This is a genomic window from Streptomyces sp. NPDC048442, from assembly GCF_040651475.1.
In the GTDB taxonomy this organism is placed as follows: Bacteria; Actinomycetota; Actinomycetes; order Streptomycetales; family Streptomycetaceae; genus Streptomyces.
Map to the genome: position 1 here is coordinate 202,682 of NZ_JBEZKB010000004.1, position 56,929 is coordinate 259,610.

Sequence of the window (56,929 nt, forward strand, 5' to 3'; positions counted from 1 at the left end):
AGCGGCGGCCGAGGAAGGGCAGGCGTCACCGGCAGCCGCAGAGGAGTCGGCGCCGGTAGCCGTAGGAGGACGGTCGGTAGCAGCCGCAGGAGAGCAGGCGTCGGCAGGCGCGGCAGGACGCAGGGTGGCGGCCGTGGAAGGGCGGGCATCAGCGGGTACAGGAGGGTCGGCGTCGACGACAGCTGCAGAAGGGCCGGCGTCGGCCGGCGCGGGCCGCAGGGAAATGGCCGCTGCGGGAAGGCCGGCGTCGAAGTAGGCGTCAGCGGCCGCGGGGGCGGGACAGAGGGTGGTGGTCGCCGGAGGGCGGGTGGTGGTGCGGGTCTGGTGGAGGAAGCGGGGTTCGGCGAAGTGGGAGAGGGCGGTGCGAACTTCGGGGAGGTGGGGGTGTTCGGCGTGCAGGGCGGCTGAGAGCTGGGCCTTCGCGATGGGGATGTGCGCGGTGGTGAGGGCGTTGAGTGCGGTGGCCGGGTCTTCGAAGGACGTGGCGAGGTGGCAGGTGTCCACGCAGACGCCGATGCGGGGGCTGGCGAGCGTGGTCAGCGGGCCGATGGCGTCGGCGGTGGTTTCGATGGTGCAGCCCGGTTCGGGTTCCAGGCCGATGCGGATCGATTTGCCGGTCAGGTCTTCGAGGGCGTCGAGCCGTTCCGCGAGCGTGGCGAGGGCGGTGCGGGCCGTGGTCGCGGCGGTGGGGTGCTGCTCGTACGGGGTGCGCCAGGCCAGCGGAAGGGTGGAGATGCTGCCTTCGGTGACGTCGTCGGGGAGGAGTGCGGCGAGGAGGCGGGCCAGGGTGGTCGTGTAGGAGAGGCGTTCCGGGTCGGTCCAGTCCGGCTTGTAGACGCGGTACTTGACCTCTTGCGCGCCGAACCCTTCGTACGGGAAGCCGTTGAGGGTGACGACTTCGAGGCCGCGCCGGTCGAGTTCTGTGCGCAGGCCGCGGAGGGCCGCCGGGTCGGTGGACAGGGCGTGCGCGGCGGGCCCGGCCAGCCACAGACCGATGCCGAGACGGTCCCGGCCGAGGCGTTTGCGTACGGGCTCGCAGTGGTCGCGGAGCTGAGCCAGTACGCCGTCGAGGGTCTCGGCGGGGTGGACGTTGGTGCAGTACGCAAGGTGGACGGTCGAACCGTCGGGGTGGCGGAAGCGCATGCGGGATGTCCCCTTCCGGTGCCGGGGTGGGGGTGACGGGTGAGAGCGGGGGCGAGGGGCTCTATTCGCCACCGCGGAGGATGGAGTTGCCCTCGTGGAGGAGCGGCGGCGCGGCGGGGGCCGTCAGGTCGAGGCGGCCGCTGAGGCCGTAGAAGGCGGCGGGGTTGCGCCACATGACCAGGTCCACGTCGTCGGCGGAGAAGCCTGCGGCGAGCAGCGCGTCGGCCGCCTTGCGGGTCTTGAGGGGGTCGCTCCTCCCCCAGTCCGCCGCGGAGTTGACCAGGATGCGGTCCGTGCCGTGCTCCTTGACGATCGCGACCATCCGGTCCTCGTCCATCTTGGTGTCCGGGTAGAGGGAGAAGCCGAGCCAGCAGCCGCTGTCAGTGGCGGCCTCTACGGTTGTCTCATTGAGGTGGTCGAGGAGGACCCGGTCCGGGGGGAGGTGCGATTCGCGTACGACGTCGAGGGTGCGGTGCAGGCCGGCGAGTTTGTCGCGGTGCGGGGTGTGGACGAGCGCGGGCAGGCCGTGGTCCGCGGCGAGTTGGAGCTGGGCGGCGAGGGCGTGGTCCTCGGCCGGGGTCATCGAGTCGTAGCCGATCTCGCCGACGGCGACGACGGAGTCCTTGACCAGGTAGCGGGGCAGTTCGTCGAGGACGGGGGTGCAGCGGGGGTCGTTCGCCTCCTTGGGGTTGAGGGCGAGCGTGCAGTGGTGGGCGATGCCGTGCTGGGCCGCGCGGAAGGGTTCCCAGCCGAGGAGGCCGTCGAAGTAGTCGAAGAAGCTGGCAGGCGAAGTGCGGGGCTGGCCGAGCCAGAAGGCCGGCTCGACGACGGCACGGACCCCTGCGGCGTACATCGCCACGTAGTCGTCGGTGGTGCGGGAGGTCATGTGGATGTGCGGGTCGAAGATACGCATCAGGACTCCTCCGAGGGGGCCTCGGGAGCGGGGGCTGGGGTGCGGGTGACCTGTGGGGCGGGGGTCTGCGGGGCGGCGGTCTGCGGGGCAGGGGTCTGGGCCGTGACGGCCAGGACGTGGTGCAGGTCGGCGGGGACGGGGCGGCCGGCGGCGGTGCGTTCGGCGGCGTAGTCGGTGAGCATGCGGGCGAGTTCGGTGTCGCCCCGGGCGCGGTGGGCCAGGGCGTGGACGGTGTCGACGGGGACTTCCGTGAAGAGGCACTTGAGGACGGCGTGCCGCCAGGCGTGCGGATCCAGGTGGGTCGCGGCGTAGGGGCCGAGGGCGGCGGCGACCAGACGGGTGTCGTTGGTACGGAGCGCGTCCTCGACGAGCGGCAGGCCAGAGCCGTCACGGGCGTGCTCGAGGTGCGGCAGCGCCAGCAGAACCGCTCTGCGCTCGGCGGCCGTGCCGCGGGTGTAGAGGCGGTGGGTGGTGGGGCGGTCGGCGTGGGCAGCGCAGAGAAGGAGGATGCGGGCTGCGGTGGCGGGGTCGGGGGTGGGGGTCGGAGTGGGGGTGGGAGCACGGGCCGGAGTGGGCGGCGCGACCGGGCCTGGGGCGGCCGGGGCAGGCGGCACAACCTGGCCCGGAGCCGCTGGGGCAAGCGGCACAACCGGACCCGGAGCGGCCGGGGCAAGCGGCACAGCCGGGCCCGGAGCCGGCACGGGCGGTGCGAACAGGCCCGGAGCCCGGACAGGTTGCGCCACCGGGCCTGGGGCGGACTGCGCAACCCGCTCCGGAACCGGGACCGACTGCGCAACCGCGCCCGGGGCCGGGCCAGGCGGCTCGGCTGAGTCCGGAGCTGGGACAGGCGGCACGACCGCACCTGGAGTGGGAACAGGCGGCGCGACCGCACCTGATGTCGGAACAGACTGCACGCCCGGGGACGGGACAGGCGGCGCGACCAGGCCCAGAGCCCGGACATGCTGCGCCACCGGGCCCGGGGCGGGCTGCGCAAGGTGCAAGGGAGCCGGAGCCTGGGGCACCCCGGGTGCCTCGGGTGCCTCGGGTGCGCGGGGTGCCTCGGGTGCCTCGGGTGCGCGGGGTGCCTCGGGTGCCTCGGGTGCGCGGGGTGCCTGAAGTGCCTGAGGTGCGTCGGATGCCCGAGTCCCCCACGCCGCCGCGGCAAGCGTGCCGTTGGTGCGGCAGTAGCGGCCCGCTTCCGCAAAGCGGGTTTCCCAGGTGGGGAGGTCTGTATTCCGCGCGTCCCGTACCGGTGCCGGTGCGCTCACCGACTCTCGTGCGCTCTCCGTTGCCCGTGAGCTCTCCCTCGCTGCTGCGCTCTCCGTTGCCGAACCGCCCCGCGCAGAGGCCGCCGCTGCCTCGGCCAGGGCTTCGTGGAGCCAGGCTCTGGCCGCACCGCCCAGGTGGGCTTCGAGGGCTTCCCTGAGTGCGGTGGGGCTGCCCGCCGGGACTGTCGTCACAGTGTGCCTTTCGCCGGTGGAGTGGTCCGGGGCTGCTGCGTCGACCGGGAGGCCGCCCGGCCGAGGCCCGCCGTCGCCTCGCACAGGAACTTCCTTGAACTGCGGGCCAGTTCGGGCCCCGCGTGGGAGTGGCGGGGAAGTTCGACCACGGTCAGGCCCTGGTATCCGGTCGCCGCCAGTGCGGCCAGCACCGGCGGGAAGTCGATCTCGCCCTCACCGAAGGGCAGGTGCTCGTGCACACCTCGGCGCATGTCCTCGATCTGTACGTGGCGCAGCCAGGGCGCCGCCTCCCGTATGCAGTCGGCGGGCGAGGCCTCTTCCAGGCACTGGCAGTGGCCGATGTCGAGGGTGAGGCCGAGGTGTTGCGGGTCGCCGAGGGCGCGGCGGAGACGGTGGAAGTCGGCGAGCGTGGCGAGGAGGTGGCCTGGTTCTGGTTCGACGGCCAGGGGGACGCGGGCCGCCGTGGCCGCTTCGACCACCGGAGCCATGGCGGCTGCCAGCCGCTGCCACGCGGCGTCGGGCGGCGTACCGGCCGGGACCGTACCGCTGAAGCAGTGCACCGCGTGGGCTCCCAGTTCCGCGCCGACCCGGACTGCCGTACGGAGGAGATCGGCTCGGGCGGACCTGCCGGCGGGGTCGGGGTCGAGGAGGGACGGGCCGTGCTTGCGGCGCGGGTCCAGGACGTAGCGGGCACCGGTCTCGACAGTGACGGTGAGGTCCAGGCGGTCTAGGCGTTCCGCCAACTTGGCTGTGAGGCTATGCAGTTCGGAGGACAGAGGGTCGAGGTGCATGTGGTCGAGAGTGAGGCCCACGCCGTCGTAACCGAGGTCGGCGAGAAGCGCCAGCGCGTCGTACAGGCGGAGGTCGGTGAGGCCGTTGGTTCCGTAGCCGAAGCGGAGGGGTGGGGTGCGGAGGGGAGGCGTGGCGCGGGTGTACGGGGCAGGGTGCGGCGCACAGTGCTGGACCGACTGCCGGGCGGGCTGCCGGACGGGCTGCGGGACGGGCTGCGGGACCAGCTGCTGGACGGGCCGCTCGGACGGATCTTTCGACGACTTCACGTGGGGCTCACCTTCCGCGCAAGGCGGCGGGCCAGCGGCGCCAGAACCAGCAGCGCCACCCCTGTTCCGGGGGCTCCGGACCTGGCCGCCAGTGCGGCCTGGAGCGGGATCATGGCGCGGATACCGCCACCGACCGCGCGTTGGGTGAGTGGCGGGGACGGGTTGAGCGCGGCATGGAGGAGGGGACGCGCGGCGGTACGGAGGTAGGCCGCAGCGAGCACGCAGACCAGGATCCGGCCGGACCGGGCGCCGTGTCGCGGGGCGGCGGCCCCGGGGGCGGACCGCAGGTGAGCCGCGCTCAGCGGCGCGGCAGCCCGGCGAACGGCATTCGACGGCACAGCCCGCCACGGGACGCTCCCCTGGCCCGCCCAACGGGGCACCCCCGTCCCCCCACCCGCCCATGCCCTACGGGACACCCCCGTCCCGCCACCCGCCCCTCCCTTCCGAGACAGACCCACCGCTATCGCTGCCACCGCCCCAAGCGCCGCCATCGGGCCGGCCGTTGAGCCCCCCTCTACCTCGTGTCGCGACACCTCCGTCACCCCGTACGTGTGGGCACCGAGCAAGGTCGCGGCGGACAAGGCCTCGAACAGGGCCGTGCGGGGAAGTCCGGTGCTGGTTGTCTCCCCGAGTGAGGGCCCGCTTCCTCGCGCGGTCGGGCGGGAGGGTTGTCGACCGGGCGGCTGGGCCGTTCCCGGCGCCGAGCCCTCCGTCGCCACCGCCCCCATCAGCAGGTCCAGTGCCCTTGCCGTCGCCATCGCCGCCGGAGCCAGTGCCGTGTGCTTGAGTTTCAGGTCGTACGCCCAGACGGTCGCGGTCACCGCCGTCGCCACGGCAAGTGCGGGCCTGCCCGCGCGCGACGCCAGGGTCAGGCCCGCCGCCGACAGGGCGCAGGCCGCCGACAGCGCTGCCGTCGGGGCGATCCGGCCCGAGGGGATCGGCCGGTGCGGGCGGTCCTGTGCGTCCTCGGCGCGGTCCGCCCAGTCGTTGAGGGCCATGCCCGCCTCGTACAGGCAGAGGGAGGAGGCGAGTGCCAGTGCCGTGCCTCTGTTGGGGCGTACGGAGAGGGCTGCCGCTCCCCCGAGGGCGTCGCCCGGGACGGTCAACAGGGCTGATACGCGGAGGAGTTCGAGCCAGGCGCGGACATCGGCACCGAGGGCCTTCGTCATGCCGCTCCGCCTCCCAGCTCCGTACCGAAGGCGATCAGGTCCGCGTACTGGTCGGCCAGTGCCGCCGATCCCGCGCCGTGCGGGTCCTTGAAGTAGAAGGCGAGGGCAGGCAGCGGGCCGGAGATTCCGCATTCGTGGGCGCGGGCGAGGAGTCGGGCGAGGTCCAGGACCAAGGGGGCGGCGAGCGCCGAGTCGCAGCCCTGCCAGGTGGTCTGGAGGGTCATCCGGGCGCCGAGGAAGCCTTCGAAGGCGATGTGGTCCCAGGCCGTCTTCCAGTCGCCGAGTGCGGGGACTTCGTCGATGTGGACGTCGCCCTGCGGGAGTTGACCGAGTGCGTCGGTGAGGACGCGGGTCTTGCCCGCGTTCTTCGCCGCCGCCGCTGCCGGGTCGGCGAGGGCTGCTCCGTCGCCGCCGCCGAGCAGGTTCGTACCCGACCAGGCGCGTACGGACAGGGCGCGCTGGACGAACATCGGGGCGAGGACCGCCCGCAGCAGCGTCTGACCGGTCTTGCCGTCCCGGCCCGCGTACGGCAGTCCGCTCGCGGCCAGGTCCGCGGCGAGGGTGGGGGCGCACAGGCCGGTGGAGGGCGTGAAGTTGACGTACGGGCAGCCGGCGCGGATCGCTGCCGCCGCGTAGAGGGAGCTGGGCGGGAGGGTGCTGTCGGACGGGGAAGGAGCCGGCTCGGTGGAGGAGACGTTGACGACGACCACCCGCGCCAGGGCGTGGCGGGTACGGAAGGCGGCCAGGTCCGCCGCGAAGGTGGCGATCAGCTCGTCGTCCGTGCGGGTGTCGCCCGGCAGTGGGCCTCCCGGCCTGATCTCCGCGTCGGCGGCGGTCAGTTCGGCGCGTACGGCGGCAGTCAGGCCGTGCGGGAGTACGCCGCCGGCCTCCAGTTCCTCCGCCCGCTTGGGCAGCGGGCAGCTCGCGGTGTCATGACCGCCGAAGACCAGGGAGGGGAGGGAGGGGAGGCCGGATTCCGTGAAGGGCGCGGTCTCGGTCACCATTCCGGTCGGCGGGTGCAGGCCCGCCGTCGTCGCCGCGCAGCCCGCGACGGAAGTGGTCGCCACCGAGCCGCGGGCGCCGATGAACCAGACGCCGGTGCGAGCCGATTCGGGAAGATTTCGTACGACATCTGTGGGCACTGCTGAGCCTCCCTGCGCTGAAGTACCGAAAGCACTGAGGTGTGGTGGAGAGGTGGTGGGGAGGGGCGGATGACATCTCCCCTCCCCACCAGAGGAGTTGCGCAACTGCCCTTACTCGGAGGGAAGTTCCTTCAGCTGGATGTCGCGGAACGACACCTGGTCGCCCACCCCGTGGTTCTGCAGGCCGATGTGGCCGTCCTTGAGGCTGCGGGCCGGGTCCGTGTTGGTGAAGTCGTTGATCTTCGCTCCGTTGAGGAAGATCTGCAGACGTTCGCCCTGGACCCGGATCTCATAGCTGTTCCACTGGCCCGGCGGGCGCAGCACCCGGTCGCGTTCCTTCACGTTCGCGGACTTGAAGGAGTAGACGGAGCCGGTGGTGCGGTCCGGTGCGTCGGTGGCGTCAATCTGGACCTCGTACCCCTTGTTGACGGCCGACCACGGGTCGTCGGACGCCGGGAAGCCCACGAACACACCGGAGTTGTCGTCGTCGGTCATCTTCCAGTCCAGCTTCAGGGAGTACGACTTGAACTCCTTTGCCTGGTACCAGAGAAGACCCATGCCGCCGTCTGAGCGCAGCTCGCCGTCGACGACGTCGAACTTGCCGGGGCCCGCCTGCTTGAAGCCTTCCAGGGTCTTGCCGTTGAAGAGCTGCCGGTAGCCGGTCTGCGGCTTGCAGTCGGCCTTGACCTGGCCGGCCGCGTAGCGCAGTCCGCCCAACAGGTGCTGGCGGAAGGCCGGTTCGGCGTACGACTCCTTGGTGTGGCCGCCGCCGGTGTAGAAGGAGCGGCCGCCCTCGTACGTCTGGCACCAGGCGGTCGGGTGGTCACCCTTCATGGTGCCGCCGGTGTACGTCGTCTCGTCGAGCGTGGCGAGCACGCGGACCTTGCCCCGGGGGTTGGTGCGGTAGTTGTACCACTCGTCGGTGCGCTCCAGGGACTCGCCGAGGTGCGCGGTGGCGGGGTGCTGGGAGTCCTCGACCCGTACGGTCGCCTTCTGGTTCTGCGGGTGAGAGGCGAAGTACGCACCGACCAGGCCGCCGTAGAAGGGCCATTCGTACTCGGTGTCGGCGGCCGCGTGGACGCCGACGTAGCCGCCGCCGGTGCGGATGTAGTTCTCGAAGGCCTTCTGCTGGTCGGCGCCCAGGACCTCGCCCGTCGTCGACATGAAGACGACCGCGTCGTAGCGGGCCAGGTTGCTGGTGGTGAACTGGGCTGCTTCCTCAGTGGAATCGACGGTGATATTGCTGGTCTTGCCCAGCTCCTTCAGCGCGGCGACGCCTTCGGGGATCGAGTCGTGGCGGAATCCGCCCGTCTTGGAGAAGACCAGGACCCGCTTGGCCGTCTTGTCCGGGGCGCTGTTCGACAGCTCGAAGTCGTCGAGGTCGTAGAGCGCGCCGGGACCGCCCTTGAAGACGAGGAAGAGTTCGGTGGTCTTCTTCGGTACGTTGCGCAGCGGTACGTCGACGTCCTGGAAGGTCTCCCAGCCGCCGGTCACCGGGATCGGCGCCGAGCCGAGGATCGGGCCCTTCGCGGATCCGGTACGGACCTCAAGGAAGCCGCCCGCGCCGCCGGAGGAGATACGCGCAGTGAGCTTGGTGGTGCCGGTGAGGTGGTAGGGCTTGAAGGAGATCCAGTCGTTGTTGTCGATGTCGCCGACCGTCTTGCCGCCGTGCGCCGCCGCCTTCTCGTAGACCTTGATCCCCGACTGGCCGTTGAAGTGCTCGGCCTGCCGGTGCCTGGGCTGGAGCTGGGCCTGGTCGTGGGTGGTCAGCGGGGCCTGACCGCCGCCTCCCGCGTCCGTGTACTGGGCGTCGAAGACTCCGAAGATGTTGGCGTTGGGGTCGTGGCCGCCGTCGGACGAGGTCTTGATGGTGCCGGAGCAGCCATTGGCCGAGGTGATCGGGTGGCCGTGGCTGTCGTGGCCGAGGATGTACGTGACCTTCACCTTGGTGCAGTCGATCGGCTTGCCGCCCGCGCCGTCCTCGGCGTCGGTCACCTTCACCTTGAAGGGAATCTCGTCTCCGAAGCTGAACAGCGTTCCCTGAGCGGGGAGTTCGAGCGTCACCTTGGGCGCGGTGTTGCCGACGACGACGTGCGCGCTCGCCGAACCGGTGCGACCTGTCGGGTCCTTCGCCGTCACGGTCGCCGTGTACGTGCCGTTCTTCTTGTACGTGTGGGTGGGGTTCGGCTCCGTCGAGGCGGGCGTGCCGTCACCGAAGTCCCAGCTGTACGTGAGGGTGTCGCCGTCGGCGTCGACGGTACCCGCCGAGGAGAACGCGACCTTCAGCGGTGCCGTGCCCGAGGTCTTGTTCGCGGTGGCGACGGCGACCGGGGAGCGCCCGCCGGTGGCGTTCTCGATGCGGTACAGGGCCGAGTTCTCGTCGCCGCCGAACCAGGCGGTGCCGTAGTCGAGGACGTACAGCGCACCGTCGGGGCCGAAGGCGCTGTCCATGACCTGGGTGCCGGTCCACGGGAACGGGTTGATCTTCTGGACGGTGCCGTCCTCGCCCTGCTCGATCCGCTTGATCCAGCGGCGGCCGAACTCGGTGGCGAAGAAGTCGCCGTCGTACGCCTCGGGGAACTTCACCGGGGAGGTGTTCGCCGGGTCGTAGCGGTAGACCGGTCCGCCCATCGGGGACTCCGAGCCGGTGCCGAACTCGGGCAGCGAGCCGCCGTCGTACGGGATCCAGGCGGCCTGGGCCGGCGGGAGGTCGACGAGTCCTGTGTTGTGCGGCGAGTCGTTCTTGGGGGCCGCGCAGTCGAAGGGGGCGCCGGAGGTCTTCGTCGCGAAGTCGTAGTCGACGTACGGCTGGTTGCTGCCGGTGCAGAACGGCCAGCCGAAGTTGCCGGGCTTCGTCACGCGGGCGAACTCCACCTGCCCGGCCGGGCCGCGCTTGGGGTCCGCGGCGCCGGCGTCCGGGCCGTAGTCACCGACGTAGAGGATGCCCGTCTTCTTGTCGACGCTGAAGCGGAACGGGTTGCGGAAGCCCATCGCGTAGATCTCCGGGCGGGTCTTGGCCGTGCCCGGGGCGAAGAGGTTGCCGGTGGGGACGGTGTACGAGCCGTCGTCGGCGACCTTGATACGGATGATCTTGCCACGGAGGTCGTTGGTGTTGCCGGCGGACCGGCGGGCGTCGAAGGCCGGGTTGCGGTCGGGGCGCTCGTCGATCGGGGTGAAACCGTCGGAGGCGAACGGGTTCGAGTCGTCGCCGGTGGAGAGGTAGAGGTTCCCTGCGGCGTCGAAGTCGATGTCGCCGCCGACGTGGCAGCAGATGCCGCGGGTCGCGGGGACGTCGATGACCTTCTTCTCGCTGGCGTTGTCGAGGGTGCCGTCCGCCTTGAGGACGAAGCGGGAGAGCCGGTTCACGCCGTCGAACTTGGCGAAGTCGGCGGCGGTGCCGGTTTCGGGGGCGTCGCCGGCGGGGGTGTCGAGGGGTGGGGCGTAGTAGAGGTAAAGCGCTTTGTTCTGGGCGAAGTTGGGGTCGAGGGCGATGCCCTGGAGGCCTTCCTCGTCGTGCGAGTAGACGGGGATCTTGCCCACGACGCGGGTGTTGCCCGCGGCGTCGGTGGCACGGAGCTCGCCGTTGCGGGAGGTGTGCAGGACGGTGCGGTCCGGGAGGACGGCGAGCGACATGGGCTCACCGGTCTCCTCGGCACCCTTGGCGAGGGTGACCTGCTGGAACTCCTCGGCGGCGGGGGCGGGTGGTGCGGCGGCGAGCTGGGGGGCGGTGAAGGCGAGGGAGGTGGCGGCGAGAAGGGTGCCGGTGAGGAGGGCTAGGGAGCGGCGGGCTCTGGAGCGCTTTCTGTGCACGGGGTCCTCCGGAGGGAATGGCCGGGCGGAGCGGGTGGGGGGGCTCCTGCGTGGGGTGCAGGCGACTCATGTCATGTACACGCCGTGGACGGTAGCTTCGTTTGTACGGGGCGGATAGGGCTTGCGCGGCAAGAAGTTGAGCTTTGCCCCGGACGTGGACAAAGTCCGGGGCACGCTCCTGTCTGCGCCGGGCCTGCCCCTTAGCCCGCTAGCCCTCTTGGGCAGCGGGCCCCCGCCGCCTCCTTGGGCAGCGGGGCCGCCCCCGCCAGCCTTCAGCCCCGGCCCTCCAGTCCCCCAGCCCCCAGCCCCCTAGCCCTCTTGGGCAGCGGGGCCGCCCCCCGGGGGCGGAACGGGTGGGCAAGGGGGCGGCCCCCACGAGGAGCGCAACCCCTTCGCGACCGCACCCGCTCCGCCACCGCACCCCGTGCGGGCCGGATGGCCGTTTCGCGGATTCGGCCCCTCCCCGCCCCTCCACCTCAACCGCTCGCCGCGGGGCCGGTGGGGGCGGGTGTTCCGGGCTGCGCCCGGTGCACGGCTGCGCCGCGCCTCCTCAAACGCCGGACGGGCTGAAGGTGCCCCCCTACCCCCCTCCGAACGCCGCGTCGAACGCCGCCCCCGGCGCCTCGAAGTCGAACCGTTTCAAGTGCGCCAGCGCCTCCGGCGCCCCCGCCAGTCGGTCCATCCCCGCGTCCTCCCACTCGACCGACACCGGGCCCTCGTACGAGATCGAGCGCAGCATCCGGAACACGTCCTCCCACGGGACGTCCCCGTGCCCCGCCGACACGAAGTCCCAGCCCCTGCGCGGGTCCCCCCACGGCAGGTGCGAGCCGAGGCGGCCGTTGCGGCCGTCCAGACGCATCCGGGCCTCCTTGCAGTCCACGTGGTAGATCCGGTCGCGGAAGTCGTACAGGAAGCCGACCGGGTCGAGGTCCTGCCAGACGAAGTGCGAGGGGTCGAAGTTCAGGCCGAAGGCGGCGCGGTGGCCGACCGCTTCGAGGGCGCGGTGGGTCGACCAGTAGTCGTAGGCAATCTCGCTCGGGTGGACCTCGTGGGCGAAGCGGACACCTTCCGCGTCGAAGACGTCGAGGACGGGGTTCCAGCGTTCGGCGAAGTCCTCGTAGCCCCGGTCGACCATGTGCGCGGGGACAGGTGGGAACATCGCCACCAGGTGCCAGATGGACGATCCGGTGAAGCCGACGACCGTACGGACCCCGAAGGCGGCGGCCGCCCGCGCCGTGTCGGCCATTTCCGTGGCGGCCCGGCGACGTACGCCCTCCGCCTCGCCGTCGCCCCAGATGCGGGGCGGCAGGATCGCCTTGTGGCGTTCGTCGATGATGCTGTCGCAGACGGCCTGTCCGACCAGGTGGTTGGAGATTGCCCAGCACTTCAGGCCGTATTTGTCGAGGAGGGCGTGGCGCGAGTCGAGGTAGGAGGGGTCGGTGAGCGCCTTTTCGACCTCGAAGTGGTCGCCCCAGCAGGCGAGTTCGAGGCCGTCGTAACCGAAGTCACGTGCGTACGCACAGACTTCTTCGAGCGGGAGGTCCGCCCACTGGCCGGTGAAGAGAGTGAAGGGGCGGGGCATGACAGGGGCCTCCTGGTCAGCGCGGGACGAGCGGGACGGGCGGGATGGCCGCGACGGGTGTGTAGACGGCGTTCTTCTGCGCGCTCTCCTCCACCGCGGCCAGCACCCGCTGCACCTGGAGACCGTCCGCGAACGACGGCTGCGGGTCGGTTCCGGTGGCGATGGCTTCGAGCAGGTCGCGGGCCTGGTGGACGAAGGTGTGCTCGTAGCCGAGTGCGTGGCCCGGCGGCCACCACGCCTTCAGGTAGGGGTGGCCCGGCTCGGTGACGAGGATGCGGCGGAAGCCGGCGGACTGGGCGGGTTCGGTGTGGTCGTGGAAGGAGAGCTCGTTGAGGCGTTCCAGGTCGAAGGCCAACGAGCCGCGTTCACCGTTGAGTTCGAGGCGGAGGGAGTTCTTGCGGCCGGCCGCCATGCGGGTGGCTTCGAAGGAGGCGAGTGCCCCGGAGGCGAGCCGGCCGGTGAAGAGTGCCGCATCATCGACGGTCACCTCGCCGCGGGGGGCGGGCGCGTCCGGGTCCGGCCAGGGCCGCGACCGTACGAACGTCTCGGTCTGCGCGGAGACCCCCACCACCGGCTCCCCCGCCAGGTACTGCGCGAGGTCCACGATGTGCGCGCCGAGGTCGCCCAGCGCTCCCGAACCCGCCCGGTCCCGCTGGAGCCGCCAGGTCAGCGGTGCCTGCGGGTCAACCAGCCAGTCCTGGAGGTAGGCGACCCGGACGTGGCGCAGCGCGCCGATCCTGCCCTCGGCAACGAGGGTGCGCGCGTACGAGAGGGCCGGAACGCGTCGGTAGTTGAAGCCGACCATGGCCAACTGGCCACGTGTGCGCGCTTGTTGGGCGGCAGCCTCCATCGACTCCGCCTCGTCGACCGTGTTGGCGAGGGGTTTTTCGCACAGGACGTGCTTGCCCGCCTCCAGTGCGGCGATCGCGATCTCCGCGTGGCTGTCGCCCGGGGTGCAGATGTCGACGATGTGCACGTCGTCCCGGGCGATCAGGGCCCGCCAGTCGGTCTCGGCCGCCGCCCAGCCGTGCCGGTCCGCCATCGCCCGTACGGCGCTCCGGTCGCGCCCGCAGACCGCTGCCAGGACGGGGCGGGTGGGCAGGTCGAAGACCCGGCCCACGGTGCGCCAGCCCTGGGAGTGCGCGGCGCCCATGAAGGCGTAGCCGACCATGCCGACGCCGAGCGTGGGGGGTTCCGCTTCTTTCATCCGGGTCTCTCCTTGTCCGTCGTGGCTTGGCACACTGCGGGCGGCGAGCAGCGGTCAGCTGAAGCCCTGGGGCAGGTACTCGTCGACGTTTTCCTTGGTGACGACGGCCGAGTAGAGGGTCACCGAGGCCGGGATCTCCAGCTCGGCCATGCCGCCGACGCCTTTGCCCTGGCCGAGCGCACGGGCCAGGTCGACGGCCGATGCGGACATGGTCGGCGGGTAGAGGACGGTGGCTTTGAGGACTCCCTTGTCGGCCTTGATGGCGTCCATGGCGGACTTGGCGCCCGCCCCGCCGACCATCAGGAAGTCCTTGCGGCCCGCCTGGGCGATGGCGCGCAGCGCACCCACTCCCTGGTCGTCGTCGTGGTTCCACATCGCGTCGAACTGTGGCTGGGCCTGGAGGAGTTGGGCCATCTTGGCCTGGCCCGACTCCACGGTGAAGTCGGCGGCCTGGCGGGCGACCTTCTTGATGTTCGGGTAGTTCTTGAGGGCGTCGTCGAAGCCCTGGGTGCGGAGTTTCGTCAGTTCGAGGCTGTCGACCCCGGCGAGTTCGATGACCTTGGCGTTCGGCTTGTCCTTGAGCTGCTCGCCGATGTAGCGGCCGGCGTTGAGGCCCATGCCGTAGTTGTCGCCGCCGATCCAGCAGCGGTACGCCTGCTGGGAGGCGAAGACCCGGTCCAGGTTGACGACGGGGATGCCGGCCTTCATGGCGGCCAGCCCGATCTGGGTGAGGGCCTTGCCGTCGGTGGGGAGGATGACCAGGACGTCGACCTTCTTGTTGATGAGGGTCTGGATCTGGCCGATCTGGGCGGCGGTGTCGTTGGAGCCCTCGGTGATGTCGAGGGTGACGTCGGAGTACTTCTTGGCGCGCTCGCGGGCGTTCACGTTGATCGCGTTGAGCCAGCCGTGGTCGGCCTGCGGTCCGGCGAAGCCGATGGTGACCTTCTTGCCTGGCTTGTCGTCGGCGGCGGGCTGGTTCTTGGTGGCGGGCCCTTCCTTCCCGGCGGGCTCGTTGCTGGTGCAGGCGGTGAGGAGGGCGGTCGCGGAGACGGCGGCGCCGCCGAAGAGGATCCCTCTGCGACTGGTTCCCCTGCTGGTTCCTGAACTTTGCGGCATGACGGTCGGACCCTTCGACTCGGGTGGTCAATTGGCGGGTGGGGATGGGGAGTTGTTAAGTGGATTCGCCGCGTACCGTGCGGCGCTGGACCAGGACGGCGGCGACGATGATCGCGCCCTTGGCGATCTGCTGGACGTCGCTCTGCAGGTTGTTGAGGGCGAAGATGTTGGTGATCGTCGTGAAGACGAGGACACCGAGTACCGAGCCGACGATGGTGCCGCGTCCGCCGGTGAGCAGGGTGCCGCCGATGATCGCGGCGGCGATGGCGTCGAGTTCGTACAGGTTGCCGTTGGTGTTCTGTCCCGAGCCCGACAGGACGATCAGCATGAAGGCGGCGATGCCGCAGCACAGGCCGGACAGCAGGTAGAGGTAGAGGCGCTGGCGGCGTACGTCGATGCCGGCGAGCCGGGCGGCTTCCGCGTTGCCGCCGACCGCGAGGGTGCGGCGGCCGAAGGTGGTGCGGTTGAGGATCAGCCAGCCGACGACGGTGACCAGGCCGAACACGAGGACCAGGGGCGGGATCCCGAGGACGTACGCGTCGGGCACTCCGAGGTCGAGGACCGACTCCACGGTGACGATCTGGGTCCTGCCGTCGGTGATCTGGAGGGCGAGGCCGCGGGCCGAGGCGAGCATGGCGAGGGTGGCGATGAAAGGGACCAACTGGCCGTAGGCGATGAGCAGTCCGTTGACGAGACCGCAGGCGGTGCCGACGATCACCGCGGTGAACAGGATGCCCGCGAAGCCGAATTCCTGTGTGGCGAGGGTCGTCGCCCAGACGGAGGCGAGTGCGACGATCGCACCGACGGAGAGGTCGATGCCGCCGCTGGTGATGACGAAGGTGACGCCGACGGTGACCACACCGATCACCGACGCCTGGGTCAGGATCAGTTGGAGGTTCCCGGTGTTCAGGAACTGGTCGGGCTTGGTGATGCCGCCGACGGTGATCAGGACGGCGAGCACCCCGAGGAGGGAGAGGTTGCGGACGTCGAGGCGCAGCCCGATGGCCCGCCAACCCCCGCTCGACAGGGGAGACTTGACGACCTTCTGCTGGTGCGGCTCGACGCCGGGCGCGTCGGAGACGTCGGACTGCGTCATGAGGCGGGGCTCCCTTCCATCACGAGGTCGAGTACGCGGTGTTCGTCGAGTTCGTGCGCGGGTGCGGTGTGTACGAGGCGCCCTTCGCGCAGGACCAGGACCCGGTCGGCGAGGCCGAGCACCTCGGGGACCTCGCTGGAGACGAGGAGTACGGCGAGGCCCTCGTCGGCGAGGCGGCGGATCACCGCGTACAGCTCGGCGCGCGCGCCGACGTCGACGCCGCGGGTCGGTTCGTCGAGGAGCAGGACGCGGCAGCCTCGCAGCAGCCAGCGGGCGAGTACGGCCTTCTGCTGGTTGCCGCCGGAGAGGGTGCGGATCCGGGCGTCGGGGTTGTCGGGCCTCAACGACAGCTCACGGGTGGCCTGTTGGGCGGCTCTCCGCTCGGCGGTGCGGTCCAGCCAGCCGCCGCGGGAGAAGCGGGAGAGGGCCGAGACCGAGACGTTGCGGGTGACGGATTCGAGCATGAGAAGGCCCTGCGCCTTGCGCTCCTCGGGGGCGAGACCGATGCCCGCACGGACCGCGGCACGGACGCTGCCGGTCTTCAACTGTCGTCCGCTCACTGCCACTTGACCGGCGGTCGGCCTGCGCGCTCCGTAGATCGTCTCCAGGATCTCGGAGCGCCCCGAGCCGACGAGTCCGGCCAGGCCGACGATCTCTCCGGGGTGGACGGTGAGGTCGAGTGGCTCGAACTCACCTTTTCTGCACAGCCCTTGGACGCGCAGGGCGGGCTCGGACCGGTCCTGCTCCCTCCGTGTCCGTCGCTCCGGGAAGACGTACTCGACGTTGCGTCCCGTCATGAGCGCGACGATGTCGCGGGTGGGGGTGGCACGGGCGGGCAGCCCGACGGCCACCGCGCGGCCGTCCTTGAGGACGGTGACGCGGTCGCCGATGCGGCGGATCTCCTCAAGCCGGTGCGAGATGTAGACCACGGCGACCCCGTCGGCGGTGAGGGCTGCGACGATCCGGAAGAGGTTGTCGACCTCGTCGGGGTCGAGGGCCGCCGACGGTTCGTCCATGACGATGAGGCGTACGTCGTGGGAGAGCGCGCGGGCCATCGAGACGATCTGCTGCTGGGCGGCGGACAGCGAACCGACGAGACGGGCGGCGTCGATCTCGGGGTGGCCGAGGCGGGCGAGGAGCGCGGTGGCCGCGGAGCGCGCGGCCCTTCCCCGTACGACGAACCCGGCGGTGGTCGGCTCGTGGCCGAGGAAGACGTTCTCGGCCACGGACAGGCCCTCCACCAGGTCGAGTTCCTGGTAGATGGTGGCGATGCCCAGACGCATGGCGGCGATCGGGGACTTGAGCCGGACGTCCCCGCCGGACCAGGTGATCTGCCCGCCGTCGGGCTGGTGTGCACCGGCGAGCACCTTGATGAGGGTGGACTTTCCGGCACCGTTCTGTCCGAGGAGGCAGTGCACCTCGCCCGGCAGGACCTCCAGGTCGACTCCGTCGAGGGCGCGGACGCCGGGGAAGGACTTGGTGATGGCGGACATGGTGAGGAGGGGGGCGGGGGCGGTGTCACTGATGGGGGCGGTATCGTGTGCGGGCCCAGGTCCGGAGGGCCTTGCGGGTGTGGGCCCGCCGGTTTCGGCCGAGCCGTCCGGCGGGGGTGCCGGTGGTGGTGTGTCCTCTGGTGCCATGACGTTTCCCCTCGGCGGATACGGCCGTGAGCGGACAGGGCGGTGCCAGGTGCGGGGGCGGGTGGTGCGGGTGGTGCGGGGGCGGGTGGGTACGGCTGGCGCCGGTGGGGGTGGGGGTTCCGGGCTGCGCCCGGTGCACGGCTGCGCCGCGCGTCCTCAAACGCCGGACGGGCTGGAGTGGCGGGACGGGCTATGGAGGTTGGACGGGCTGAAGGACTGCGTCGTAGGGGCTGGGGAAGGCAGGGGCTGGGACGGAGGCGTCAGGCCGGGGAGAAGACGTGGTCGCTGATCAGGCGGGCAGCGCCGATGACGCCTGCCGCCGGGCCCAGCTCGCCCAGGACGATGGGGAGGTTGCCGGTCGCCAGGGGCAGTGACTGGCGGTAGACCTGGGTGCGGACGCTGGCGAGGAGGTTGTGGCCGAGGCCGGTCACCCCGCCGCCGATCACCACCAGACCGGGGTTGAAGAAGCTGACCAGGCCCGCGATGACCTGGCCGACCCGGTTGCCGCCCTCCCGGATGAGCGCGAGGGAGGTCGCGTCGCCGGCCGCTGCTGCGGCGGCCACGTCGGCGGCGGTCAGGTGGCCGGCCGCGTCGAGGCGGCCCGCGAGTTCGGCGGAGTGGCCCGCGTGGGCGGCCGCCTCGGCGTCGCGGGCCAGCGCGGCGCCACTGAAGTGGGCTTCCAGGCAGCCCTTGTTGCCGCAGGCGCAGGGGCGGCCGTCCGGCTCCACCTGGATGTGGCCGATGTCGCCCGCGCTGCCCGTCGTCCCCCGGTAGACCTCGCCCGCGACGACGATGCCGCAGCCGATGCCGGTACCGATCTTGACGCAGAGGAAGTCGCCGACGGAGCGGGCGACGCCCGCGTGCTGCTCCCCCATCGCCATGAGGTTCACGTCGTTGTCGACCATGACGGGGCAGCCCAGTTCCTGGCTGAGTGCCTCGCGGACCGGGAAGCCGTCCCAGCCGGGCATGATCGGCGGGGCGACGGGGATGCCCTCGGGGAAGCGGACCGGGCCCGGGACGCCGATGCCTGCGCCGTCGAAGCCCTCCGCGATGCCGGAGGCCTTGAGTTTGGCTGCCATGGCGAGGGCCTGTTCGAAGACCGCGACCGGGCCTTCTCGTACGTCCATGGGGTGGTTGAGGTGCCCCAGGACCTCCAGCTCGGCGTTGGTGACGGCGACGTCGATGTGGGTGGCGCCGATGTCGATGCCGAGGAAGCGCAGTCCGGGGGCGAGCCGGATGTTGTGCGAACGCCGGCCACCGCGCGAGGCGGCGAGTCCGTCGGCGACGACGAGCCCCGTTTCGAGGAGCCGGTCGACCTCGACGGCCAGCTTGGAACGGGAGAGGTCGACCTGATCACCCAGCTGGGCACGGGAGTTGGGACCTCCGTCGCGCAACAGGCGGAGCAGCCGCGCCTGATGAGCGTTCGCGGGTCGAGCCGTCATACGCCTCACGTGCCCCCTCCTACCTCCGCGACCAGGGCCGCAGGCATCAACTGGCCTGTTCCTGCGGTGCTTTGGAGGGGAACGTAGCAGCGGCTGCCGGGGCTGGGAAGAAGTTGCGCAGGAATCTGGCACAACTTTCTCCACACCGAGGACAAAGGGGCTCAGGCACGTCCGGTTTGACCCACCATAAGCAGTTCGCGCATGTGTTCGAATACCGTGGGTCCGCTGTGCTACGTTGCGCCCTCTCCCGGGGGCTGTTCCGCGCCGAACGGCCTCCGCCTGATGTCTTTTTGGAGGAGCTGCGTGACCGCACAGCAGAAGCCGAACCGAAGACGATCGCTCGTACGCGGAGGACTCGCCGCCGCGCTGGCCCTGTCGGCCGCCGGCGGAGCCCTGCCCTTTCTCCTGACGGATGCCCACGCCGAGCCCGCCCCGCTGACGATCCCGGCCCCCGACCGCTTCGAGCCGGTCGCCAACCCGGTGTACGCGGCGGGGCCCGGCGGTGTCGTGGAGCGTACGGAGGTCAAGGACCAGAGCGCACTTGGTTACTACCGCTGGACCCCGGACGGCGGTACCCCGGTCGACCTGCCCGCCTCATCACCGTACGACGACGTCAACACGGTCGACGGAGCCGGTCATGTGTCCGTCACCAGCGGGGACATCGTCGCGATCTACGACTTTCCGAACAAGGTGCAGCTGAAGGACATGAAGTCCGCCGCCACCACCACGTACACGCTGCCGGACGGCCATTTCTACCGGGGCGTCTTCGGCTCCGCCGTGCTCACCGCCACCAGGGACGCGAACGGCGACAAGAACGTCCTGCACGTGCTGCACATGGCGGACGGCCGGCTCACCGACACCCCCGTCACCGGTCTGAACGGCTGGGTCGCCGAAGACGGCATGACGCTCGGCGGCGACGACCGCACGGCGGCGATCTCGTACGCGCACCCCGACGGCAGCCGCGGCATCGGCCTGCTGGACCTGGCCACGGCCAGGGTCACCCCGGTTCTTCCGGGCGCCACAGGCACGAACGCCCAGGTCGTCTTCTCGGACGCACACGTCGCCTGGTACTCGCCCGAAGGCGGCAACACCACGGCCCGCGTGGTGCCCCGCGCCACCCCGGAGGCGGCCGACACCCCGATCGAGCTCGGCGCGGGCGGCGAGGGCACCCCGCGCCTCGGTCTCGTCGGCGACTGGCTGCTGACCACGCGCCGGATCGAGCGGGCCGCAGACGACTTCCTCGTCCGGGAGGGCGCCCCGCTCACCGCCCTGCCGATCTCCGGCGGCGAGCCCAAGGCCCTGCTGGCGCACGCCGGCTGGCGCATGGCGCAGGTCCCTGGCGGCGGCCTGGCCGTCACCGGAGGTGCCTCGTCCCGGGACTGGGCCGTGCACCGGGTCGTCGTCGGCGACGACGGCGCGCCCGTACTGCGGACGGTGCGCGAGGTGGCGCCCAAGGAGGGCAGGCTCACCCGACTGTCGCTCACTGCCGGGCGCCTCGTCACGGCCGAGTCCGACACCACCTACCTGCCGGCGCTCTTCCAGCGGAACGTCACCCTCGCCGCCGCCCCTTCGGCGGGCGAGCGGTCGCTGCTTTCGCGCCCGGACGCGCGGACGACCGGCGAGAGCGCACAGCGCGTCTACGACTCCCGGCAGCCCGTCGGCACCGGAGACGGCCGTACCGTCCTCGCCACCACCGACGCGGACGGTGCCCAGGTACTGGTCGTGCTGGCCGCGGACGGCACGAAGACCGTCGTACCCGCCGTGGACCCGCAGACCGGCGAGAAGATGCCGACGGGCTCCGACCACTCCTCGGCCGTGCGCTCGGCCTCCGGCCGCTATGTGGTGTTCGGTGACAGCGGGCGCGGCCTGGAAGACCGGCAGTACGTCGTCGACCTGGACGCGCCCGGCGGGCCGAAGGTGGTGCGGGTCCGTCAGGGCCAGGGAGGGCTCGCGGTGTGGGGCACCCAGCTGTGGATGCCCGGTGACACGGCCGGCACGCTCCGGGCCTTCGACCTGAAGAGCGGCGCGGCGACAGAGACAGAGCCGATCACCGACAACGGCTGCGTGCCTCAGCAACTGCAGGCCGTCGGGCCCTGGGTGTACTGGGACTGCTACCCCTCGGGGTCCATCAGCACCGGTCACGGCGTCTACCACACACAGACCCGGCAGGGGTCGTGGGCCCCGCGCGGCACTCTCGGCGACAGCTACGTGGTGGCGTACGACTACGGCCGCGGCCGGCTCGATCTCACGCCGATCGGGGACGCGCCGCGCACCATCGAGGCGTTCGCCTCCCGGAACAACGGCCCGCTCGTGGGGGCCGACCGCTTCGGCGGCACGATCGCGTACGCGAAGGAGAACAGCGCCCGGATCACGGTGCTCGACTCGGGTGTCGCCACCTCCCCGGTGGCCGAGATCGAGTCGCGGGTCGACCAGTCCCTGAACCTCGCATCCGCGACCGACTCCGTGTGGGACGCCGACTGGCAGCTGTCCAAGCCGGTCACCGACGCCCGGGTGACGATCCGGAACAAGGCCGGGCACCCTGTGTTCACCGGGGCGGCCAAGGAGTACGCCGCCGCCGTCGCCTTCTCGTGGGACGGCCGGGCCGACGACGGCCGGTACGCCGGCGAGGGCACTTACACCTGGGAGCTCACCGGCACGCCCGCGGACGGCAGCGGTACCGCCCTGAAGGCCACGGGCCCGGTCGAGCTCACCACGCGTACGGAGACCGCGGCCCGCTGAGGCGCGGACAAGAGCGCCACATACGGCCTCGGGGGAAATGGTGATCGCCCCGGTCGGGCCGTGACCTGAGAAGGACCGCACGGACGGGGTGAGTCATGAAGCCGGCCCGGGTCCGTGCGGTCTGTTCCCCTCGTCCTTCTCGGGGAACACCACCACCCGCGCGTCCGCCGGGCGAGGGGGCAGGCCCTAGGGACAGCGCACGACCTGCCCCGCGTACGACAGGTTGCCGCCGAAGCCGAACAGCAGGACCGGAGCGCCGGAGCGGATCTCGCCCCGCTCAACGAGCTTGGAGAACGCCATCGGGATGCTCGCCGCCGAGGTGTTGCCCGAGTCGACGACATCGCGGGCGATCACCGCGTTGACCGCGCCGATGCGCTGGGCGAGCGGCTCGATCAGCCGGAGGTTGGCCTGGTGCAGGACGACTCCCGCCAGGTCCTCGGGGGCGATCCCGGCGCGCTCGCACACCTTGCGGGCGATCGGCGGGAGCTGGGTGGTGGCCCAGCGGTACACGGTCTGGCCGACCTGCTCGAAGCGCGGCGGCGTGCCCTCGATCCGTACCGCATGGCCCATCTCCGGTACGGAACCCCACAGCACCGGGCCGATCGCGCCCGCGTGCGTACCGGCGAAGCCCTCGCCGGCCGGCTGCTCGGTCGCCTCGACGACCGCGGCACCCGCGCCGTCGCCGACCAGGACGCAGGTGGAGCGGTCGGTCCAGTCCGCGATCTCGGTCATCTTGTCGGCGCCGATGACCAGCGCCCGGGTCGCGGACCCGGCCCGGACCGCGTGGTCGGCGGTGGCCAGCGCATGCGTGAAGCCCGAGCAGACGACGTTGAGGTCCATGACGGCGGGCGAGCCCATGCCGAGGCGGGCGGCGACCCGGGCTGCCATGTTGGGCGAGCGGTCGATGGCGGTGGAGGTGGCGACCAGCACAAGGTCGATGTCGGCGGGGGTCAGCCCGGCCGACGCGAGGGCCTTGGCCCCGGCGTGCGCGGCGAGCTCGTCGACCGGCTCGTCCGGGCCCGCCATGTGCCGGGTTCTGATGCCGACCCGGCTGGTGATCCATTCGTCGCTGGTGTCGACCAGCTTCGCCAGGTCTTCGTTCGTGAGCACCTTGGCCGGTTGGTAATGCCCGAGCGCAACGATCCGTGAACCGGTCATGCGGCGCTTCCACCCCTCATTGCGGACAGTCGGAGCGTCCCAGTCTTCTTTGTGACTCACCGGTACGAGGGTGCGTGAATCAACAGCATTCGCCACCCGGACTTTGGAGCTTCCCGCCCACCCCACGGACAATGGGCGTCGCCACACGCGCCTCCGCTCGTTTCTTCACCCTTTTTCACTCTTAGTCACTCTTCATCACCCTCATCAACTTCGTCATTCTCGTCATCCCTTCACCGTCGGGCAGGACTGAATCACCATGGGCCGGGTCACCGCACGCCGCCGTACCGTCCGCATCAGGGGCGGAGCCGTCTCCACCCGTCCGGACACACTGGTGGCCGAGGAGCCGCTGGAGATCCGGCTCAACGGGAAGCCGCTGGCCATCACCATGCGCACGCCCGGCGACGACTTCGCGCTGGCCGCGGGTTTCCTGGTCAGCGAAGGCGTGCTCGGCGACGGGGCGGAGGTCGCGAACATCGTCTACTGCGCGGGCGCCCAGGAGGACGGTGCCAATTCGTACAACGTGGTGGACGTCAGGTTGGTTCCCGGGACGCCGGTCCCCGACATCACCCTGGAACGCAACGTCTACACGACGTCCTCGTGCGGGCTGTGCGGGAAGGCCAGCCTCGACGCGGTCCGCACCCAGGCGCGCTTTCCGATCGCGGACGCTCCCCCGGTACGGGTGACGCCCGAGCTGCTGTCGTCCCTGCCGGACCGGCTGCGCGCGTCCCAGCAGGTGTTCGACAAGACGGGCGGGCTGCACGCCGCCGCGCTGTTCTCCGACACCGGGGAGCTGCTCGACGTACGGGAGGACGTGGGGCGGCACAACGCGGTCGACAAACTGGTCGGGCGGGCGCTGACGGACAGACGGCTGCCGCTGTCGCGGGCGATCCTGCTGGTGTCGGGGCGAGCGTCGTTCGAGCTGGCGCAGAAGGCGGTGATGGCGGGGATTCCGTTCCTGGCCGCGGTCTCCGCTCCGTCGTCGCTGGCCGTGGACCTGGCGCTGGAGACCGGTCTGACGCTGGTCGGGTTCCTGCGGGGGCCGAACATGAATGTGTACGCGGGCGAGGAGCGGATCCTCCTGCCGTAAGGGCTCCGTGCCCGGCGTCCCGTGCACGCGTCACGCCCCGTGCCCGGCGTCCCGTGCCACGCGTCCCGTGCCCGGCCTCCCGTGCCACGCGTCCCGTCAGCGCCTCTTTGAGGTGCGGTTCTCGACGGGTGCCGGGAAGAACTGGAGCTCCAGCGTCGCGGGCGGCTTCGCGATGCCGGGGCCGCCCGCCGCGACCCAGGCCAGGATCTCGTCCGTGGCGTCGTCGTCCAGCGCCCAGCCGACCCAGGCCGCCCGGCCGCCCCGGCGGCGCCCCTCGGTGGACGGCTGGACGACCACGACATTCGCCTGTCCGCAGGGGCCGAGGCAGTCGCTCGTACGGACGATCAGGCGGCCGCCGGACCCTGCCGCGGCCTCGCGCAGCCGGGCGAGCTGGCCCGCGTGGTCGGTGCCGGGGTGTTTGCGGGCGTCGCCGCAGCAGCAGCCCCTGCACACGGTGAGAGCGCAGGGGCGGGAGCCGAAGGTACGTATCGCTGAGGTCACCCGGTGATCTTGCCAGCCGTCGGCGCGGGACGAAATGACGGGCCCTGCTCATCCAGGTGGAGGCCCTCCTGCGGGAGGCCCTCCTGCGGAAGTACGTCCCTGCCGCGCCTGCGTGCGATCACCGCGCAGACCATCAGCTGCATCTGGTGGAACAGCATCAGCGGCAGTACCGCGAGGCTCGCGTGCGCCCCGAACAGTACGGTCGCCATCGGCAGCCCCGCCGCCAGGCTCTTCTTCGACCCGGCGAACTGAATCGCCACCCGGTCCGCCCGGCCGAACCCGAGCCGCTTCGTGCCGTACCAGGTCAGCGCCAGCATCGCCGCGAGCAGCACGGCCTCCACGGCGACCAGTACCGCCAGCCGGACCCCGGAGACCTGCTGCCAGACGCCCTGGACCATGCCGGCGCTGAAGGCCGCGTACACGACGAAAAGTATCGAGCCCCGGTCGAAGTAGCTCAGGCCCTTCTTGTGGCGGGTGACGAGGCCGCCGATCCAGCGGCGCAGCAACTGCCCCGCCAGGAACGGCACCAGGAGCTGGAGCACGATCCTGAGCAGCGAGTCCGTGGAGAAGCCGGCCGAGCCGCCGCTGATCAGGAGCGCCGCGAGGAGCGGGGTGAGGAGGATGCCGATGATGCTGGAGAAGGATCCGGCGCAGATCGCGGCGGCGACGTTGCCGCGGGCGATCGAGGTGAAGGTGATCGAGGACTGGATCGTCGACGGCACCAGGCACAGGAAGAGGAAGCCGTTGTAGAGCTCGGGCGTGAGGGCGTACGGGACGAGGGCCCGGCCGGCGAGTCCGAGCAGCGGGAAGGCCACGAAGGTGGCCGCAAGCACCGTGAGGTGCAGCCGCCAGTGCTTCAGTCCCTCCAGCGCCTCCGCCGTCGAGAGCCGCGCCCCGTACAGGAAGAACAGGAACGCGACCGCCCCCGTCGTGAGGTGCCCCAGCACTGTCGCGGCCGTGCCGGACACGGGCAGCAAAGTGGCGACGACGACGGTGCCGACCAGCGCCAGTATGTATGCGTCGACCGGCAGCCAGGAGGGCAGCTTGAGGCGGTTCATGGACGTCATCGTCCCTCCCCGCCCCCTGATCGGGAAACCCGTACACCGTGCTCACAGTTATCGCCGATTGCGATGGCACGGCGGGTGGGCCGCGCGCTAGCGTCGCGTCGTATGTACGAACCCACGCATCTGCGCACCTTCCTCGCGGTGGCCCAGACCTTGAGTTTCACCCAGGCCGCGCGCCGTCTCGGGCTGCGCCAGTCGACCGTCAGCCAGCACGTGCGGCGGCTGGAGGAGGAGGCCGGGCGGCGGCTGTTCGTACGGGACACGCACCGGGTCTCGCTCACCGAGGACGGCGAGGCGATGCTCGGCTTCGCCCGGACGATCCTGGCCGCGCACGAGCGGGCGGCGGCGTTCTTCACCGGGACGCGGCTGCGCGGGCGGCTGCGGTTCGGGGCGTCGGAGGACTTCGTGCTGACCCGGCTGCCGGAGATCCTGGAGACGTTCCGGCGCGACCATCCGGAGGTCGATCTGGAACTGACGGTGGAGCTGTCGGGCATTCTGCACCGGCAGTTGGAGAGCGGCCGGCACGACCTGGTGCTGGCGAAGCGGCGGGCGAACGACACGCACGGGGAACTGGTCTGGCAGGACCGGCTGACGTGGATCGGGGCGCCGGGGCTGCGGGTGGACGCGGAGCGTCCTGTTCCGCTGATCCTCTTCCCGGCACCGGCGATCACCAGGGCGCGGGCGCTGGAGGTGCTGGAGACGCACGGGCGGGCCTGGCGGATCGCCTGCACGAGCGGGAGCCTCAGCGGTCTGGTGGCGGCGGCGCGGGCGGGGCTCGGGGTGATGGCGCACACCCGGGGGCTGATTCCGCCGGGGCTGGCGGAGGTGACGTCGCGCGGCGGGCCTTCGGTGCGGGGCGGGGCGGCTGTCGCGCTGCCCGACCTGGGCACGGTCGACTTCGTGCTGCTGCACGGGACGAGGAGACCGGCGGCCCAGGAGGCGGCCCAGGCGCTGGCGGGGGCGATTCTGGGGGGGGCGGACCGGCTGCACAGGAGCGGTTGAGGGGTCTGCGGGCCACCGCGGCCGGACGGACATCCGTCCGATTCCGACGGCCGGGAACGCGCACCCGTAGGTGCCCGGTGGCCGCCGCGTACAGATTCCGTGGAGATTCCACTTGGCTCGACTTACCCGGAAGTAAGGTCGCCGTCCGAGGCTCCCGCACCGGGGCGCATTGGGGTACCGTCACCGGCGCTGTACGGAGCGCTACAAGGAGTCAGGTCATTGCGCGAGTTCACTGTCCCACCCATGGCTGCGTCTCCTCAGGTCGGCGGACTGGCGGACGTCGTGTTCAGTCACGCCGAGGAGGACCCGCACCGGGTCGCGCTGGGCCGCAAGTCCGCGGACGGCCACTGGCAGGACGTGACCGCCGCCGCCTTCCGTGACGACGTACTGGCGCTCGCGAAGGGGCTGCTCGCGCAGGGCGTGCGGTTCGGCGACCGCGTCGCGATCATGTCCCGTACGCGCTACGAGTGGACGCTCTTCGACTTCGCGCTCTGGGCGGTCGGCGCGCAGCCCGTACCGGTCTACCCGACCGCGTCCACCGAGCAGGTCTTCTGGACGCTGCACGACGCGGAGGCGGTGGCGTGCCTCGTCGAGCACGAGGACCACGCGATGACGGTGGCCTCCGTGATCGACCGGCTGCCGCGGCTGCAGCGGCTGTGGCAGCTGGACGCGGACGCGGTGGGCGAACTCGTCGCGTCCGGCGCCCAGGTGGACGACGAGGTGGTGCACCGGCACCGCCGCGCGGTCACGCCCGACTCGGTCGCCACCGTCATCTACACGTCCGGCACCACGGGGCGCCCCAAGGGCTGCGTCCTCACGCACGCGAACTTCATGACCGAGACGGACACCGTGATAGCCCGCTGGGAGCCGGTCTTCCGGTCCTCCCCCGGCGACGAGGCCTCCACGCTGCTCTTCCTCCCCCTCGCGCACGTCTTCGGGCGGATGGTGGAGGTGGCGGCGGTGCGCGGCAAGGTGAAGCTGGGGCACCAGCCGGCCATGTCCGCGGGGGAGTTGATACCCGACCTGGCGGCCTTCCGGCCCACCTTCATCCTGGCCGTCCCGTACATCTTCGAGAAGGTCTACCACGCGGCCAGGCGGAAGGCGGAGGCGGCCGGAAAAGCCGGCCCCTTCGACAAGGCAGTGGAACTCGCGGTCCGGTACGCGGAGGCGGTCGAGCACAAGGCGTTCGGTACCGGCCCCGGCCCCTCCGCCTCTTTGAGGATGCAGCACCAGCTGTACGAGAAGCTGGTGTACGGCAAGGTGCGCGACGCGATGGGCGGGCGCGTGCGGCACGCGATGTCGGGCGGCTCGGCGATGGAGCGGCGGCTCGGACTGTTCTTCGCGGGCGCGGGCGTCACCATCTATGAGGGTTACGGGCTGACGGAGTCGACGGCGGCGGCGACCGCCAACCCGCCGGAGCGCACCCGCTTCGGGACGGTCGGCCTCCCGCTGCCCGGTACGACGGTGCACATCGCGGACGACGGCGAGGTCTGGCTGCACGGCGGCCACGTCTTCATGGGCTACCTCAACGACCCGGTCGCGAGCAGGGCCGTCCTGCACGACGGGTGGCTGTCGACCGGTGACATCGGGGCCCTCGACGAGGACGGCTACCTCACGATCACCGGGCGGAAGAAGGAGATCCTGGTGACGTCCGGCGGCAAGAGCGTGTCGCCGACGGGCCTGGAGGAACGGGTGCGGGCGCATCCACTGGTCGCCCAGTGCATCGTCGTCGGCAACGACAGGCCGTACGTGGCGGCCCTGGTCACGCTCGACCTGGAAGCGGTCGACCACTGGCTGTCGATGCACAACAAGCTGCCGCTGGCCCCGAAGGACCTGGTCCGGGACCCGGACCTGGAGATGGAGGTCCGGCGGTCGGTGGTGGCGGCGAACACGCTGGTCTCGCAGGCCGAGTCGATCCGGACGTTCCGGATCCTGGCCCACCAGTTCACGGAGGAGCAGGGGCTGCTGACTCCGTCGCTGAAATTGAAGCGGAAGGCGATTGAGAAGGCTTACGAGGTGGAGGTCAACGCGCTCTATCGGTGAGCGGCGGGTCGCGGGCGCGTGCTCCGCAGCGGGCTAGGGGAGGTAAGGGGCAGGCATTTAGGGGCGCGGGGAACTGCGCGACCAGCCACGACGCACCCGCACGACGACCACCGGCCCCCGAAATCCGCCCCGCCCCGCGAAATCCGCTCGCGTGCAACCGCCCCCGCCCCCTACCCTCTCTCCCATGTCTACGCCCCGCGTTTCCTAGCTGAGGACCCACACCCACGTCACCCGTGTGTCCTCTTGCTGTTCCGGAGCGTAATTACATGATCACCGTGCGCGGTGCCGACATTCGTGTCGGCGTCCGATCCCTGCTGTCCGGCGTTTCCTTCCACATCGCCCCCGGCGACCGCATCGGCCTCGTCGGCCGTAACGGCGCCGGCAAGACCACCCTGCTGAACACCCTCGCCGGGCAACTCCCGCCCGCCGCCGGGGAGATCGCCCGCACCGGCTCTCTCGGGTACCTTCCGCAGGACTCCCGGGCCGCCGACCCGGCGGTCTCCGTGACCGACCGGATTCTCTCCGCCCGCGGTCTCGACCGTGCGGTGCGCGCCCTGCGCGCTGCCGAATCCGCCATGGCCGAAGCCGCGTCCGGCGCCGCCGAGCGCCGCGCCATGGCCGCGTACACCCGCGCCGAGGCCCACTTCCAGTCCTGCGGCGGGTACGCCGCCGAGGCCGAGGCCGCCCGCGTCGCCGCCGGTGTCGGCCTGCCCGCCCCCCTCATGGACCGTGCCGTCGGCGATCTCTCCGGCGGTCAGAAACGGCGCGTCGAGCTGGCCCGGATCCTCTTCGCCGACCACGGCACGCTGCTGCTCGACGAGCCGACCAACCACCTCGACGCCGACGCGGTCACCTGGCTGCGCGCCTTCCTGCTCGCCCACCGGGGCGGTCTCGTCGTCATCAGCCACGACACCCGCCTGCTCGCCGACACCGTCAACCGGGTCTTCCACCTCGACCCGGCCCGTACCGCCCTGGACGTCTACAACACCGGCTGGCACGCCCACCTCGCCCAGCGCGAGGCGGACGAGCGGCGGCGCACCCGGGAGCGGGCCGCCGCCGAGCGGAAGGCGGCCGCGCTGCACACCCAGGCGGACCGGATGCGGGCCAACGTCGCCACCGCCGTCGCCGCGAAGAACATGGCCCGGCGCGCCGACCGCATACTGACCGACCTGGCGCCCGTACGCCGCAAGGACAAGGTCGCGCGGATCCGGCTGCCGGAGCCCGCACCGTGCGGGCGGACGCCCCTCGGCGCGATCAGTCTGACGAAGTCGTACGGGATCCACGGCAAGCAGCGGGTCCTGCGCGGTGTCGACCTGGCCGTGGACCGGGGCAGCAGGCTCGTCGTCCTCGGCCTCAACGGGGCGGGCAAGACGACCCTGCTGCGCACCCTCGCCGGCCGCGAGGAGCCCGACTCGGGGCGCGTCGTGCACGGGCACGGTCTGCGCCTCGGCTATTTCGCGCAGGAGCACGACACGCTGGAGGCGGCCCGTACCGTACGGGAGAACCTGGCGTCGGCGGCCCCGCACCTCGACGAGGGCGAGGCCCGGCGGGTGCTGGGGGCGTTCCTGTTCACGGGGGACGACGCGGACAAGCCCGCCGGGGTGCTGTCGGGCGGCGAGAAGACCCGCCTCGCGCTGGCGGGCCTCGTGCACTCCGGGGCGAACGTCCTGCTGCTCGACGAGCCGACCAACAACCTCGACCCGGCCTCGCGCGGCGAGGTGCTGGCCGCGGTCGGCGCGTACCCGGGGGCGATCGTGATGGTCACGCACGACGAGGGCGCGATCGAGGCCCTGCGCCCGGACCGGGTGCTCGTGCTGCCCGACGGGACCGAGGACTTCTGGAGCCCGGACTACCTGGGGCTCGTCTCGCTCGCCTGACAAGGGCGGGGTAAGGAGCGGTAAGGAGCGGCATCCTGGACACCGCTCCTTACCCCGCACCCCTCAAAGAGGCTTGCGCGCCTCGATGAGGAAGCGTGCCGTGTGCGCCACGAACGAGCCGTCCCGCCGGATCTGCTCGTCCATCTCGCGCAGCCGGTCCCGGTACTTGTCGACCGTGAAGCCGGGCACCATCCAGATCACCTTCCGCAGGAAGTAGACAACCGCCCCGATGTCGAAGAATTCGGTCCGCAGCGACTCCGCCCGCAGGTCGACGACGTCCAGACCGGCCGCCTCGGCCTCCTCTCGCGCCGTCTCCGGGCGGCGCCCCAGCCGTGCTTCGGGCTGCGGGCCGAGGAAGTACTCGACGACCTCGAAGACGCTGGCCGGGCCCACGTGCTGGGAGAAGTACGTGCCGCCCGGCGCGAGCACGCGCGCGATCTCCGCCCACCACGCCTTCACCGGATGCCGGCTGGTGGCCAGGTCGAAGGCGCCGTCGGCGAACGGCAGGGGCGGCTCGTCCGCGTCGGCGACGACGACGGCGCCCAGGGGGTGCAGCAGCCGTGTCGCCTTGGCGACGTTCGGCGGCCAGGATTCGGTGGCGACCATCACGGGGGGCAACTTCGGTGCGCCCGCGAGCACTTCGCCGCCACCGGTTTGGACGTCGAGCGCGGCGGACGCGGTGGCGAGCCGCTCGCTCATCAGCCGCTGGTACTTCCAGGAGGGCCGCTGCTCAGTGGCCCGGCCGTCCAGCCAGGAGAAGTCCCAGCCGTCGACGGACACCGAATCGGCCTCGTCGATGAGCTCGTCAAAGGTGCGGTCGGCAGTCATATGCGGATGATCTACGTAAATCTTGTGAAAAGCTACTTGGAGACAGGAAATCGCCGTATCCGGGAATGCGCGTCCGGCGATGATCGTTAAGCACAGAGAAACCCCCGACGACCTAAGGACCGTTTCCTCGTGAGCAAGGCCCCCTCCCTGACCCTCAACAACGGCGTCGAAATGCCGCAGCTCGGATTCGGCGTCTGGCAGGTGCCGGACGACGAGGCCACGGCAGCGGTGAGCACGGCTCTGGAAGTCGGCTACCGGAGCATCGACACCGCTGCGGTCTACCGCAACGAGGAGGGCACGGGCCGCGCGCTCGCCTCCTCCGGAATCGCCCGTGACGAACTGTTCGTCACCACCAAGCTGTGGAACGACAAGCAGGGGTACGACTCCACCCTGCGTGCCTTCGACGAGTCGCTCGGCAAGCTGGGCCTGGACTACGTCGACCTGTACCTGATCCACTGGCCGGTGGCCGGCCAGGGCACCTTCGTGGACTCGTTCAAGGCCTTCGAGAAGATCCTCGGCGACGGCCGCGCCAAGGCGATCGGCGTCTCCAACTTCCTTCCGGAGCACCTGAAGACGCTGCTCTCCGAGACCTCGGTCGTCCCGGCGGTCAACCAGATCGAGCTGCACCCGCAGCTCCAGCAGGGCGAGCTGCGCGCGTTCCACGCGGAGCACTCCATCGCGACCGAAGCCTGGTCGCCGCTCGGCCAGGGCAAGGGCCTGCTGGAGGTCCCGACGGTCGTGGCCGTCGCCCGCAAGCACGGCAGGACCCCGGCCCAGGCAGTGCTGCGCTGGCACCTCCAGCTGGGCAATGTGGTGATCCCCAAGTCCGTGACGCCTTCGCGGATCGCGGAGAACTTCGACGTCTTCGACTTCGAGCTGGACGCCGACGACATGGCGGCGTTCGCCGCGCTGGACGAGGGCAGGCGCCTGGGCCTCGACCCGGCGGTCTTCGGCGCGTAATGCTCCGCTGCCGCAGGTGAGCGGGCCGCCGTCCAGTGCGGGGCGGCGGCCCGCTCACTCATTTCTCCGGGAGGTCGAACGGCTCGATGTCCGCGCCGGCCCAGATCCTCCGCGAGGCCTCCTCCGGGTACGGCACCGCCGCCGCGCTCCCCTTCCCGTCGAACACCCGCGCCCTGCGGCCTTCCGCGTCGTACGGCGCCCAGCCCGGGTCCGCGTCCTTCACGAAGGCCACCCACGCGTCCCGGATCTCCGCCGAGAGCGCCCGCGCCTCGTCCCCGGGATTCTCCCCCAGGACCATCCGGCCGCTCGGGCTGTCGAACGTACCGAAGAGCAGCGGCACGTCCAGGCTGTGGCAGGCGCCGAGTGCGCCACCCATCCCCGGGGCGGGCCACGTCAGTTCGAAGAGGTACGTGGTCCCGCCCGCAGCCGCGTTCGCCTCGGCGAGCCGGGCCGTGGGCATCCGGAAGAGGACGTCCGACTGGACGGTCTCGAAGAGTTCGCCGGGAGTGGCGCCGGGGAAGGCGGCCCGGTAGGCCGCCGGGCCGTCGAAGTCCTCGCCCCCCTTGGCCGTCGGGGCGAAGCGCCGCAGGGCAATGTCCGCCGCCGCTTCGGAGAACTCGGGCGACCCCATCATCGCCAGGAACAACCGGAACTCGTCCTGGGTGTGCCCGGTCAGCAGCTCGACCCCGTTCGCCCGCCCGTCGCGCAACGCCTGCCAAGGGGTTTCCGGAACCAATTCCCCGTCCAGCACGGGCGAGAAGGGCGCGGCCAGGTGGCCCGCCCTCCCCCACCGGTCGCCGTGCGCGGGCATCTCCCGCAGGAAGCCGCCGATCTCCTCGGCCAGCCGCTCCGGCGCGACCGCCCCGAGCCCGGCCACCGTCGGGGCCACCCCGAGCCGGTCGGTCAGGGCTGCGGTGAAGTCGGAGGCGAACTCCGGTGTGCAGTACATACCGGGGACCGACTGGGCGACGGCCCGCCGGAAGAGTCCGGCCGCACGCTCCACGGTGAGCAGCGTGGCGATGGAACCCGCACCGGCGGACTCGCCGCAGACGGTGACGCGCGCCGGATCACCGCCGAAGGAACCGATGTTGTCCCGCACCCACTCCAGGGCGGTCAGCTGGTCGAGCAGCCCCCGGTTGTCGGGCGCACCCTCGATACGGGCCCAACCCTCAGCACCCACCCGGTAGTTGAAGGTCACAAGGACCACGCCCTGTCGGGCGAGCTGCGCACCGTCGTACATCGGGTCACTCGACGCCCCGGAGATGTACGCCCCGCCCTGGAACCACACCAGAACAGGAAGCGCCTCGCCCTCCGAACGGTGCTGCGGGGACCACACGTTGAGGGTGAGCCAGTCGTCCCCGGTCGCCGCCGAGGGCACCAGAGCCGGCCCCGACTGGGGCGGCGGCGGGCCGAACGCGTCGGCGTCCCGTACCCCGTCCCACGCATCCGGCACAACGGGCGCCGCGAAGCGGAGTTCACCAACGGGCGGCTGGGCGAAGGGAATTCCCCGGAAGACCGCGAGCTCCTGCTCGACCCGGCCCCGCACAACTCCGTAAGCGGTACCTACCTCTACAGACGTCATGAATCCATCCTGCCACCCGGTTCGAACCTCAGAGCGACCGGCCCGCGCCGCCGTCGATGCGGGTGGACTCGCCGTTGATGCACGCGGCGCCGCGTGGCCCGCCTCCGTCGGCGTCGAAAGTACGGCTGTACGCGATTTACCGTACGATCGAACCGTCGAGGCGGCATATCACCGTACGAAGGTCGTCGTACACTCGCGGCATGGCCATGCACCACCCCGACCGTGATCAGCTCCTCTTGGAGGACGTCCTCGCCGCGCTCGGCAACCCCGTGCGGCTCGGCATCGTGCGCGAGCTCGCCGCGTCCGAGGGCGAGCGCACCTGCGGCAGCCTGTCGCTGGAGGTGACCAAGGCGACCGCCACCCACCACTGGCGGGTACTGCGCGAGTCCGGGGTGACCCGGGAGCACAAGGTCGGCCGCTACAAGGCGATCGAGTTGCGGCGCACGGATCTCGACACACGCTTCCCCGGGCTGCTGGACGCGGTCCTCAATACCCCCTCCGTGGAGGACCGTTCATGACGCACGCCGCCCCCTCGGGCACGTATCTGCTGCGCAACGTCGGCAGCGGGCTGCTTCTCGAAGTGCGCGACGGCGCGAAGGGCAGTGGCGCCCCCGTCCAGCAGGGCAAGGACAGCGGGGCCGCCGCCCAGCACTGGGTGCTGACCCCGGTGCACGAGGGCAGCGGGCTGCACCACGTCGTCAGCGCCGCCAGCGGCAAGCGCCTGGACGTCGCGGGCGCCAAGGTCGAGAACGGCGTGCGCATCCAGCAGTGGACGGCCAACAACTTCGGCGCCCAGGAGTGGATCGTCGAGCGGCACCCGGACGCGCCGGGCCGGGTGAGCCTGGTGAGCTACATCAGCGGACTGCTGCTGGAGGTCGCGGACCGCAGTACGGCCGACGGTGCGCGGGTGCAGCAGTGGGAGGACACCGACTCTCCCTTCCAGTGGTGGCAGTTGGAGCCGGTTTCGGCCAACTGACCGCCCAGGAACGCCACTTGACAGTCACATGATCTCCCCGACTCACCCCAAACCCTTGCCCGCCGCACCTCCCCCTCCAAGAATGCCCCTGACATTCGTCACTGGAGGGGGACCCCCGCATGCGAAAGCCATACCTCGGTGCACTGCTCGCGCTGACGCTCCTCGGCGCCGGCGCGGCACCCGCGATCGCGGCCACGAGCCAGGACACCGCGGCCACCACCGCGAAGTCCGCGCAGTCCACACCGAGCACCGCGGCAGCCGCTCACCGGTCGAAGCCCAAGCCGGTCGACTTCGCCGGGACGGTCGCACTCGACAACTGTTCGGGCTTCGTGGTGCGCATGCCGCAGTCGCGGCCGAACGACCCGGCGCTGCTCCTGTCCAACGGTCACTGCATCACCGAGCAGGACATGCCGGGCCCCGGTGAGGTCGTCGTCGACCTGCCGTCGAAGCGGACCTTCGGCCTGCTGAACGCGAAGGCGGAGCAGGTCGCCGCACTGACCGCGAGCAAGCTGGCGTACGCGACGATGACCGACACGGACATCTCCCTGTACCAGCTGACCAGCACGTACGCGCAGATCAAGAAGCAGTACGGGATCAAGGCCCTGGAGCTGAACACCGAGCACCCGAGGCAGGGCCGGGCCATCACGGTCGTCTCCGGGTACTGGAAGAAGACGTACGGCTGCAAGGTCGACGGCTTCGCGTACCGGCTGAAGGAGGCCGACTGGACCTGGAAGGACTCCCTTCGGTACACCGCCGACTGCCAGACCATCGGCGGCACCTCCGGCTCGCCGGTGATCGACAACCGCACCGGCAAGGTTCTCGCGATCAACAACACCGGCAACAACGACGGTGAGCGCTGCACCCTCGACAACCCCTGCGAAGTGGACAGGCACGGCAAGGTGACGGTGCGTCACTACATCAACTACGCCCAGCAGACGTACGGCATCGCGCGCTGCATCTCCTGGAACAGCAGGGTGGACCTGGACCGCCGGGGCTGCCGCCTTCCGCGGCCCGCCGGCAAGTCCTAGTCACCGGGGGCGCATTGCGGCCTGGGGCGATTATGTGTCCCCCTGTGCTGCAATGCGCACAGCAGCCTCACAGGCGCCCTCTTGTCCGGTGGGACGAATCCCCGAACAATGCCCATGACAAACCGGGGCCTCCCAGCCCCGGTCACATAAGGCACTGAGGGGACCCCACATGAAGAAGCCTCTCGTCGGCGCTTTCCTCGCCACCCTGCTCATCGGGGCAGGCGCGTCACCCGCGTTCGCGGCCACCGGCCAGGACGCGGCGCCGACCAGTACAACATCGGCCTCCAAGGCCTCAACGAGCCTCAAGGTCAAGGCGGTTGACTTCGCCGGAACGGTCGCACTCAGCAACTGTTCCGGTTCGGTCGTGCGCACAGCCGCCTCACAGCCGAACGACCCGGCCCTGGTGATGTCCAACGGGCACTGCCTGGAGACCGGCTTCCCCGCCCCCGGACAGGTCGTCGTGAACCGGGCGTCGTCCCGCACCTTCTCGCTGCTCAACGGCGCGGCCCAGAAGGTCGCCACGCTGCGGGCCAGCAAGATCGCGTACGGCACGATGACCGACACGGACGTCTCGCTGTACCAACTCACCAGCACCTACGGCCAGATAGAGAGCCAGTACGGCATCAAGGCACTGGAGCTGGACGCCACACGCCCCGCACAGGGCAAGGCGATCAAGGTGGTCTCCGGCTACTGGAAGAAGACGTACAGCTGCAACGTCGACGGGTTCGCGTACCGTCTCAAGGAGGGTTCCTGGACCTGGAAGGACTCTGTGCGCTACACCTCCGCCTGCCAGACCATCGGCGGCACCTCCGGCTCCCCCGTGCTCGACACCAGCTCGGGCAAGGTCGTCGCGGTGAACAACACCGGCAACGAAGACGGCCAGAGCTGCACCGACAACAACCCCTGCGAGGTTGACGAGGCCGGCAAGGTGACGGTGCGCCAGGGCATCAACTACGGCCAGCAGACGTACAACATGGTCCCGTGCATCGTGGCGGGCAGCAAGATCGACCTGACTCGTCCCGGCTGCGGGCTCCCCAAGCCGTAACGCTGTCGGCGCACGACCGGCGTCAGCCCGCAGCCGCCCTGCGGTGCTCCTGCGGGCTGACGCCGCGCACCCGTTTGAAAGCGGCGCTCAGCGCGAACGAACCGCTGTAGCCCACCTTCCGGGCGACCGACTCCACTGTCGCGTCCGTCGCCCGCAGCAGATCGGCGGCCAGCGTCAGCCGCCACCCGGTGAGGTACGCCATCGGCGGCTCGCCCACCAGCTCGGTGAACCGGCGGGCGAGCCCGGCCCGCGACACCCCGGCCTCGGTGGCGAGCGAGGCCACCGTCCAGGGACGGGCGGGCTCGTTCTGCATCAGCCGCAGCGCCCGGCCGACCACCGGATCACCCATCGCCCGGTACCAGGCGGGCGCCTCTGCGTCCGGCCGGGAGAACCAGGCCCGCAGCGAGGCGATCAGCAGCAGATCGAGCAGCCGGTCGAGGTAGACGCTCTGCCCGGGGTCGTCCCGGCTGATCTCGTCCTCCAGAACGGGCAGCAGCGGGCAGTTCCAGACCTCGCTCGGGAGGTACGACAGCGCAGGCAGCGCGTCGAGGAGCCGCCGGCCGACCTCCCCGTCCAGCTGGTAGGTGCCGATGAGCATCACCGATTCGCCGTCCGCCCGGTCGCCCCAGGTCCGCACGCCCAGCTGCATCGACTCGGCGAGCGGGACCCCGTGCTCGGAACTGCACACTCCGCCGGGCCCGATCCTCGCCCGTACCGCACTGACCGGGGTGTCGGCGCAGGTGTACGGGTCGGGGCCGCGCGCGATGGCGATGTCGCCCGGACGCAGCAGTACGGGGTCGCCCGAGTCCGGCATGACCCATGCGGTCGAGCGGGTCATGCACATGAGGGTGAGCAGGGCCTCGTCCTCGATGCGTATCGACCAGGGCGGGTCCATCACGGCCCGCAGCAGGAAGGCCCCGCGGGCACGCGGCCCGTCGAGGAGACCGGCGAGTGCGTCCATGTCCGTAACTCTAGCCGGGGAAAGGGAAGTTGGACGCATACGTATGGAAGTGAGCCTGTGCAGCATGGCCCGTCCAGCCCTCCGGGACGAACCTTGAGTCATGACAACGAACGAGAACGTGAACACGGTGTTGGTGACGGCGGCCTCGGGCAAGACCGGTCGCCGGGTGGCGGAACGGCTGGCGGCGCGCGGCATCGGCGTGCGGGCCGGATCACGCAAGGGTCAGGTGCGGTTCGACTGGGAGGACGAGAGGAGTTGGGGGCCCGCGCTGGCAGGTGTGGAAGCGGCGTACGTCGCGTACTACCCGGACCTGGCGGCGCCGGGCGCGGTGGACGCGATGGGCGCGTTCGGCCGGGCGGCGAAGGAACAGGGGGTACGGCGCCTGGTCCTGCTGTCGGGACGCGGCGAACCGGATGCGGCCGTGGCGGAGGAAGCGCTGCGAGGGGCGTGGGGCGAGGGTGAACTCACCGTCGTACGGGCCGCGTTCTTCGCCCAGAACTTCAGCGAGGGCGCGATGGCCGAGGGCGTGGCGGCCGGCGAGATCGCCTTCCCCGGCGGGGAGACCGCGGAGCCGTGGGTGGACGCGGACGACCTGGCGGACGTGATCGTGGCAGCCCTGACGGAGAGCGGTCACGCGGGCCGGGTCTACGAGGTGACCGGCCCCCGCCTGCTCACCTTCGCGGAGGTGGCGGCCGAGATCGGCCGCGCGGCGGGGCGGGAGGTGCGGTACGTGCCGGTGTCGGTGGCGGAGTACGCCGCGGCGCTCCAGCAGTACGGCCTGCCGGCACCGGAGGCAAAATGGCTGGCGGGACTGTTCGGCACACTGCTGGACGGCCACAACGCGTCGACGACGGACACGGTGCGCAGGGTGCTGGGGCGGGAGGCCCGGGACTTCCGGGGGTTCGCGGAGGGGGCCTGGGGGCACTGAGGGGGTCTGGGCGGGGGCGGGGGCACTGCACGACGGGGCACTGACAGGGGGGCCTGGTGCGGGCGGGGGCGCCGCACGACGGAGCCCTCACGGGGCTCTGGTACGGGCAGGGGGCGCCGCACGACAGAGCACTGACAGGGCCTTGGCGCGGGCGGGGGCGCCGCACGACAGAGCACTGACGGGGCCCTGGTGCGGGCGGGGACCGCCGTACGACGGGGCACCGACGGGGCTTGGTACGGGCCGGGGGGCTCCGCACGACGGGGCACTGATAGGGCTTGGTACGGACGGGGACCGCCGTACGACGGGGCACCGACGGGGCTTGGTACGGGCGGGGACCGACGCACGACAGAGCACCGACAGGGCCTTGGTGCAGGCGGGGACCGCCGCACGACAGAGCACCGACAGGGCCTTGGTGCGGGCGGGGGCGCTGCGCGAGGTCGCGCTCCCCGCGCGGGTCAGGGGGCAGGGACTGTCTTGCGGAAGCCCTTGACCCGGTACTCCGGGTCCTGCCGCCTCCGCTCCGCCTCCGGCAACGCCCGCAGTTCCTCCGCCACCCTCTCCCCCACGTCCCATCCCGCACGGAACCACGACGCGAACTTCCCCCCGAGCAGTACCTCCGCCGCTCGCCGCGGGGTCCGGCCCTGCCCGTGCCCGGTGAAGCGTGCTTCCCCGGACAGTTCCAGTCCGCACTCCCCTGCATACGCCGCGATACGGTCCGACCGGTCGGAGGCCGCCGAGTCGTCGCGCCACGGAGCGAGCACCGCGTCGATGTCGCTGCCCACGTCGTGCGCCGCGTCCTTGTCCACCGTCGTGACGAACACCCCGCCGGGGCGCAGCAGCCGCGCCGCCTCCGCGACGGTGCGGCGCGCGGTCGCCTCGTCCACCAGGTGCAGCAGCCACACCGCGCTCACCGCGTCGAACGCCCCGTCCACGAACGGAAGTCGGCCCGCGTCGGCGAGAACGACGGAGTCCGGGCCGAGCCGGCCGGCGGCCTTGCACAGCATTCCGTGCGCCGCGTCCGCACCCCGCACCCGGAGCCCCGGGCGGGCGGTGACCAGGCGGGCCGTGACGATGCCGGTGCCGCAGCCGATGTCCAGCAGGGTGCGGGTCCCGGCGGGCAGCAGGCCGAGCACGGCCTCGGCGGCGGCCTCCGCGCGGGGCTCGCCGCCCCTCGTCCTGTCGTAGACCGCGGCCTCGGCGTCATAATCGAGCAACATGCAGCCGACTCTACGTCCCACGATCGGCAGCCCGTACGACACAACTTTCGCATGCGTATTGCCGGGGGTATCCGCGCCCCATAACTTGCCGGTATGGAGCTGGAGTTGCGCCACCTGCGGACCGTACGAGCCATTGCCGATGCCGGGAGTCTCACCAAGGCCGCAGCCGCGCTCGGGCTTGCGCAGCCCGCGCTCAGCACTCAGCTGCGGCGGATCGAACGGGCCCTGGGCGGGCCGCTGTTCGACCGCGATCACACGGGGTCCAGGCCGACCCCGCTCGGGGAACTGGTCCTGAACCGGGCCCGGATACTGCTTCCGGCGGTCCAGGAGCTCCAGGAGGACGCGGTCCGCTTCGCCAATTCCTGGGCGAATCTGGACCGCTTCCGGCTCGGCGCGACACACGGCCCGCTGCTCGGCGGCCTGGTGGACCAGCTGGCCACGGCACGGCCCTCCGTACCGGTCACGACGTACACGACCTGGTCGGTCGGCGAGATCAGCACCATGCTGGTCGAGGGACGCCTCGACTTCGCCCTGATCGGCACCTGCGGCGAGAGCCGACCTCCTGCGACGGACCGGCTGAGCTGGGAAGTAGTGGGCGTCGACCCGGTGTTCGTGATGCTTCCCGAGAGCCATCCGCTGGCCGGGGAGCGGGAGTTGGAGCTGTCACGACTGTCCGCGGAGTGCTGGACCGACGTGCCGGGCGAGGGCTGCTTCGCGGACTGTTTCACCGCGGCGTGCGCGCGGGCCGGGTTCGCTCCGATGCAGGTGTACGAGACGGACACCGCGTCGTGCGTGCATCTGGTGCAGGTGGGCCGGGCGGTGGGCCTGTGCCGGGCCACGTTCCCGCCCGCTGGCGGGATAGTGACCAGGCCGCTGGCCGGGGCGCCGCTGGCCTGGCGGCATTTACTGGGCTGGCACCCGGGCGCCCCCGCGGCCGACGCGGCGCCGGCGGTCTCCGGGTACACGGGCACCGCCTACGCGGAGGCGGTCGCCCGCAGCGCGAGCTACACGCGGTGGCTGGCGGACGGCCCCCGCCCCGGCTTCGGCGCGCGGGGCGGGGGCGAGAGCGGGAGCGGGAGCGGGTTGGTGTGACCCTTTTCCGTATCGCAGGCGCTCTGCCCCGTACGCCAGAAGGGTCAGCTCGCGCCGTGGCCCGGTGCGATGTCCTCGACCCGGCGGGCCAGCTCGAAGTCCAGGTCGGTGACCGCGCCGCCCGCGCTGTGTGTGTTCACGGACAGCGCGACGGTGTGATAGCTGAGCACGAGGTCCGCGTGGTGGTCCAACTCGTCCTGGATTCCCGCCACATGGACGACCATCGCGGCCGCCGCGAAGTGCGTTCCGAGCCGGTAGGTGCGGGCGATCCGGTCCTCCTCCAGCGACCAGCCGGGTAGTTCGCGCAGTCGGTCCTCGATCTCCTTCTGCGACAACGGCTCACTGGCCATGGTTGAGCTCCCTTCGGTGCCGGTCCGGCTCACCACCTGTGACAGATCAAGCCTGCCACCTTCTGCCCGAAGTCGCCCCTACTCCGCCGGCCAGGGGTCACCCTGCACCCGTGCGTGCAGATGCTCGTCGTGCCAGCCGTCGTCGTGCAGCAGGGCGCTGCGCATGGTCCCTTCGTACGTGAATCCGGCCTTCTCGGCAACGCGGCAGGACGCCCGGTTGGCCGTGGAGTGGGTCAGCTGCACCCGGTGCAGGCCCAGGTCGTCGATGGCCCAGCGGGTCAGCCGTATCGCCGCCTCGACGGCCACGCCCTTGCCCCGTCCGGCGGGCAGCAGCCAGTAGAGGATCTCGCCGTGGCCCTGTGCCAGCACGATGTCCGCCACCCCTGCCGCTCCGACCACCTCCCCTCCCCCGGGCTCCGCGATTCCCCCGGGCTCCGCGATCGCGAAGATCGCCGACCGCTCGCTCCGCCACCGGCCCGCCCACCGTTCGATCCGACGCTCTGCCTCTTCAACGGTCACCAGCCCCGGACGGTTCCAGTGCTGGATGTCCAGATCCTGACTCGCCTCGACGAATTTCGGGGCGTCCGCCGGCCGCCACGGCCGCAGTTCCAGCCCGCGCGGGAGGGACAGCACCGGCCGCTCCATGTCCCGCATCCGTCCGGCGGGCACCACATCTGCTACTTCGTAGGTCATCGGCACATCCTGCCAAGGGCTCCGGATCCGCGCTCCGGTTACCTTCGTCGTATGACAACCCTCTCCACCCACCAGGGAGTTGGCGCGATGCTGCGCCACTGGCGCGAGAACCGGCGGCTGAGTCAGCTGGAGCTCGCACTGCGCGCCGACTCGTCCGCCCGGCACATCAGCTTCATCGAGACGGGCCGCTCCCGCCCCAGCCCCGACATGGTGCTGAAGCTCGCCGAGCACCTGCACGTCCCGGTGCGGGAGCGCAACGACCTGCTGCTGGCGGCCGGTTACGCCCCGCAGTACGCCGAGACCCCGCTCGACGACCCCTCGATGGGGGCGCTGCGGGCCGGCATCGACCAGCTGCTCCAGGGGTACGAGCCCTACCCGGCGATGGTCGTCGACGGCACGTACACCGTTGTGGCCGCCAACAGCGGCATCGGGATGTTCCTCGACGGCGTCGCCGAGCACCTCCTCACCGCACCGCTGAACGCGATGCGCCTGACCCTGCACCCCGAGGGCCTCGCCCCGCGCATCCACAACCTCCCCGAGTGGCGCGGGCACCTGCTGCACCAGATGGAACGCCAGATAGCCCTGGCCAGGTCGGCGCCGCTGCGCGCGCTGTACGACGAGGTGGCGGCGTACCCGCTGCCGCCCGCGCGCGAGGGCACGGCCCGGCCCGTGGACCCGCCGTACGCCCACTTCGCGCTGCCCCTGCAGATCGAGCACAGCGGGCAGGTGCTGTCCTTCGTGTCGTCGATCTCCACGTTCAACACCCCGATGGACGTGACGGTGGCCGAGCTGGCCATCGAGACGCTCCTCCCCGCGGACCGGGCCACGGTCGACTTCCTGCGCGCGACGGCGGCCGGCTGACCCCCGGCGCCTCTCCGGCCGGGCGTCTCTCCGGCCGGGCACCTCTCCGGCCGGGCATCTCTCCGGCCGGGCATCTCTCCGGCCGGGCCCCTCTATGAGGCGACGCAGGCCGGTGGCGGGTACGGGCGGGTGAATCCACGGCGGGTCGGCGGCCCGTTGGACGGGGTCGGGGCAGTGGGCGGTGCTCGGATGGGCCCCGATCTTTGGCCCGGCCATCCCACGGCCTTCCCCAGGGCCTGTCCACAGCCTTCCCGGAGGGAACCCCATGCCCGCCTGCACGACCCGTACCGCCACCGTCGCCACCGCCGCCGCCCTCGTCTCCGTACCTCTGCTGCTCCTCGGCGCGGGTGCGTCCGAGGGCGCGGACGACAAGAATCCGCCGGCCATGTCGATCGCTCTCACCGACGGCGTCGACACCGTCCGTTCGGGCGCCAGGCTGGCGTACACCGTGACCGTGCAGAACCAGGGGCCCACGCCCCTCGCCGGCCTGCGCATCGAACAGGCGCTGCCCTTGGGCTCGTCCGCCGCCACGGCCGGCCAGCGGGCGAAGGTAGCGGGCGGCAAGGCGGTGTGGACCACCGACGTACGGAGCCACGGCAAGACGGTGCTGACGTCGTCGGCGACGCTCGGATCCGCGCGGGCGGAGGCGGGGGCGGGGGCGCTCCGGGCGGCGAGCACGGTGTGCGCGTACCTTCCCAAGTCGGAGGTTGCCGTGGTGTGTTCCAGCGACATGAACATGCTGCCCACGGGCTCGCAGGCGGAGGGCGCGGCGGGCCCTGGGCCGACGGCCGTGAAGCTGGCGGACGGCGCCGAGGACTCCACCCTGCTGGGGATGGACCCGGCCGTGGCGATCGGCGCGGCGGTGGGCGCGACACTACTCGTGGGCGGTGGCGTGCTGGTACTCCGCCGCCGCTGGAGGGTCAGCGGATTCTGAGCGGGCCGCCCCCCTGAATTGAGCACACGCTCAACCAACTTGAGCGTCCGCTCAATTCACTCGGAACACCGGACCCCTGGCCGTGAACGGCAGTGACGCCCCCTGCGGGATCAGGAACGCGTGCTCGCGCCTGATCCGCAGGACGTCGGTCCAGCCGTCCGTGATGACCAGCAGCGGCGCCGCCGCGGGAAAGTCGTCGGCCCGCAGCAGCAGGTCGATGCCCGGCTGGAGCACGGTGCCGCCGCGGCCCCGCACGCGTACCCGCCCGGCGATCTCGGTCGGTGGCAGGAAGCCCGCGTCGTACGGTGCGGCGTCGCAGAACACCACCCGCGCCGCCGGTACGTCGCGGGCCTCGGCGTACGAAGCGATGGCACCGAGCGCCTTGCCGAGCAGGGTCCGGTCCATCGACCCCGACGTGTCGAGCACGACGCCGAAGGTGCAGCGGGCGATCTCCTCGGGCGGGAAGTAGCGGCCCGCGCGCGGGATGCCGGGTGTGGACGCCTGGCGGCGGGAGGGACGCGCGTACGTACGCAGCGCCACCGGCCGTGGCACGAACTCGTCGAACCAGCGCGCGAGTTGGGCGTCCCACGGCACGGGCGGATGCGACAGCGCCCTGATCTCCTCGACGAGCCCGGCGGGCAGCAGCCCGCGTTCGCCGTACGAGTGGAGGTCGAAGCCCTGGGTGAGGCCGCGTCGGTAGAACTCGTCGAGGTCGACGTAGTCGCGGACCTGTCCGAGCGGGCGGTCGAGGATGTCGCCGAGCCCCTTGCCGCGCAGGGTGGCCAGACGGCGACGGCGGCGCAGGTCGGTGGTGATGCGGTCGTACACCTCCTCCGTCGAGAGGCCCTTCAGCTCGGCGTCGTACAGCAGCCCTTCCGGCATGTCGCCCACCCGCATCTCCACCAGCCACCCGTTGATGACGTAGTCGGCGGCGACGTTGAAGAGGTAGGGGTCGCGCGGGCCCGCACGCTCGCCGTGCCGCAGGGCGGCGTGCAGCATTTCGTGGGCGAGGACGAAGCGCCACTCCTCGTCGGTGAAGCGCTTGAGCGGGTTGACGTAGATCTCCCCGGCGGTGGCGTTGACGGCGGCGACGGAGATGTCGTGGGCGCGGGCGAGTTCGGCGTCGGCGACGACCGTCAGTCCGGCGGCGACGCCGCCGAGCAGCGGGTACGAGGAGACGAACCAGTTGAGGGCACGGTCCCAGGGCTGCTGGGTGACCCGCTCCCCGGTGAGTTTGTCCCGCCGGCCGCCGGCGACGTCCATGGCGGCGGAAACGGTACGGGTGAGGGCGTGCGCGAAGGCGAGCTGGTGGTCCGGGGGCGGGCCGTGGTTCGGCCACGACTCCCACGTGCTGAGGATCTGGTCGGGGTCGCTGCCGTTCGTCCCGCCGCGGCGGAAGACGTCCGGAATGCCGTCGCGGTGCCAGCGGGCGGCGAGCTCCTCCTCGTCACTGCCGGGATACGCGGCCGGGAGGTCCTCAGGGGCGCGGCCGACGGGTGAGGCGGCCAGGAACCGGTTGACCACGGTGCAGCGGGCGGCGACCTGCGCGGCGGCGGGCTGCACGCGCTCGCCCTTCTCCGCGGGAACGTGGCCGAAGCCGAGGTGGAGGAGGGCATGGGCAATCGCCCAGGCCCACTCGCCCGGCTCGGCGCGGCGCTTGGGGTGGGCGTGCAGGACACCGTGGGAACTGACGGCGACGAGGCCGTCGTACGAGACACGGGTGCACTTCTCGTCGCGGCAGACGGTGACTTTGACGGCCGCGAGGGCGGGGTTGCGCATGACGAGGGCAAGCCCGGCGGAGAAGGCTTCGGTGGCAGGGTCGGGCTTGTCCCTGCGGGACTTGGAGGGGGTACGGCGAGGAGTCATGGGGTCCGTCCGTCGGGGGTCGAGGGCGTCAGCCGCCCGGGGTGCTGAGGGCTGAGGGCTGAGGGCTGAGGGGCAGTCTTTTAGGGGCGCGGGGCTGTGTTGATATGCGGCTCCGCCGCGTGGGCGCGACCAGCCACGACGCACCCGCACGAAGACCTACCGCCCGACCCCACCGCACCCGCACGACGACCACCGGCCCGCCCCGCCCGCCCCCACCGCCCCCTACCTCCGCGCCTCCACCAACCTCGGCATGTCCCGTGCCGCCTCCACCAGGAACCACGCCGGCAGCACCGGCAGACCGTCCGCGTCCTCCGCGATGACCGTCTGGGCGACCTCCACCGAGATCTCGGCAAGCTGGACGAGCAGCGACTTCGCCCGGTACGCCGTCTGCTGCATGGCGGGCGAGACGTGGGCCTTCTCCGCCGGAAGCTCCTTCGACAGCCGCCCCCGGAAGGCTTCCGCCAGGTAGTACAGGAGGTCGCGGTCCTCGACCCGCCCCGGCCAGGCCGCGTCCCCCTTCAGGATCGCGTCGAGTCCGTAGGCATTGCGGACGATCTTCGCGTACCCGCAGAAGGACACCGCGTGCGCGGGTGTCAGCGTGCCGTGTGCGACGACCTTCAGCGTCTCCTCGTCGAGGGTCGGCCCGAAGGAGTGCAGTGCGTCGGAGAGCATGTGCCAGGAGCGCGGCGTGGAGAACGGCTCCTCCGTCTTGGGCGCGGGCGACCACAGGTGGTCGGGGCGGTCGCCCAGGTAGTCGACCACCCACGGATGGATGCCGTTCTCGCCCGCCCACACCAGCCAGTCCGTGGACGAGGCCCGCAGGTGGACGTGGGTGAGCCGGTTGACCAGCGCGGACGCGATCGGCCTGGCGAGCGCGTTGTCGGTGGCCCGGTTCCCGGCGCCGATGACGATGCTCCCCGCGGGCAGTTCGTACGAGCCGATCCGCCGGTCGAGGATGAGCGAGTAGAACGCCTTCTGCACATCGGGGCTCGCCGCGTTCAGCTCGTCCAGGAACAGGCAGTACGGCTCGTCGCGGGCGATCGCCTCCGGCGGGCAGAACACCGACCGCCCGTCGCGGATCTGCGGCACCCCGATCAGGTCCTCGGGCGCCAGCTGCGTCCCCAGCAGACTCACGCACTCCAGACCCAGCGAGTCCGCGAACTTCCGTACCAGCGACGACTTCCCGATGCCGGGCGCTCCCCACAGGAACACCGGCCGTACGGTCGCGAGGCCGAGCAGCAGCTCGGGAATCTGGGCGGGGGTGACGGTGACGGCTGCCTGCACGCGGGAGCTTCCTCGGGGTCGGAACGGGGTCGGAATACGGATGTCCGGTACGCGCCATCATGTGCGTACCGGACACCACCCCGCACCCGAATTACCACCCCGCGCCCCCCTTACCGGGCGGCGGCCACTTACCGGACGGCGGCCACGCGCTTCTTGTGCGCCGACATGCACGCGTACACGATCACGCCGGCGAAGAGGAAGAGAACTCCCTGGTAGACCGCCGCGTAGCCCGATCCGGCGACCAGCCACATCGAGAAGCCCGCGGCCAGGGCGGCGAGGACGCCGTCCCGTACGAGACGTCCCCGGTTGACCCGCTCCGACTGTCCGGAGAGGAGGAAGTACAGCTGGGCCGCCGTCGCCAGCAGGTACGGGACCGTGGCGGTGAACGTCGTGACCAGGACCAGGATCTCGAAGACGCCGTCGGAGCCGGCCGTGTAGTTGTAGACGGTGAGGAGCGAGGCGAGGACGACGGTGACGATGACGCCGACCGTCGGGACACCGCGCCGCTTCGTGGCGAAGACCGCGGGGAAGAGGCCGTCCTTGGCGGCGGCGTACGGGGTCTGGGCGCTCAGCAGGGTCCAGCCGTTGAGTGCGCCGAGGATGGAGATCAGCGCGGCGCAGGCGACGACGGTGCCGCCCCAGGTGCCGCCGAACATGTGGTTCACCGCGTCGGAGAAGGGCGCACCGGAGTCGACGAGCTTGTCGTGCGGGACGTTGCCGAAGACCGACAGGGTGCCGAGCAGGTAGACGAACGCGGCGGCCAGGGTGCCGAGGATGGTGGCGCGGCCGACGTTGCGGCGCGGGTTGCGGACCTCGCCCGCGCTGACGGCGGCCGACTCCACGCCGAGGTAGCTGAAGAGCAGGATCGCGGCGGACGCCGAGACCGCGCCGACGGGTCCTGAGCCGCTCGCCTGGAAGGGGCCGAGGTTGTCGGCGCTGAAGGTGAAGAGGCCGCCGATCGCGACGAGCAGCAGCGGGGCGAACTTCAGGACGGTGGCGACGACTTGCACGACGCCCACGTAGCGGGTGCCCGCGAGGTTCGCCGCCGCGGGCAGCCACTGGATGACCAGGGCCGCGAGCATCATCGCGAACTTCGAGTCGCCGAGCGGGATCAGTACGTCGAGGTAGCCGACGGCCGCGACGGCGAGTGCCGCGTTGGACACCCAGGCGGTGATCCAGTAGCTCCAGGCGGCCAGGAATCCGGCGAAGTCGCCGAACGCCGCACGGGCGTAGACGTACGGACCGCCCGTCTGCGGGAGCTGGTTGGCCAGCTTGCCGAAGACCAGCGCGAGGCAGATCGCGCCGAGGGTCAGGACGCCGAAGGCGACCAGGCTGATGGTGCCGAAGGGGGCGACGGAGGCGGGGAGCAGGAAGATCCCGCCACCGATGATGTTGCCCATGACGAGGGTGGTGGCAATGCCGAGCCCGAATCGGCGGGCGTGCTTGCTCCCGTCTTCCGGGCCTTCGGCGGTGTCAGCCGGATCCGACTGCGGAACGGGTCCGGTGTCTTGCATGGGGTGGTGCCTCTCGCCGTACGAAGTGCCCAGGGTCGCCGGGCGTCAGCCATGGTCGGGTACGGGGAAGCATGCACAAAATCAAGCCTTTTCATCCTGTACGGCACGGTCCGTGGCGGGAAAACCTCCTTCGGTGAGGACCGTCGACGAAGAATTCTGCACGGGTCCGACCGGCACCTGAGGGCCCTGGCATTCGCGCAGCCAGCGGCGGAGTACCTGGTGGACGCGTTCCGCGCCGACGATTTCGTCCCCTTCCCCGACCGGCGGCGAGAGCACGAGGGGCGAGAGGAGGAAGGGGCGCGTCTGTTCGCCGCCGAGACCGCCGTGCGAGCCGATCTGCTCCTCGAAGGCGTGTACGTGGCCTGTTTCCGGGTCGTACGAGGAGTTGACCATGATGTCGGCGGTGTGCGGGAAGCCGTCGGTGCGGCGCACCGCGTCGGCGGTGCCCCTGCCGAAGGGCTTCAGCGGGCCCTCGCCGTCGCGGAGTTCGGGCACCGGGATCTCCGCGCCGCCGGGGCCGAGCACCACGGCCCCGTACGCCTCACTCCGTACGAGCAGGAATCCGACGCCCGGGTGGCCCGCGAGCGTGCGCAGCAGGGCGGGGTGGCGGCGGTCGATCTCTTCGCGGGTGGCGCGGCCGGGGAGGTCGGGGAAGCTGATCAGGCCGAGGTTGCCCGAGGCGAGGACGATCGGGTCGGAGCGGGTCGCGTCGGAGGAGCCGTCGGAGCCCGGTGGCACCGGGGGCACCTCGTCCTGCGCACCGCCGACCGGCCGGTGCAGCACGGTGCGCACCGCGTCGCGGGCCTCGGCGCCGCTCCTGGTGCGCTGGGCGCGGCGCGGGACGGGCAGGCCGCAGCTGACGCGGACGTAGTCGCGCAGGGTGAGGCCGTAGCGGCCCTCGAAGGTCTCGCCGGGGCTCTGCCCGTGGTCGGAGAGCAGGACGATCCGGTACGCGCGCGGGGCATGCTCGGCGATCTTGGTGATCAGGGCGAGGGAACGGTCGAGGCGCCGCAGGATCTGGTCGGCGTCGCGGCTGCGCGGTCCCGAGTGGTGGGCGACCTCGTCGTACGCGACGAGGTCGGCGTAGATCGCGGTGCGGCCGGAGAGCAGGTCCCCTATGACGGCGGCGACCACGACGTCGCGCTCGACGACGGTCGCGAAGGCCCGGATGAAGGGGTAGAGGCCGCCGCGGCCGATGCGCGGGGTGTCGTTGCGGAGCCGGGAGCGCACGGAGGAGCGGATCTCGCGGACGACCTCGGCGACGAAGGACATGGCGGTGCGGACCGCGTTGGCCGGGTCGGAGAAGTACGCGAAGTATCCGGCGCGGGAGCGGTTGTTGGGGCCGCGGCGGGCGGCGATGGACAGGACGAGGGCGAGCTGGTCGGCGCCGCCGGAGAAGAGGTTGCCGCGGCTGGCGCCGTCGAAGGTGAGCAGGCCGCCGTCGCCGGTGCGCTCGACGGCGCGCTGCTGGAGCTCGGCGGTGCTGACCGGGCTGGAGCACACCATGGTGCGGCCGGTCTCCTTCTCGTACCAGCGGAAGGCCGGGACGTCGTGGTTGGAGCCGTGCAGGATGCCGAGCTGGCTGGCGCCGGTCTGGCTGGACCAGTCGGTGCGCCAGAGGGTGAGCCGGTGGGTGGGGAACGCCTCGGCGGGGTCGCCGGCGGCCGGGCGGTCCTCGCCGGAGGTCTGCCCGAGCAGGCGGGCGACGGTGGGCATCAGCCCCTGGTCCAGGGCGCGGCGCAGGGTGTCGTGGCCGAGGCCGTCGAGCTGGAGGAAGAGGGTGCCGGGCATGCCGTGCCTGCCCTCGTCGCGGCGGCCGCCGCGGCGGCGCTGGGCCAGCCGGGCGAGTCTGCGCCGGTACGCGTCGTCGTCGCGGACGGCGAGCGCGGTGGAGGTGGCGGACGCGACGGCGGACATGACGGCGGCGACGACCACGGCGGTCTGCGGGTCGGCCTCGCCCCTGCCGTCGGGGATCACGCTGAGCGCGATCAGCAGCAGCGAGCCGTTGAGGAAGAAGACGAGCAGGCCGAGGACGAGGGCGGGTACGAGGAGGAGCGCGCGCACCGCGAGAGGCCACACCAGCGCGGACAGCAGCCCGAAGGCGCCGGCCGCCGAGCCCGCGGTGAGGGCGACGCGGGTGATGCTCTCGTTGTCGTCGCTCTGGAGCTGGAAGTCGGGCAGGATCCCGGCGAGGGCGAGCATGGTGAGGGTGGAGACCGCCCAGACGGTGACCACTCTCAGGAGCGCTCCGCCCGCCCGCCGCCAGCCGCTTCTCCGCCAACGCCCCTCGGCCACCACGCCGTACCCACCTGTTTCTCGGGCCTGTTCCCAGGCTGTTTTCTACTTGATTCCGGCAAACGGAATCCTCGTCAACGGAAGTCCGGCAGAGGGAATTCTGGCAAACGGGATCAACAGCCGTCATATCCGGCTGTCGGCATCGAGAGCCTGCGGTGCACGTCGGCCTTCATCGGCGCGCTGTAGACCGGCTCGTCGAGCCCTGCCGTCTCCAGTCGTACGCCGCGCCGCTCGCACTCGGCGGTGAAGTCCCGGGCGGAGGCGAGGGCCTTTTCCAGGACGCGTTCGTTGGGGACGACGAAGCAGTCCACGGCTCCGGCGTCGACGTCGGCCCACAGGGCGCGGTGGTCGGAGCGCAGGCCGTGCAGGACGAGCTGGCGGGTGACGACGTATCCCTTGTCGGCGGCCCAGCGCACGCACATCGCGTGCTGGCTGCGGGTGTCCACCAGGAAGGGGTCGTGGTCGAGCTCCTCAAGAGGCGTCAGGCTGGCGATGGCCGCGACCCGGACGTCGTCGGTGTCCGTACGTGCGTCGTCCATGACCCGTCCCCTTCGCCGCCTGTCGCCGCCGACCCTACTCCGCGCGGCCCCGCGCGAGGAGGCGCACACGGGCGGCGCGGGGGTCGCCGTAGGGTGGGTCGGGCGTCGCGGAAGGAGTCCGGTCCACTTGAGCAGCGAGAACAGCGAGAACAGCGGGGCCAGGGCGGGAACGGTCATCACCTGGTGGGGGCACGCGACCTGCACGGTCGAGGACTCCGGGGTCCGCGTCCTGACCGACCCGCTGTTCGTGCGCCGGTTCGCCCACTTGCGGCGGCGCAGTGGCGCCCTGCCGGCCCCCGAGGCGGCGCTCGCCGACGCGGTGCTGATCTCGCACCTGCACTCCGACCACCTGCATCTGCCGTCGCTGGCCCGGCTGGCTCCGGGCACGCTGGTGGTCGTGCCGCGCGGTGCGGTGCGCCAGGTGCCGGGGCTGCGCCGGTTCCGTACGGCCGAGATCGCGCCGGGCGAGCGCCTGCGGGTCGGCGCGCTGACCGTGCGGGCGGTGCACGCGGAGCACGACGGGCGGCGGCTGCCGGTCGGACCGCACCGCTGTCCGGCGCTGGGTTACGTCGTCGAGGGCGCGTCCGCCACGTACTTCGCCGGGGACACCGGGCTGTACGACGGGATGGCGGAGGCGGTCGGCCCGGTGGACGCGGCGCTGCTGCCGGTCGGCGGCTGGGGGCCGAGACTCGGGGCCGGGCACCTGGACGCGGGCCGGGCGGCGCAGGCCCTGGCCGCGCTGGGCCCGCGGCACGCCGTGCCGGTCCACTACGGGACGTACTGGCCGATCGGTCTGGACGGGGTGCGGCCGCACGAGTTCCACTCGCCGGGCCTGGAGTTCGTACGGAAGGCTGCCGCGCTGGCGCCGGAGGTGGCGGTGCACCGGCTGGAGCACGGCGAGAGCGTACGGACGGAGGGGCCCGCGTGAGCGGTCGTCAGGTGGCCGCGCAGTGGGTTCTGGACGCCGCGCAGGCAGTGGGCGTGCAGGTTCCGGCGGAGTCCACACAGCAGGCGGTCGGCTATCCGGCGCTCTTCGCGCTGGTGGCACTGGGTGCACTGGTGCCGGTGGTGCCGACGGGAGCACTGGTGAGTACGGCTGCGGTGGTCGCGCTGCACCAGAGCATCCCGCCGGTGTCGCTGCTGCTCGTCTTCGTGGTGGCGGCGGCCGGCGCGTTCGTGGGTGACCTGGCGCTGTACTGGCTGGGGGTGCGCGGGGTGCGTTCCGAGCACGGCTCTAAGTGGCTGGACGCGCTGCGCAAGCGGGCGCCGCAGCACCGGCTGGAACAGGCGCGGGGCAAGCTGGAGGAGCACCGGTGGCAGGTGCTGACGTTGTCCCGGCTGGTTCCGGCGGGGCGGATTCCGGTGATGCTGGCGTGCCTGTTGGCGAAGATGCCGATCGGCCGGTTCGCCCGTGGGGACGTCCCGGCCTGTCTGGCGTGGGCCGCGGCGTACCAGCTGGTGGGGGTGCTCGGCGGCACGCTGTTCGGCCGGCCGTGGGAGGGCGTGGTGGCGGCGGTCGTCCTGACCCTCCTGATCAGCGGGGTGCCTTCGCTGTGGCGGCGGGTGCGGCGGGCTACGGCCTGATCGCTGTGGCGGCGCGTAAGGCGGGCTACGGCCTGACCGGGCGCGTCACGTGAGGACGCGGGACGAGCCCACCGGCAGGTCCCACAGTTCCTCGCGCGGGCGGCCCGCCCGGTCCCAGGCGGCGCGGACCCGGGTGAGGGGTTCGAGCACCGGCTCGGCGGAGAGCACGAAGGTGCCCCAGTGCATGGGGGCCATCCGCCGGGCGCCCACGTCCGTACAGGCCCTTACCGCTTCCTCCGGGTCCAGGTGGACGTCGCGCAGCCACCAGCGGGGGTCGTACGCGCCGATGGGGAGCAGCGCCAGGTCGAGGCCGGGATGGCGGTCGCCGATCTCGCGGAACCAGTGGCCGTATCCGGTGTCGCCCGCGAAGTAGACGCGTCGGCCGTGCCGGTCGGTAAGGACCCAGCCGCCCCAGAGGGTGCGGCAGGTGTCGATGAGGGAGCGCTTGCTCCAGTGGTGGGCGGGGACGAAGTCGAACCGTACGCCGTTCAGTTCGGTGCCTTCCCACCAGTCCAGTTCGGTGACGTGGGTGAAGCCGCGGCGGCGGCACCAGCGGGCGACGCCGGCCGGGACGAAGAGAGGGGTCTCGCGCGGAAGTCTCTTGAGGGTGGGGGCGTCCAGGTGGTCGTAGTGGTTGTGGCTGATGACGACGGCGTCGACGGGCGGCAGGTCCGCCCAGCGGACCCCGACGGGGGTGACCCGGGCAGGCGTGCCGAGGATCTTGCGGGACCAGACCGGGTCGGTGAGCACGGTGAGCCCTCCGACGCGTACGACCCAGCTGGCGTGGCCCGCCCAGGTGACGGCGACCGTCGAAGCGTCGACGGCGGGCAGCGGGCCCGGCTCGAAGGGCAGTCGCGCGATGTCGCGCAGCCCTTCGCGGCCCGGCCGCATCGCGCCTTCGCGGGCCAGCCGGGCGAGCGCCCGGACTCCGGGGAGGGGGGCGGTGAGGCGGTCGGCGAAGGTACGGGGCCAGGAGGTGGTGCGGAGCTCACAGAGGGGCCGGGTTCCGGAGGAACGTACGGGCTGCCGGGATCGTTCCGCCAGGTCCGATACACGGCCTTGCGACGCACGGCCCGCGGACCGTTCCGGAGGGTCGGTGAGTTCGGTCTGTTCCGTCATCGAAAGGCTCCGTTCGGCTGCGGGTACGACGGCGGGTACGGCTTTCGGACTCGTCGAGGACTCGTCGAGGCGCAGGCAGCGCGGTCCGACCGGTCCGGTTCGGTCAGCCCAGCTCCGTGAGGGCGGCACCCAGTTCGTTCAACATCTGCTCCACATGCGGAAGTTCAAGCGGCTCCTGGGCCGTCAGGGACTCCATTCGCTGCTGCGGGGTTGCCCCGAGCAGGGGCGCGGTGGAAAGGCGCACCCGCAGGGCGCCCAGCGGGTCGCCGAAGCGGTGGCCGCCGGGGACCGGGGTGCCGAGACGCTCGGTGAGGTGGTCCTCCAGCTCCATGGAGTCGGTGACGCCCCGGGCGGCGAGGCCGTCGCGCAGCGGGTCCAGGTCGACGTACAGATGGCGGCCCGCCGCAGGGGGCCGGGACAGCGCACCGGCGGCGAGGACGGCCCGGTGCACCGCGCCCTGCACGCGCGCGTGCAGGGCGGCGGCGGCCTCGGCGCGGGCGACGACGGGCTCCGGGTCGCTCAGCGCGTACGCCGCTGCCTCGACGACCGGGGCCGGCACGGTGGCGCCGAGCGCGGCGAGCACGTCGAGGGCACGGGCCCGCAGGGCCGCCCCGTACCCGGTGCCCGGCAGCCGGGCGATCGCGGCGGGCCAGGAGGTGGGGGTGAGGGTGCCCGCCAGATCGGTGAGAACGACGACCTGGTCGGGGAACATCTCGGCGGGGCTGAGGAAGACGGGCCGGCGGGACGGCCGCCCGTCCTGGGTCTCCGCGGCGACCGTACGGTGCACCGTGTCGCGCCACGTCTCGTCGCTGACGACGTACAGCCCCTCGGCGAGCGCGACCTCGCAGACCTGGTGCACCACTTCGGGCGGGGCGACGGTCGCCGTCGGGTCGTCCGGGACCGAGAGCAGCAGCAGCCGGGGCTCCCCGCCCTCGGCCCGTACGCGCCGGACCGTCTCCATCAGGGCATACGGATCCGGTACGCCACCGCACTCGGCCGGGGTCGGCACGTGGAACGCGGATCTGCCGTCGCCGAGCAGCCGGACCTGGGGCGCCCACCAGGCGGGGCAGGGCCTCGGCAGCAGCACGTCTCCCCCGGCCGCGGCCATCAGGGCGAAGAGGAGGGACGGCGCGCCGGGGCCCGCGACGATGTCGTCAGGGTCGGCCCGCAGACCTCGGCGCAGCCAGTGGCCCGAGGCGGCGGTACGGATCGCGGCCCCGCCGCCGGCCGGCTCCGACACGGTGCGGCTCGCGGCGGCGGCCAGGACGGCGGCGATTTCCGGGAGGACGGGGAGGCCTGGTTCGGGGGCGGGCGGGCCGTGCTGGACGCGGCCGCGGTCCCCGGGGAGCGTCCGCTGCATGCGTGGCCTCTCGTCCGCGGGTGGAGCTCGGGGCACGGGCGGCCCCTCTGCCCTTTATATGCGGCGATGTACGGACGCGCACGGGGACCGGCACGGGGACGGATGCGGCAACGGGTACGGGAAACGGGTGCGGATGCGGATGCGGATGCGGATGCGGATGCGGCAACGGGTACGGGTACGGGAAACGGGTGCGGGCGCGCCGCCCCTGCGCGCGCGAACTAGGCCGCTTCCTTCAGCGCCTGCGCCCGCAGCCGCGTGCAGCACCTCGTGATCAGCCGCGACACGTGCATCTGGGAGAGCCCCAGGTCCTCCGCGATGCGGCTCTGCGTCATGTCCCGGAAGAAGCGCATGTAGAGGATCCTCCGTTCCCGCTCGGGGAGTTGGCGCAGTCCCGGCTTGACCGCCTCGCGGTCGACGATCACGTCCAGGGCCGGGTCGGCGCCGCCGATGGTGTCGATGAGGGAGTAGCCGTCCTCGCTGCCGGAGATTTCGGCGTCGAGGGACAGTGCGGTGAAGGCGTCCAGGGCTTCGAGCCCGGAGAGCGCCTCCGCCTCGGTCATGTGTGCCTGGGCGGCAATCTCGGCGACCGTCGGGGAGCGTCCCGTCATCGTCTGGGCGAGTTCCTGGTGCGCGGCGCGGACCCGGTTGCGCAGGTCCTGGACGCGGCGCGGCACGTGCAGGGTCCACATGTGGTCGCGGAAGTGCCGCTTGATCTCACCGGTGACGGTCGGTACGGCGAAGCTCTCGAACGCCGCCCCGTGCTCCGGGTCGTACCGGTCGACGGCCTTCACCAGGCCGAGTGCGGCGATCTGCTGCAGGTCCTCCAGGGACTCGCCCCGGTTGCGGAACCGGCCGGCCAGCCGCTGGGCCATCGGCAGCCACGCGTTGACGATCTCCTGCCGGATCACGTCGCGTTCGTGGCCCTCGGGAAGTCCGGCGAGCCGGTGGAAGGCGTCCGCCGTGTCCGGTGCGTCGTCGTGCGGGTGTTTTCCTGGCGTGTGAGTGCGCATCGCATTGCTCCCTGGAACCTCGGCACCAGCCACCGCCCCCACGGAAGTGCTCCGGAGCGGAGCACGGGGATCGCCTGCCCCGGCCCGGAGCGGGCAAACGGGGGGCGAAGGGTTCCGCGGCCTGGGCGCCCGGCGGTCCGTGCCTGCTCCCGCCCGGGGGCCGGGATGCCCGCTCCGCACACCGGGACACCCGGTTCGGACAGTCCGGGCAGGGTACCGGTTCGGACAGTCCGGGCAGGGTAGCCGGGTGCCATGTCCGACCCGATAGCGCGTCTTCCCGCCCCTCCCCGTATCCCCACCCCCGGTCGTCTCGCGGACTGGTTCACCGCCCGCGACCACGCCGTCTTCCGTGCCGTCGCGTCCCGGCACTGGCCGGTCGCCGACCGGGTGCTGCCCCGGCTCAGCCGCAGCGCCAACCACGGGCTGCTGTGGTTCGGCGCCGCCGCCGGCATTGCCGCGTTCGGCGGCAGTACGCGCTCCCGCCGGGCCGCGATGCGCGGTGTGGCCTCCCTCGCGCTGGCCTCCGCGACCGTGAACACCGTCGGCAAGCGCTCCGTACGCCGCACGAGGCCCGTGCTGGACCACGTACCGCTGATACGGCAGCTGAAGCGCCAGCCCCTCACCACGTCCTTCCCGTCCGGGCACGCGGCGTCC

General features: G+C 71.7%; 47 protein-coding genes (1 of these 47 only partly in view). 17 read left to right on the forward strand and 30 right to left on the reverse strand.

The genetic code is table 11. From position 1 onward, the window contains the following. From eboE to AB0D18_RS08745, 13 genes are all read right to left on the reverse strand, one after another. Positions 1-1,143 (reverse strand): metabolite traffic protein EboE (gene eboE, locus AB0D18_RS08685; RefSeq protein ID WP_362414382.1); only part of this gene is annotated, 1,143 nt, incomplete at its 3' end. 61 nt (positions 1,144-1,204) lie between these two features. Next, positions 1,205-2,056 carry a TatD family hydrolase gene (locus AB0D18_RS08690; RefSeq protein ID WP_362414384.1) on the reverse strand — a complete coding sequence of 284 codons (852 nt, stop codon included), beginning with the start codon at positions 2,054-2,056 and terminating at the stop codon, positions 1,205-1,207. Further along, positions 2,056-2,772 carry an EboA domain-containing protein gene (locus AB0D18_RS08695; protein ID WP_362414715.1) on the reverse strand — a complete coding sequence of 239 codons (717 nt, stop codon included), beginning with the start codon at positions 2,770-2,772 and terminating at the stop codon, positions 2,056-2,058. The genes AB0D18_RS08690 and AB0D18_RS08695 overlap by 1 nt, the downstream gene beginning before the upstream one ends. Before the next feature lie 740 nt (positions 2,773-3,512). Further along, the gene (locus AB0D18_RS08700) at positions 3,513-4,574 is read right to left on the reverse strand and encodes a sugar phosphate isomerase/epimerase family protein (RefSeq protein WP_362414386.1); all 1,062 of its coding nucleotides are present in this window, start codon (positions 4,572-4,574) and stop codon (positions 3,513-3,515) included. Then, positions 4,571-5,743, reverse strand: coding sequence for an SCO3242 family prenyltransferase (locus AB0D18_RS08705; protein ID WP_362414388.1), 1,173 nt, complete (start codon positions 5,741-5,743; stop codon positions 4,571-4,573). Before AB0D18_RS08705 ends, AB0D18_RS08700 begins: the two co-directional genes overlap by 4 nt. After that, positions 5,740-6,885, reverse strand: a complete 1,146-nt coding sequence (locus AB0D18_RS08710; protein WP_362414389.1) for an inositol-3-phosphate synthase — start codon at positions 6,883-6,885, stop codon at positions 5,740-5,742. The genes AB0D18_RS08705 and AB0D18_RS08710 overlap by 4 nt, the downstream gene beginning before the upstream one ends. A 111-nt stretch (positions 6,886-6,996) precedes the next feature. Further along, the gene (locus tag AB0D18_RS08715) at positions 6,997-10,695 is read right to left on the reverse strand and encodes a ThuA domain-containing protein (protein ID WP_362414391.1); all 3,699 of its coding nucleotides are present in this window, start codon (positions 10,693-10,695) and stop codon (positions 6,997-6,999) included. Positions 10,696-11,275: 580 nt separating this feature from the next. Then, positions 11,276-12,277 carry a sugar phosphate isomerase/epimerase family protein gene (locus AB0D18_RS08720; RefSeq protein WP_362414393.1) on the reverse strand — a complete coding sequence of 334 codons (1,002 nt, stop codon included), beginning with the start codon at positions 12,275-12,277 and terminating at the stop codon, positions 11,276-11,278. A gap of 16 nt (positions 12,278-12,293) precedes the next feature. Next, positions 12,294-13,484: a Gfo/Idh/MocA family oxidoreductase gene (locus AB0D18_RS08725; RefSeq protein WP_362414395.1), complete on the reverse strand. Its 1,191-nt coding sequence runs from the start codon at positions 13,482-13,484 to the stop codon at positions 12,294-12,296. 54 nt (positions 13,485-13,538) lie between these two features. Continuing rightward, positions 13,539-14,600, reverse strand: coding sequence for a substrate-binding domain-containing protein (locus tag AB0D18_RS08730; RefSeq protein WP_362414397.1), 1,062 nt, complete (start codon positions 14,598-14,600; stop codon positions 13,539-13,541). Positions 14,601-14,655: 55 nt separating this feature from the next. Next, positions 14,656-15,627 (reverse strand): ABC transporter permease, encoded by a 972-nt coding sequence (locus tag AB0D18_RS08735; RefSeq protein WP_362414717.1) that lies wholly within the window; start codon positions 15,625-15,627, stop codon positions 14,656-14,658. Positions 15,628-15,692: 65 nt separating this feature from the next. Further along, positions 15,693-17,189 (reverse strand): sugar ABC transporter ATP-binding protein, encoded by a 1,497-nt coding sequence (locus tag AB0D18_RS08740; protein WP_362414399.1) that lies wholly within the window; start codon positions 17,187-17,189, stop codon positions 15,693-15,695. A 407-nt stretch (positions 17,190-17,596) separates the two neighbouring features. Beyond that, a complete protein-coding gene (locus AB0D18_RS08745) occupies positions 17,597-18,778 on the reverse strand; it encodes an ROK family transcriptional regulator (protein WP_362414400.1) in 1,182 nt (393 codons plus the stop codon). Positions 18,779-19,081: 303 nt separating this feature from the next. Between AB0D18_RS08745 and AB0D18_RS08750 the strand changes: the two genes are divergently transcribed. Continuing rightward, positions 19,082-21,517 carry a FlgD immunoglobulin-like domain containing protein gene (locus AB0D18_RS08750; protein ID WP_362414402.1) on the forward strand — a complete coding sequence of 812 codons (2,436 nt, stop codon included), beginning with the start codon at positions 19,082-19,084 and terminating at the stop codon, positions 21,515-21,517. 186 nt (positions 21,518-21,703) lie between these two features. On the opposite strand, the gene AB0D18_RS08755 is transcribed toward AB0D18_RS08750, so the two are convergent. Further along, positions 21,704-22,675 (reverse strand): beta-ketoacyl-ACP synthase III, encoded by a 972-nt coding sequence (locus tag AB0D18_RS08755; RefSeq protein ID WP_362414719.1) that lies wholly within the window; start codon positions 22,673-22,675, stop codon positions 21,704-21,706. Between the two features lie 256 nt (positions 22,676-22,931). On the opposite strand from AB0D18_RS08755, the gene fdhD reads away from it, so the two are divergent. Continuing rightward, entirely contained in the window at positions 22,932-23,762 is an 831-nt protein-coding gene (gene fdhD / locus AB0D18_RS08760) for a formate dehydrogenase accessory sulfurtransferase FdhD (RefSeq protein WP_362414404.1), read from the forward strand. Between the two features lie 96 nt (positions 23,763-23,858). Here the strand turns inward: fdhD and AB0D18_RS08765 are convergent, their stop codons facing one another. Continuing rightward, the gene (locus AB0D18_RS08765; protein ID WP_362414406.1) at positions 23,859-24,263 is read right to left on the reverse strand and encodes a (2Fe-2S) ferredoxin domain-containing protein; all 405 of its coding nucleotides are present in this window, start codon (positions 24,261-24,263) and stop codon (positions 23,859-23,861) included. Then, positions 24,260-25,321: a bile acid:sodium symporter family protein gene (locus AB0D18_RS08770; protein ID WP_362414721.1), complete on the reverse strand. Its 1,062-nt coding sequence runs from the start codon at positions 25,319-25,321 to the stop codon at positions 24,260-24,262. The genes AB0D18_RS08765 and AB0D18_RS08770 overlap by 4 nt, the downstream gene beginning before the upstream one ends. Before the next feature lie 111 nt (positions 25,322-25,432). Here AB0D18_RS08770 and AB0D18_RS08775 point away from each other — a divergent pair, with 111 nt between their 5' ends. The 3 genes from AB0D18_RS08775 to AB0D18_RS08785 all read left to right on the forward strand — a co-directional run bounded on the left by AB0D18_RS08775 (position 25,433) and on the right by AB0D18_RS08785 (position 30,249). Next, the gene (locus tag AB0D18_RS08775) at positions 25,433-26,329 is read left to right on the forward strand and encodes a LysR substrate-binding domain-containing protein (RefSeq protein ID WP_362414407.1); all 897 of its coding nucleotides are present in this window, start codon (positions 25,433-25,435) and stop codon (positions 26,327-26,329) included. A 243-nt stretch (positions 26,330-26,572) separates the two neighbouring features. Further along, a complete protein-coding gene (locus AB0D18_RS08780; RefSeq protein ID WP_362414409.1) occupies positions 26,573-28,372 on the forward strand; it encodes a long-chain fatty acid--CoA ligase in 1,800 nt (599 codons plus the stop codon). Between the two features lie 266 nt (positions 28,373-28,638). Beyond that, the gene (locus AB0D18_RS08785; protein WP_362414411.1) at positions 28,639-30,249 is read left to right on the forward strand and encodes an ABC-F family ATP-binding cassette domain-containing protein; all 1,611 of its coding nucleotides are present in this window, start codon (positions 28,639-28,641) and stop codon (positions 30,247-30,249) included. 63 nt (positions 30,250-30,312) lie between these two features. Here AB0D18_RS08785 and AB0D18_RS08790 read toward each other — a convergent pair whose 3' ends face one another. Beyond that, a complete protein-coding gene (locus AB0D18_RS08790; RefSeq protein ID WP_362414412.1) occupies positions 30,313-31,077 on the reverse strand; it encodes a class I SAM-dependent methyltransferase in 765 nt (254 codons plus the stop codon). Positions 31,078-31,206: 129 nt separating this feature from the next. Between AB0D18_RS08790 and AB0D18_RS08795 the strand changes: the two genes are divergently transcribed. Beyond that, positions 31,207-32,037 (forward strand): aldo/keto reductase, encoded by an 831-nt coding sequence (locus AB0D18_RS08795; protein ID WP_362414414.1) that lies wholly within the window; start codon positions 31,207-31,209, stop codon positions 32,035-32,037. A gap of 58 nt (positions 32,038-32,095) precedes the next feature. On the opposite strand, the gene AB0D18_RS08800 is transcribed toward AB0D18_RS08795, so the two are convergent. Then, positions 32,096-33,619 (reverse strand): carboxylesterase family protein, encoded by a 1,524-nt coding sequence (locus AB0D18_RS08800; protein WP_362414415.1) that lies wholly within the window; start codon positions 33,617-33,619, stop codon positions 32,096-32,098. A gap of 200 nt (positions 33,620-33,819) precedes the next feature. On the opposite strand from AB0D18_RS08800, the gene AB0D18_RS08805 reads away from it, so the two are divergent. From AB0D18_RS08805 to AB0D18_RS08820, 4 genes are all read left to right on the forward strand, one after another. Then, complete coding sequence (locus AB0D18_RS08805; protein WP_362414416.1) at positions 33,820-34,137, forward strand: helix-turn-helix domain-containing protein; 318 nt, start codon at positions 33,820-33,822, stop codon at positions 34,135-34,137. After that, the gene (locus tag AB0D18_RS08810; protein ID WP_362414418.1) at positions 34,134-34,595 is read left to right on the forward strand and encodes an RICIN domain-containing protein; all 462 of its coding nucleotides are present in this window, start codon (positions 34,134-34,136) and stop codon (positions 34,593-34,595) included. The genes AB0D18_RS08805 and AB0D18_RS08810 overlap by 4 nt, the downstream gene beginning before the upstream one ends. 119 nt (positions 34,596-34,714) lie before the next feature. Then, positions 34,715-35,623 carry a serine protease gene (locus AB0D18_RS08815; RefSeq protein WP_362414420.1) on the forward strand — a complete coding sequence of 303 codons (909 nt, stop codon included), beginning with the start codon at positions 34,715-34,717 and terminating at the stop codon, positions 35,621-35,623. A 169-nt stretch (positions 35,624-35,792) separates the two neighbouring features. Then, the gene (locus AB0D18_RS08820) at positions 35,793-36,668 is read left to right on the forward strand and encodes a serine protease (protein ID WP_362414422.1); all 876 of its coding nucleotides are present in this window, start codon (positions 35,793-35,795) and stop codon (positions 36,666-36,668) included. A 22-nt stretch (positions 36,669-36,690) separates the two neighbouring features. On the opposite strand, the gene AB0D18_RS08825 is transcribed toward AB0D18_RS08820, so the two are convergent. Next, the gene (locus tag AB0D18_RS08825) at positions 36,691-37,629 is read right to left on the reverse strand and encodes an AraC family transcriptional regulator (protein ID WP_362414424.1); all 939 of its coding nucleotides are present in this window, start codon (positions 37,627-37,629) and stop codon (positions 36,691-36,693) included. 100 nt (positions 37,630-37,729) lie between these two features. Here AB0D18_RS08825 and AB0D18_RS08830 point away from each other — a divergent pair, with 100 nt between their 5' ends. Then, positions 37,730-38,557, forward strand: a complete 828-nt coding sequence (locus tag AB0D18_RS08830; protein WP_362414426.1) for an NmrA family transcriptional regulator — start codon at positions 37,730-37,732, stop codon at positions 38,555-38,557. Positions 38,558-39,012: 455 nt separating this feature from the next. Here the strand turns inward: AB0D18_RS08830 and AB0D18_RS08835 are convergent, their stop codons facing one another. Next, entirely contained in the window at positions 39,013-39,771 is a 759-nt protein-coding gene (locus AB0D18_RS08835) for a methyltransferase domain-containing protein (protein ID WP_362414723.1), read from the reverse strand. 96 nt (positions 39,772-39,867) lie between these two features. On the opposite strand from AB0D18_RS08835, the gene AB0D18_RS08840 reads away from it, so the two are divergent. Next, complete coding sequence (locus tag AB0D18_RS08840; protein ID WP_362414428.1) at positions 39,868-40,866, forward strand: LysR family transcriptional regulator; 999 nt, start codon at positions 39,868-39,870, stop codon at positions 40,864-40,866. Positions 40,867-40,910: 44 nt separating this feature from the next. Here the strand turns inward: AB0D18_RS08840 and AB0D18_RS08845 are convergent, their stop codons facing one another. Continuing rightward, entirely contained in the window at positions 40,911-41,216 is a 306-nt protein-coding gene (locus AB0D18_RS08845; protein WP_362414430.1) for a 4a-hydroxytetrahydrobiopterin dehydratase, read from the reverse strand. 78 nt (positions 41,217-41,294) lie between these two features. Further along, positions 41,295-41,909, reverse strand: a complete 615-nt coding sequence (locus AB0D18_RS08850; RefSeq protein WP_362414432.1) for a GNAT family N-acetyltransferase — start codon at positions 41,907-41,909, stop codon at positions 41,295-41,297. A 51-nt stretch (positions 41,910-41,960) separates the two neighbouring features. Between AB0D18_RS08850 and AB0D18_RS08855 the strand changes: the two genes are divergently transcribed. Further along, the gene (locus tag AB0D18_RS08855) at positions 41,961-42,770 is read left to right on the forward strand and encodes a helix-turn-helix transcriptional regulator (RefSeq protein ID WP_362414434.1); all 810 of its coding nucleotides are present in this window, start codon (positions 41,961-41,963) and stop codon (positions 42,768-42,770) included. 265 nt (positions 42,771-43,035) lie between these two features. Beyond that, positions 43,036-43,704: a hypothetical protein gene (locus AB0D18_RS08860; protein ID WP_362414435.1), complete on the forward strand. Its 669-nt coding sequence runs from the start codon at positions 43,036-43,038 to the stop codon at positions 43,702-43,704. Between the two features lie 51 nt (positions 43,705-43,755). Here the strand turns inward: AB0D18_RS08860 and AB0D18_RS08865 are convergent, their stop codons facing one another. From AB0D18_RS08865 to AB0D18_RS08885, 5 genes are all read right to left on the reverse strand, one after another. Next, on the reverse strand, positions 43,756-45,570 hold the full coding sequence (locus tag AB0D18_RS08865) for a hypothetical protein (protein ID WP_362414437.1): 1,815 nt from the start codon (positions 45,568-45,570) through the stop codon (positions 43,756-43,758). A gap of 222 nt (positions 45,571-45,792) precedes the next feature. After that, positions 45,793-46,854 (reverse strand): MoxR family ATPase, encoded by a 1,062-nt coding sequence (locus tag AB0D18_RS08870; protein ID WP_362414439.1) that lies wholly within the window; start codon positions 46,852-46,854, stop codon positions 45,793-45,795. 128 nt (positions 46,855-46,982) lie between these two features. Then, complete coding sequence (locus AB0D18_RS08875; protein ID WP_362414441.1) at positions 46,983-48,368, reverse strand: amino acid permease; 1,386 nt, start codon at positions 48,366-48,368, stop codon at positions 46,983-46,985. An 81-nt stretch (positions 48,369-48,449) separates the two neighbouring features. Then, positions 48,450-50,663, reverse strand: coding sequence for a phage holin family protein (locus AB0D18_RS08880; RefSeq protein ID WP_362414443.1), 2,214 nt, complete (start codon positions 50,661-50,663; stop codon positions 48,450-48,452). A gap of 113 nt (positions 50,664-50,776) precedes the next feature. Beyond that, complete coding sequence (locus AB0D18_RS08885; protein WP_362414444.1) at positions 50,777-51,202, reverse strand: hypothetical protein; 426 nt, start codon at positions 51,200-51,202, stop codon at positions 50,777-50,779. 127 nt (positions 51,203-51,329) lie between these two features. On the opposite strand from AB0D18_RS08885, the gene AB0D18_RS08890 reads away from it, so the two are divergent. Then, positions 51,330-52,130 carry an MBL fold metallo-hydrolase gene (locus AB0D18_RS08890; protein WP_362414446.1) on the forward strand — a complete coding sequence of 267 codons (801 nt, stop codon included), beginning with the start codon at positions 51,330-51,332 and terminating at the stop codon, positions 52,128-52,130. After that, positions 52,127-52,786 (forward strand): VTT domain-containing protein, encoded by a 660-nt coding sequence (locus AB0D18_RS08895; RefSeq protein WP_362414448.1) that lies wholly within the window; start codon positions 52,127-52,129, stop codon positions 52,784-52,786. Before AB0D18_RS08890 ends, AB0D18_RS08895 begins: the two co-directional genes overlap by 4 nt. Before the next feature lie 45 nt (positions 52,787-52,831). Here the strand turns inward: AB0D18_RS08895 and AB0D18_RS08900 are convergent, their stop codons facing one another. The 3 genes from AB0D18_RS08900 to AB0D18_RS08910 all read right to left on the reverse strand — a co-directional run bounded on the left by AB0D18_RS08900 (position 52,832) and on the right by AB0D18_RS08910 (position 56,275). Next, complete coding sequence (locus tag AB0D18_RS08900) at positions 52,832-53,905, reverse strand: MBL fold metallo-hydrolase (RefSeq protein ID WP_362414450.1); 1,074 nt, start codon at positions 53,903-53,905, stop codon at positions 52,832-52,834. Between the two features lie 103 nt (positions 53,906-54,008). Further along, positions 54,009-55,265, reverse strand: a complete 1,257-nt coding sequence (locus AB0D18_RS08905) for an aminotransferase class I/II-fold pyridoxal phosphate-dependent enzyme (RefSeq protein WP_362414452.1) — start codon at positions 55,263-55,265, stop codon at positions 54,009-54,011. Positions 55,266-55,483: 218 nt separating this feature from the next. After that, positions 55,484-56,275: an RNA polymerase sigma factor SigF gene (locus AB0D18_RS08910; protein WP_362414454.1), complete on the reverse strand. Its 792-nt coding sequence runs from the start codon at positions 56,273-56,275 to the stop codon at positions 55,484-55,486. Between the two features lie 252 nt (positions 56,276-56,527). Here AB0D18_RS08910 and AB0D18_RS08915 point away from each other — a divergent pair, with 252 nt between their 5' ends. Beyond that, positions 56,528-56,929 carry the start of a phosphatase PAP2 family protein gene (locus AB0D18_RS08915; protein ID WP_362414456.1) on the forward strand. The gene runs 1,128 nt beyond the window's last position, so the window shows 402 of its 1,530 coding nt (coding positions 1-402); the start codon lies at positions 56,528-56,530; its stop codon lies beyond the right edge, outside the window.

Excerpts from the sequence above, each read along its gene's own strand:
- AB0D18_RS08815 (WP_362414420.1), top strand. The coding sequence starts at position 34,715 with ATGCGAAAGCCATACCTCGGTGCACTGCTCGCGCTGACGCTCCTCGGC.
- AB0D18_RS08850 (WP_362414432.1), bottom strand. The coding sequence starts at position 41,909 with ATGACCTACGAAGTAGCAGATGTGGTGCCCGCCGGACGGATGCGGGAC.
- AB0D18_RS08730 (WP_362414397.1), bottom strand. The coding sequence starts at position 14,600 with ATGCCGCAAAGTTCAGGAACCAGCAGGGGAACCAGTCGCAGAGGGATC.
- AB0D18_RS08845 (WP_362414430.1), bottom strand. The coding sequence starts at position 41,216 with ATGGCCAGTGAGCCGTTGTCGCAGAAGGAGATCGAGGACCGACTGCGC.
- AB0D18_RS08825 (WP_362414424.1), bottom strand. The coding sequence starts at position 37,629 with ATGGACGCACTCGCCGGTCTCCTCGACGGGCCGCGTGCCCGCGGGGCC.
- AB0D18_RS08705 (WP_362414388.1), bottom strand. The coding sequence starts at position 5,743 with ATGACGAAGGCCCTCGGTGCCGATGTCCGCGCCTGGCTCGAACTCCTC.
- AB0D18_RS08855 (WP_362414434.1), top strand. The coding sequence starts at position 41,961 with ATGACAACCCTCTCCACCCACCAGGGAGTTGGCGCGATGCTGCGCCAC.
- AB0D18_RS08780 (WP_362414409.1), top strand. The coding sequence starts at position 26,573 with ATGGCTGCGTCTCCTCAGGTCGGCGGACTGGCGGACGTCGTGTTCAGT.
- AB0D18_RS08865 (WP_362414437.1), bottom strand. The coding sequence starts at position 45,570 with ATGACTCCTCGCCGTACCCCCTCCAAGTCCCGCAGGGACAAGCCCGAC.
- AB0D18_RS08810 (WP_362414418.1), top strand. The coding sequence starts at position 34,134 with ATGACGCACGCCGCCCCCTCGGGCACGTATCTGCTGCGCAACGTCGGC.
- AB0D18_RS08910 (WP_362414454.1), bottom strand. The coding sequence starts at position 56,275 with ATGCGCACTCACACGCCAGGAAAACACCCGCACGACGACGCACCGGAC.
- AB0D18_RS08775 (WP_362414407.1), top strand. The coding sequence starts at position 25,433 with ATGTACGAACCCACGCATCTGCGCACCTTCCTCGCGGTGGCCCAGACC.
- AB0D18_RS08725 (WP_362414395.1), bottom strand. The coding sequence starts at position 13,484 with ATGAAAGAAGCGGAACCCCCCACGCTCGGCGTCGGCATGGTCGGCTAC.
- AB0D18_RS08720 (WP_362414393.1), bottom strand. The coding sequence starts at position 12,277 with ATGCCCCGCCCCTTCACTCTCTTCACCGGCCAGTGGGCGGACCTCCCG.
- AB0D18_RS08745 (WP_362414400.1), bottom strand. The coding sequence starts at position 18,778 with ATGACGGCTCGACCCGCGAACGCTCATCAGGCGCGGCTGCTCCGCCTG.
- AB0D18_RS08785 (WP_362414411.1), top strand. The coding sequence starts at position 28,639 with ATGATCACCGTGCGCGGTGCCGACATTCGTGTCGGCGTCCGATCCCTG.
- AB0D18_RS08755 (WP_362414719.1), bottom strand. The coding sequence starts at position 22,675 with ATGACCGGTTCACGGATCGTTGCGCTCGGGCATTACCAACCGGCCAAG.
- AB0D18_RS08885 (WP_362414444.1), bottom strand. The coding sequence starts at position 51,202 with ATGGACGACGCACGTACGGACACCGACGACGTCCGGGTCGCGGCCATC.
- AB0D18_RS08900 (WP_362414450.1), bottom strand. The coding sequence starts at position 53,905 with ATGACGGAACAGACCGAACTCACCGACCCTCCGGAACGGTCCGCGGGC.
- AB0D18_RS08830 (WP_362414426.1), top strand. The coding sequence starts at position 37,730 with ATGACAACGAACGAGAACGTGAACACGGTGTTGGTGACGGCGGCCTCG.
- AB0D18_RS08875 (WP_362414441.1), bottom strand. The coding sequence starts at position 48,368 with ATGCAAGACACCGGACCCGTTCCGCAGTCGGATCCGGCTGACACCGCC.
- AB0D18_RS08740 (WP_362414399.1), bottom strand. The coding sequence starts at position 17,189 with ATGTCCGCCATCACCAAGTCCTTCCCCGGCGTCCGCGCCCTCGACGGA.
- AB0D18_RS08690 (WP_362414384.1), bottom strand. The coding sequence starts at position 2,056 with ATGCGTATCTTCGACCCGCACATCCACATGACCTCCCGCACCACCGAC.
- AB0D18_RS08805 (WP_362414416.1), top strand. The coding sequence starts at position 33,820 with ATGGCCATGCACCACCCCGACCGTGATCAGCTCCTCTTGGAGGACGTC.
- AB0D18_RS08905 (WP_362414452.1), bottom strand. The coding sequence starts at position 55,265 with ATGCAGCGGACGCTCCCCGGGGACCGCGGCCGCGTCCAGCACGGCCCG.
- AB0D18_RS08770 (WP_362414721.1), bottom strand. The coding sequence starts at position 25,321 with ATGAACCGCCTCAAGCTGCCCTCCTGGCTGCCGGTCGACGCATACATA.
- fdhD (WP_362414404.1), top strand. The coding sequence starts at position 22,932 with ATGGGCCGGGTCACCGCACGCCGCCGTACCGTCCGCATCAGGGGCGGA.
- AB0D18_RS08800 (WP_362414415.1), bottom strand. The coding sequence starts at position 33,619 with ATGACGTCTGTAGAGGTAGGTACCGCTTACGGAGTTGTGCGGGGCCGG.
- AB0D18_RS08820 (WP_362414422.1), top strand. The coding sequence starts at position 35,793 with ATGAAGAAGCCTCTCGTCGGCGCTTTCCTCGCCACCCTGCTCATCGGG.
- AB0D18_RS08790 (WP_362414412.1), bottom strand. The coding sequence starts at position 31,077 with ATGACTGCCGACCGCACCTTTGACGAGCTCATCGACGAGGCCGATTCG.
- AB0D18_RS08860 (WP_362414435.1), top strand. The coding sequence starts at position 43,036 with ATGCCCGCCTGCACGACCCGTACCGCCACCGTCGCCACCGCCGCCGCC.
- AB0D18_RS08840 (WP_362414428.1), top strand. The coding sequence starts at position 39,868 with ATGGAGCTGGAGTTGCGCCACCTGCGGACCGTACGAGCCATTGCCGAT.